This window comes from Symbioplanes lichenis (assembly GCF_030709675.1).
GTDB lineage: Bacteria > Actinomycetota > Actinomycetes > Mycobacteriales > Micromonosporaceae > Actinoplanes > Actinoplanes lichenis.
In genome coordinates this window covers 57,672-101,754 of the sequence record NZ_JAUZQD010000021.1, presented here as the reverse complement: position 1 = coordinate 101,754, position 44,083 = coordinate 57,672, and the positions used below count along the sequence as shown (strand labels likewise).

General features: G+C 72.7%; 36 protein-coding genes and 1 riboswitch. Of the genes, 19 read left to right on the top strand and 17 right to left on the bottom strand.

Features of this window, described 5'->3' with window-relative positions:
- Positions 1-70 precede the first annotated feature (70 nt).
- Positions 71-2,230 carry a TPM domain-containing protein gene (locus tag RAN62_RS37620; protein WP_305789648.1) on the top strand — a complete coding sequence of 720 codons (2,160 nt, stop codon included), beginning with the start codon at positions 71-73 and terminating at the stop codon, positions 2,228-2,230.
- An 80-nt stretch (positions 2,231-2,310) separates the two neighbouring features.
- Here the strand turns inward: RAN62_RS37620 and RAN62_RS37615 are convergent, their stop codons facing one another.
- The 3 genes from RAN62_RS37615 to RAN62_RS37605 form a co-directional block, all read right to left on the bottom strand.
- Entirely contained in the window at positions 2,311-2,769 is a 459-nt protein-coding gene (locus RAN62_RS37615; protein WP_305789647.1) for a MarR family winged helix-turn-helix transcriptional regulator, read from the bottom strand.
- Between the two features lie 382 nt (positions 2,770-3,151).
- Entirely contained in the window at positions 3,152-3,541 is a 390-nt protein-coding gene (locus RAN62_RS37610; RefSeq protein WP_305789646.1) for a cupin domain-containing protein, read from the bottom strand.
- Between the two features lie 113 nt (positions 3,542-3,654).
- Positions 3,655-5,412 carry an EAL domain-containing protein gene (locus RAN62_RS37605; RefSeq protein WP_305789645.1) on the bottom strand — a complete coding sequence of 586 codons (1,758 nt, stop codon included), beginning with the start codon at positions 5,410-5,412 and terminating at the stop codon, positions 3,655-3,657.
- A gap of 378 nt (positions 5,413-5,790) precedes the next feature.
- Between RAN62_RS37605 and RAN62_RS37600 the strand changes: the two genes are divergently transcribed.
- The gene (locus RAN62_RS37600; protein ID WP_305789644.1) at positions 5,791-7,383 is read left to right on the top strand and encodes a restriction endonuclease; all 1,593 of its coding nucleotides are present in this window, start codon (positions 5,791-5,793) and stop codon (positions 7,381-7,383) included.
- A gap of 22 nt (positions 7,384-7,405) precedes the next feature.
- Here RAN62_RS37600 and RAN62_RS37595 read toward each other — a convergent pair whose 3' ends face one another.
- Positions 7,406-11,695, bottom strand: coding sequence for a PDDEXK-like endonuclease domain-containing protein (locus RAN62_RS37595; RefSeq protein WP_305789643.1), 4,290 nt, complete (start codon positions 11,693-11,695; stop codon positions 7,406-7,408).
- Between the two features lie 106 nt (positions 11,696-11,801).
- Here RAN62_RS37595 and RAN62_RS37590 point away from each other — a divergent pair, with 106 nt between their 5' ends.
- Positions 11,802-11,966, top strand: coding sequence for a hypothetical protein (locus tag RAN62_RS37590; RefSeq protein ID WP_305789642.1), 165 nt, complete (start codon positions 11,802-11,804; stop codon positions 11,964-11,966).
- Positions 11,967-12,016: 50 nt separating this feature from the next.
- On the opposite strand, the gene RAN62_RS37585 is transcribed toward RAN62_RS37590, so the two are convergent.
- The 4 genes from RAN62_RS37585 to RAN62_RS37570 all read right to left on the bottom strand — a co-directional run bounded on the left by RAN62_RS37585 (position 12,017) and on the right by RAN62_RS37570 (position 15,702).
- On the bottom strand, positions 12,017-12,709 hold the full coding sequence (locus RAN62_RS37585) for an aspartate/glutamate racemase family protein (protein WP_305789641.1): 693 nt from the start codon (positions 12,707-12,709) through the stop codon (positions 12,017-12,019).
- Positions 12,709-14,169, bottom strand: a complete 1,461-nt coding sequence (locus RAN62_RS37580) for an NCS1 family nucleobase:cation symporter-1 (protein WP_305789640.1) — start codon at positions 14,167-14,169, stop codon at positions 12,709-12,711. The genes RAN62_RS37585 and RAN62_RS37580 overlap by 1 nt, the downstream gene beginning before the upstream one ends.
- A gap of 56 nt (positions 14,170-14,225) precedes the next feature.
- Positions 14,226-14,957: a GntR family transcriptional regulator gene (locus RAN62_RS37575; protein WP_305789639.1), complete on the bottom strand. Its 732-nt coding sequence runs from the start codon at positions 14,955-14,957 to the stop codon at positions 14,226-14,228.
- Positions 14,958-15,036: 79 nt separating this feature from the next.
- Entirely contained in the window at positions 15,037-15,702 is a 666-nt protein-coding gene (locus RAN62_RS37570) for a hypothetical protein (protein ID WP_305789638.1), read from the bottom strand.
- A 455-nt stretch (positions 15,703-16,157) separates the two neighbouring features.
- Positions 16,158-16,368: riboswitch (cobalamin riboswitch) on the top strand.
- Positions 16,369-16,400: 32 nt separating this feature from the next.
- On the opposite strand from RAN62_RS37570, the gene bluB reads away from it, so the two are divergent.
- A complete protein-coding gene (gene bluB / locus RAN62_RS37565) occupies positions 16,401-17,036 on the top strand; it encodes a 5,6-dimethylbenzimidazole synthase (protein ID WP_438874600.1) in 636 nt (211 codons plus the stop codon).
- 202 nt (positions 17,037-17,238) lie between these two features.
- On the opposite strand, the gene RAN62_RS37560 is transcribed toward bluB, so the two are convergent.
- Complete coding sequence (locus RAN62_RS37560) at positions 17,239-18,762, bottom strand: AAA family ATPase (RefSeq protein ID WP_305789636.1); 1,524 nt, start codon at positions 18,760-18,762, stop codon at positions 17,239-17,241.
- Positions 18,763-18,877: 115 nt separating this feature from the next.
- Between RAN62_RS37560 and RAN62_RS37555 the strand changes: the two genes are divergently transcribed.
- The 4 genes from RAN62_RS37555 to RAN62_RS37540 all read left to right on the top strand — a co-directional run bounded on the left by RAN62_RS37555 (position 18,878) and on the right by RAN62_RS37540 (position 24,320).
- Entirely contained in the window at positions 18,878-19,909 is a 1,032-nt protein-coding gene (locus tag RAN62_RS37555) for a beta family protein (RefSeq protein ID WP_305789635.1), read from the top strand.
- 39 nt (positions 19,910-19,948) lie between these two features.
- Positions 19,949-21,121, top strand: coding sequence for a bifunctional DNA primase/polymerase (locus RAN62_RS37550; RefSeq protein WP_305789634.1), 1,173 nt, complete (start codon positions 19,949-19,951; stop codon positions 21,119-21,121).
- A 27-nt stretch (positions 21,122-21,148) separates the two neighbouring features.
- On the top strand, positions 21,149-21,820 hold the full coding sequence (locus RAN62_RS37545) for an SRPBCC family protein (RefSeq protein ID WP_305789633.1): 672 nt from the start codon (positions 21,149-21,151) through the stop codon (positions 21,818-21,820).
- Positions 21,821-22,460: 640 nt separating this feature from the next.
- Positions 22,461-24,320, top strand: coding sequence for a SpoIIE family protein phosphatase (locus tag RAN62_RS37540; protein ID WP_305789632.1), 1,860 nt, complete (start codon positions 22,461-22,463; stop codon positions 24,318-24,320).
- Here RAN62_RS37540 and RAN62_RS37535 read toward each other — a convergent pair.
- The 3 genes from RAN62_RS37535 to RAN62_RS37525 are packed head-to-tail and all read right to left on the bottom strand — an operon-like array spanning position 24,297 to position 27,432.
- Positions 24,297-25,748 (bottom strand): hypothetical protein, encoded by a 1,452-nt coding sequence (locus RAN62_RS37535; RefSeq protein WP_305789631.1) that lies wholly within the window; start codon positions 25,746-25,748, stop codon positions 24,297-24,299. The genes RAN62_RS37540 and RAN62_RS37535 overlap by 24 nt on opposite strands.
- A complete protein-coding gene (locus tag RAN62_RS37530) occupies positions 25,745-26,842 on the bottom strand; it encodes a hypothetical protein (RefSeq protein WP_305789630.1) in 1,098 nt (365 codons plus the stop codon). Before RAN62_RS37530 ends, RAN62_RS37535 begins: the two co-directional genes overlap by 4 nt.
- Entirely contained in the window at positions 26,839-27,432 is a 594-nt protein-coding gene (locus RAN62_RS37525; protein ID WP_305789629.1) for a hypothetical protein, read from the bottom strand. Before RAN62_RS37525 ends, RAN62_RS37530 begins: the two co-directional genes overlap by 4 nt.
- Before the next feature lie 160 nt (positions 27,433-27,592).
- On the opposite strand from RAN62_RS37525, the gene RAN62_RS37520 reads away from it, so the two are divergent.
- Positions 27,593-27,877, top strand: a complete 285-nt coding sequence (locus RAN62_RS37520; RefSeq protein WP_305789628.1) for a DUF427 domain-containing protein — start codon at positions 27,593-27,595, stop codon at positions 27,875-27,877.
- 182 nt (positions 27,878-28,059) lie between these two features.
- On the opposite strand, the gene RAN62_RS37515 is transcribed toward RAN62_RS37520, so the two are convergent.
- A complete protein-coding gene (locus tag RAN62_RS37515) occupies positions 28,060-28,455 on the bottom strand; it encodes a hypothetical protein (protein WP_305789627.1) in 396 nt (131 codons plus the stop codon).
- On the bottom strand, positions 28,445-28,645 hold the full coding sequence (locus RAN62_RS37510) for a hypothetical protein (RefSeq protein WP_305789626.1): 201 nt from the start codon (positions 28,643-28,645) through the stop codon (positions 28,445-28,447). The genes RAN62_RS37515 and RAN62_RS37510 overlap by 11 nt, the downstream gene beginning before the upstream one ends.
- 196 nt (positions 28,646-28,841) lie before the next feature.
- Between RAN62_RS37510 and fxsA the strand changes: the two genes are divergently transcribed.
- The 4 genes from fxsA (at position 28,842) to RAN62_RS37490 (ending at position 32,949) form a co-directional block, all read left to right on the top strand.
- On the top strand, positions 28,842-29,036 hold the full coding sequence (fxsA, locus tag RAN62_RS37505) for an FxSxx-COOH cyclophane-containing RiPP peptide (RefSeq protein ID WP_305789625.1): 195 nt from the start codon (positions 28,842-28,844) through the stop codon (positions 29,034-29,036).
- Positions 29,033-30,436, top strand: coding sequence for an aKG-HExxH-type peptide beta-hydroxylase (locus RAN62_RS37500; protein WP_305789624.1), 1,404 nt, complete (start codon positions 29,033-29,035; stop codon positions 30,434-30,436). The genes fxsA and RAN62_RS37500 overlap by 4 nt, the downstream gene beginning before the upstream one ends.
- Positions 30,437-30,556: 120 nt before the next feature.
- Positions 30,557-32,233: a putative bifunctional diguanylate cyclase/phosphodiesterase gene (locus tag RAN62_RS37495; RefSeq protein ID WP_305789623.1), complete on the top strand. Its 1,677-nt coding sequence runs from the start codon at positions 30,557-30,559 to the stop codon at positions 32,231-32,233.
- Positions 32,234-32,316: 83 nt separating this feature from the next.
- Positions 32,317-32,949 carry an NAD(P)-dependent oxidoreductase gene (locus RAN62_RS37490; RefSeq protein ID WP_305789622.1) on the top strand — a complete coding sequence of 211 codons (633 nt, stop codon included), beginning with the start codon at positions 32,317-32,319 and terminating at the stop codon, positions 32,947-32,949.
- A gap of 4 nt (positions 32,950-32,953) precedes the next feature.
- On the opposite strand, the gene fxsT is transcribed toward RAN62_RS37490, so the two are convergent.
- The gene (gene fxsT, locus RAN62_RS37485) at positions 32,954-35,377 is read right to left on the bottom strand and encodes an FxSxx-COOH system tetratricopeptide repeat protein (protein ID WP_305789621.1); all 2,424 of its coding nucleotides are present in this window, start codon (positions 35,375-35,377) and stop codon (positions 32,954-32,956) included.
- Positions 35,378-35,596: 219 nt separating this feature from the next.
- Between fxsT and RAN62_RS37480 the strand changes: the two genes are divergently transcribed.
- On the top strand, positions 35,597-35,917 hold the full coding sequence (locus RAN62_RS37480; RefSeq protein ID WP_305789620.1) for an STAS domain-containing protein: 321 nt from the start codon (positions 35,597-35,599) through the stop codon (positions 35,915-35,917).
- Between the two features lie 21 nt (positions 35,918-35,938).
- Here RAN62_RS37480 and RAN62_RS37475 read toward each other — a convergent pair whose 3' ends face one another.
- On the bottom strand, positions 35,939-36,469 hold the full coding sequence (locus tag RAN62_RS37475) for a snapalysin family zinc-dependent metalloprotease (RefSeq protein ID WP_305789619.1): 531 nt from the start codon (positions 36,467-36,469) through the stop codon (positions 35,939-35,941).
- Positions 36,470-36,772: 303 nt separating this feature from the next.
- On the opposite strand from RAN62_RS37475, the gene RAN62_RS37470 reads away from it, so the two are divergent.
- Positions 36,773-37,447, top strand: coding sequence for a hypothetical protein (locus RAN62_RS37470; protein ID WP_305789618.1), 675 nt, complete (start codon positions 36,773-36,775; stop codon positions 37,445-37,447).
- 15 nt (positions 37,448-37,462) lie between these two features.
- Here the strand turns inward: RAN62_RS37470 and RAN62_RS37465 are convergent, their stop codons facing one another.
- Positions 37,463-38,782 (bottom strand): MFS transporter, encoded by a 1,320-nt coding sequence (locus RAN62_RS37465; RefSeq protein ID WP_305789617.1) that lies wholly within the window; start codon positions 38,780-38,782, stop codon positions 37,463-37,465.
- Positions 38,783-38,853: 71 nt separating this feature from the next.
- Here RAN62_RS37465 and RAN62_RS37460 point away from each other — a divergent pair, with 71 nt between their 5' ends.
- From RAN62_RS37460 to RAN62_RS37445, 4 genes are all read left to right on the top strand, one after another.
- Positions 38,854-39,816, top strand: coding sequence for a GlxA family transcriptional regulator (locus tag RAN62_RS37460; protein ID WP_305789616.1), 963 nt, complete (start codon positions 38,854-38,856; stop codon positions 39,814-39,816).
- 71 nt (positions 39,817-39,887) lie between these two features.
- The gene (locus tag RAN62_RS37455; RefSeq protein WP_305789615.1) at positions 39,888-41,555 is read left to right on the top strand and encodes a GspE/PulE family protein; all 1,668 of its coding nucleotides are present in this window, start codon (positions 39,888-39,890) and stop codon (positions 41,553-41,555) included.
- 128 nt (positions 41,556-41,683) lie between these two features.
- Positions 41,684-42,811, top strand: a complete 1,128-nt coding sequence (locus RAN62_RS37450) for a type IV pilus twitching motility protein PilT (RefSeq protein ID WP_305789614.1) — start codon at positions 41,684-41,686, stop codon at positions 42,809-42,811.
- 1 nt (position 42,812) lies between these two features.
- Positions 42,813-44,045 (top strand): type II secretion system F family protein, encoded by a 1,233-nt coding sequence (locus RAN62_RS37445; protein ID WP_305789613.1) that lies wholly within the window; start codon positions 42,813-42,815, stop codon positions 44,043-44,045.
- The last annotated feature ends 38 nt before the right edge of the window (positions 44,046-44,083 follow it).

Below are 44,083 nucleotides of genomic sequence, written 5' to 3'. Positions count from 1 at the left end.
GCGCAGCGAGGCGGAAGCTGGGTCCGCCGTAGGCCGTCGTGATCCGCCAGACACGCCCTAACGTGGTCGTGTGACTGTTGCTCGTCGTGTGTTGCCGCTGGTGACCGCTCTGTTCCTGCTCTTCGTCGCGGTCTCCGCCCTGCTTTTCGTTCCGGCCCCCGCCCGCGCCGACGCTCCAGCGCGCCTCGCGACCCAGGTGACCGATCCGGCGGGAGTGCTCGACTCCTCGGTCGCCCCCGCCCTGCGGGAGTTGTCTGACAAAACGGGCATCCAGCTGTTCGTCGTGTTCGTGCCCTCGTTCGACGGCACGCCGGCCCAGGAGTGGACCGACGAGACGGCGCGGCTCAGCGGTCTCGGCGACCGCGACGCGCTCCTGGCGGTGGCGACCACCGACCGGGCGTACGCCTACTCCTTCCCGCCCGACTCCCGCCTCTCCGACGGAGAGCTCACCGACGTGGCAGCCGAGCGCATCGAGCCGGCCCTGTCCCGTGGCGACTGGTCCGGCGCCGTGGTCGCGGCCGCGGAGGGCTACACGAAGGCGGCCACCGGCTCGGGCTTCTCGGCCGCCTGGGCCCTCGCCCTGCTCGCGGCGATCATCGTCGTCGCGCTCGTGTGGGTCGCCGCCCGCCGCCGCCACCGGGCTTCGTCGGATCCGGCCGCCCCGGCCCCGGGTCCGTCCGTGGCCGACCTGTCCGCCCAGGCGAACGCCCTGCTCATCGAGCTCGACGACGACCTGCGCGCGGCGGAGAGCGAGCTGGCGCTGGCCACCGCCCAGTACGGCCCGGATGAGACGGCTCGGTTCCGGACGGCGCTGGAGGAGTCGCGCCAGGACGTGGCGGAGGCGTTCCGGTTGCGCATGACGCTGGATGATGCCCAGCCGTCCCGGGCGACGCTGGAGCAGATCATCGCCCGGTGCCGGGCCGCCGACGACCGGCTGGACGCGGAGTCGGAGGCCTTCGACCAGCTGCGCGACCTGGAGGGCCGGGCGGGGCAGGCGGCCGACGAAGTCGAGCGGCGGCGGGCGGCGGCCGAGGCGGGGATCCCGGCGGCGGCGGTCGCGCTGCAGGACCTGTCCCACCGGTGGAGCGGGCCGCCGGTGAGTGCCGTGGCGGGCAACATCGACGCGGCGTCGGAGCGGCTGCGCTTCGCGACGGAGGCGGTGGGGCGGGCGCGGGCCGCGCTGGCCGGGAGCTCTTCAACGGCCGGGGCCGGTTCCTCGGGTGCCGGGGCCGGTGCGTCGGGTGCCGGGGCCAGCGCGTCGGGTGCCGGGGCCGGCACGTCGGGTGCCGGGGCCGGCACGTCGGGTGCCGGGGCCGGCACGTCGGGCGGCGGCTCGGCTGCGGGTGGCGGGGGCCGGGCTGAGGCGGCGCTGGCGGTGCGGGCGGCTGAGCAGGCGGTGACGCAGGCGGAGCAGTTGCTGGGGGCCATTCAGCGGGCGGCTTCCGATCTGGTGGCGGCCCGGGCGGCGGCCGATGCCCTTGTCGCCGAGATCGAGGGGGAGGTCGTCACGGCGCGCGGGCTCCTCGGGCAGGCCGCCGGCACCCCGGACACCGGTCTGGCGAGTGCCGTCGAGGCGGCGGAGCGGGCCCTCGGGGTGGCCCGGGCGCAGCTGGGCCAAGGGTTGCCCGACCCGGTGGCCGTCGTCGCGGGGCTGCAGGCGGCGGACGCGACTCTCGACCGGGCGCTCGCCGCGGCCCAGGACGCCGCCGCGCGGGTCACCCACGCCCGCGCCCTGCTCGCGCAGACCCTGCCCGTGGCGCGGGCCGAGGTGGCCGCGGCGAGCGACTTCATCGGCACCCGGCGCGGGGCGGTCAACGCGGGCGCGCGCACTTCGCTGTCCGAGGCGCAGCGGCACCTGGCCCTGGCCGAGAGCCTCGCCGAGCAGGATCCCGGAACGGCACTGAGCCACGCCCAGCAGGCCCAGTCCCTGGCCGGGAACGCCGGCCGATCGGCCAGCTACGACGTCCAGACCTGGACCGGCGGCGGTCGCGGCGGTGGCTACGGCGGCTATGGCACCGACTCCGTCGCCGGGGCCATTCTCGGCGGCCTGCTTTTCGGCGACAGCTCCCCGGGGCCGGCCCGTCGGCGCTCGTCCGGCGGCGGCATGTCCTGGTCCGGCGGCGGATTCGGCGGCAGCGGCGCCCGCGGTCGGCGCACGGGCGGCGGCGGTGGAGGAGGCGGGCGCAGCAGCGGAGGCGGCGGGCGGCGCGGCGGCGGGGGTCGCTTCTGAGCCATCCGCCGCGGCCCGCCTCGCGCCGGATCGCCGTGGTCGGGCCCGCGCCGGATCAGCGGGGGTCGGGCCCGCCGGGGTCAGCGGGGGTCGGGCGGGTCAAGGAGGGCGTCGCAGAGTTTGGCCAGCTGGCGGACCTGGGTGGGGGTGAGGCGGTCGAAGACCAGGTGGCGGACCGACTCGACGTGGCCGGGGGCGGTGTCGACCATCTTGGCGTAGCCGTCGTCGGTGAGGACGGCGATCTGGACGCGGCCGTCGTCGGGGTCGCGCTCGCGGCGGACCCAGCCCTGGGCCTCGAGGCGGGCCACCACGTGGGAGAGGCGGGAGAGGGACGCGCTGGCCTGCTTGGCGAGGCGGCTCATGGGCAGGCGGCGGTCGTCGCGCTCGGAGAGGGCGGCCATGACGTGGTAGCCCATGTGGGTCAGGCCGGCGTCCCGCTGGAGCTGGGTCTCGAGCGCGGCCGGCATTTTGACGAGCACCTCGATGAACTTGCGCCAGGCCTGCTGCTGCTCATCGGTCAACCACCGGGGCTCGTCCATGGCAGCAGGTTAGTGACCCGGGCCGGTCCCGTCGTCGTCCGGGTTGGCTTCCACCTGCGCGGCGGCCGCCATCACGCAGCGCTCGGCCGGGATGACAGCGGGCTGAGCGGCGGCCACGGGCGGGCCGATTTCCGCTGCACATCGGGGCAGTTCGATCGACTTCCTTGAACCGTCAAGAGTATGGTTCGCGCCGAGCTTTCTCCCCGGCGCGGCGCCGGGACCGGCCGGCTGGGGGGCATCGGCCGGCCCGGCGCCGCCCAAACCCCGTGACGGCGGGAAGCGTCCGGGCGTAGAAACACGGCGGCAAGCGGCCCGGCGGGGGAACGCGGGCACGCCGAAGCGCCGGCCCACTTCAGGACCGGCGCTCCAAGGCGAAAGCCGCTCAGGACGTCGGCGGCTCGTCCTTGCCGGCTTCCTCGAGGGCGTCGGCCTCTTCCTTGGTCTTGTGGACGGCACCCTCGGCGTGCTCCGGCGGGCCGTACACGGTGTAGAGGACCAGGGGGTTCGGGCCCGCGTTCACGAAGTTGTGCTTGTGGCCGGCCGGGACGACGACGAGGTCGCCCTGCGAGACCTTGCGGGTCTGGCCGCTCACCTTGGCCTCGGCCGTGCCGCTGACGAAGGTGAGGATCTGGTCCACCTCGTGAACTTCCTCACCGATCTCGCCGCCCGGCGGGATCGTCATGATCACGAGCTGGGTGTGCTTGCCGGTCCAGAGCACCCGGCGGAAGTCCGGGCTCTGCTCGGCGGTGGTGGCGATCGTCCAGTGCTCCATGCCTGGCCCATACCCGGAACGGCCCCGAAACAATCGCAGCCGCCGCGGAGAACGCGCCGGAAGAACGGCCGCTAAAAAACCGGGCCAGGAGGGAAGAGGCGGAGAACGGCGGATCAGGACGAGCGCAGCCGGGTCCCCGCCCCGAGCGCCGCCACCGGCTCCGGCTTCCCGATCAGATAACCCTGCACGAAGTCGACCCCGAACTCGCGGAGCATCCGCAGCGTCGCCTCGTCCTCGACGAACTCGGCGACGGTGTGGATGCCGTAGGCCCGGCACACGTTGACCAGCGCCTGCACCAGCACCTGGTCCTCGGGCGACCCGACGAGGTTGCGCACGTACTCCCCGTCGATCTTGACGAGGTCGACGGGGAAGAGCCGCAGATGCCGGAAGGACGTGTAGCCCGCCCCGAAGTCGTCGAGCGCCAGCTGGCAGCCCCGGTCGCGGATGCGGTCGGCGAAGCGGCGCGCCTCGGAGACGTTGCCGATCAGGGCGGTCTCGGTGATCTCGAACGTCAGCTGGGCCGGGTCCACCGCGTAACGGTCGAGCAGCGCTTCGATCTCGGCCGTCAGGCGCGGGTCACCGACCGTACGCCCGGAGAGGTTGATCTGGAAGGCGTGTGTGGGCAGGGCGGCCGCCAGCCCGATCGCGCGCTCGACCACCCACAGGTCGATGTCGTAGACCGCGTCGAGGCGCTCGGCGGTGTCGAGGACCTGGATCGGGGACTGGGGCCCGCCGGTCTCGTCGAGGACGCGCAGCAGCACCTCGTGACGCAGGACCTTGTTGGTCTGGAGCTCGAGGATGGGCTGGGCGAAGAGCGTGAAGCGGTCGGTGCCGAGCGCCGCGGCGACGCGCTCGCGATAGGAACCCTGGCGGTCGCGGGCGGGGACCGGGTCGGCGACCAGGGTGACCGCGCGGTCGGCGTCGCGGCCCTGGCGCCAGGCGTGCTCGGCGTCGATGAGCAGGTCGTGGCTGCCCGCCTCGCTGCCCGGGCCGAAGGCGCGGAAACGCACCAGCCCGGCCCACACGCTGGCCCGCGACCAGGAGTCGGGCAGCACGAACGCCTGCGTGCGCAGCGCCTCGACATAGTGGTCGGCCTGGCGGCGGGCAAGCGCCCACGAGGCGCCGGGCAGCAGCACGGCCAGCTCACTCGGCCCGGTCCGGCCCAGCAGGTCGTCGGTGCCGGCGATGCTCTCGAGTACGCGAGCCGCCCGCTGGAGCAGCTCGGGAGCGTCCCGCCGCGCCTCGACCGGCTCCACCCGGATGACCAGGACGGCTCCCCCGCCCCGGCGCTGGGCCCGGTCGATCTCGTCGGCGAAGCGGGCCCGGATCATCAGGCCGGTGGCCGGGTCGGGCTCCACCACGGAGGACTGCACGGTCTCCCCGCGCCGGGCGAGCCGGGCGACCTCGCGGCGGGCGCGCTCGCGGGTCGACACGTCGCGCAGGGCGCCGCGGATGCCGGTGACGCCGTCCTCCCGGCCGCCGACGGGCTCGAGCCGGCAGTCGACGTCGAACCAGCTGCCGTCGGCCCGCAGCAACCGGACCGTCGTGCGGACCGGCTCGCCCTCGGACCAGGCGCGGGTGATGGCGGCGAGCGCCTTGGGCCGGTCCTCGCGGTGCACATGGCGCACGAGCAACTGGCGGTCGGCCTCGGGCCGGTCGGCGGGCAGACCGAGCAGCGCGGCCAGGCCGTCGGACCAGACCATCCGGTCGCCGTCGGCCAGATAGAGGAACCAGACCTCGTCATCCACCGGCATGCGGGCCTCGGGCAGACGCGGGGGCAGGGGCGCCGCGTTCGGCGCGAGCCGGGGCCGGCGGGCGAGCCGGTCCCGCAACGCGCGCGGACGCGGGAAGCGTTCGTCGGATGCCGACATGCGTGCCCACCACCTCCCCTGACGAGTGAAGGATGCCCGTCGCGTGTTACGCGCCGTCACCGGTCGATGTAACGGCGGGCGTCCGCCGACCATGTTTTCGCACCGGGGCCCGGAACACAAAGCCCCACGAGATTGCGATCGATCCGCGGCCGATTTCAGCCGTTCGGACGACCATTCCATAGCTCAGCGCATTGATGTGACTACAGGTCGAGTCCATGACGGACAGTTACGCATCGTGCACCCCGCCGTACGAAAAGCGATGACTCCCTGGTTGATCTAGCCACATCGCGGGCCGTGACAGGAGCCCCCGGATGGTGGATATGGTGGCCGTCCGGGCACACGAGCAGGGACGTCGACTCTCGGCAGCAAGGGACACGCATGGGCATCATTCGGGACATGCAGCGGGAACAGGCCACGCGCACCGCTGCCCAGCAGCGCGCCGGCACCGCGGCAGCCCAGCAGCGGCTGCTCATCCGGCGCAACGCCGACCTGGCCATCGCCGCGGCGCAGCAGGCGGCGGCCGACGCCGAGCGGCAGCGCGAGCACCGCCGGCTCTACGCCGAGGCCCGCACGGCCGACGCCGCGGCGGCCAACGCCGACCTGCGCGCCCGGCTCGCCGACCTCGACACGCTCCTGCTGTCCACGCTCGATGTGGACGACCACATCGACCTCGACACCTTCAAGAAGCCGCTCACCGTGCCGCCGTTCGACCCGGGCCCGCTCGGCCGCCCCGCGCCCGAGCCCTCGTGGCAGAGCTACGAGCCGCCGGAGCCGCGCGGGGTCGGCAAGATCCTCGGCGGCGAGCGGCTGCACGCCCAGCAGGTGACCGCCGCCCGCCGGGCCTACGAGCAGGCCAAGGCCCAGTGGGAGGAGAACGAGCAGCGCCGGCTGCGGCAGCTGGAGGCCCGCCGCCGCCAGTACGAGGAGAGCCGCAAGCGCCACGAGGCGAAGCTGGTCGCCTACAACGCCGAGGTCGACCGTTTCGCCGCGGCGGTGGCGGGCGCGGACCCGTCGTCGGTGGTCGAGTACTTCGCGATGGTGCTCGGCAACTCGGTCTACCCGGACGACTTCCCCCAGCACTTCCGCCTCGCCTACCTGCCGAAACAGCGCCACCTCCTGATCGAGTACCACCTGCCGCCGGTCGAGGTGGTCCCGGTGGTCAAGGAGTACAAGTACGACCGCGTGCGCGACGACCTCATGGCCGTCCCCCGCGAGGAGTCGGAGGTGCGGCGCCGCTACACCGAGATCATCGCCATGGTGACGTTGCGCACCATCCACGAGATCATCGAGGCCGACCGCGGCGGGCTGGTGGCCAAGGTCGCCTTCAACGGCATCGTCGACACGATCGACCGCCGCACCGGCCGCTTCGTGCGCCCGTGCCTGGTCTCCGTGCGTACGGAGAGGGCGGTCTTCGAGGCCATCAAACTGCGCCGGGTCGACCCGGTCGCCTGTCTCAAGCACCTCGAGGCCGGCCTCTCGGGCACCCCGGACCAGCTCGACGGCGTCACCCCGGCCCTCGACTTCGACCGCGAGGCGGACCGCGACTTCACCGAGGAGTTCAACGTCCTCGCCGACATCGACCGCCGCCCCAACCTCGTCGCCATGCCCCCGGCCGAGTGGGAGCAGACGATCGCCGACCTCTTCTGCACCATGGGCCTCGCCATGGGCGCCGCGACCGACGGGCGCTGGCTGGCCACGGACCCGCGCCCGGTCTTCGGCGGCCCGGTGGTCGTCCACGCCGTCCGCGGCACGGTCATCGGGCCCAAGGAGGCCAACGACCTGGCGGGTGCGGTCACCGACGCCGGCGCCACCAAGGGCATCATGGTCGCCGTCGACGGGTACGACCACCAGGCCCACGACGCGGTCGCCGGCCGCCCCGTCGAGCTCATCGACGGCCCGGCCCTGCTCAACCTGCTCGCCGAGCACTGCGGCCTGAAGGCCCGCATCGAGAAGGCCGGCGCGACGGTGTGACAGCCGCCGCGCGCGACGAAGCTCACTCCGGCCGGGCGCCCGACTCGGCCGAAGTGGGCGGCGCGGTCCCCTCAAAAGCAAGCGGCGGCGCGGTCCCATCAAAAGCGGGTGGCGGCGCGGTCCCCTCAAGAGCGGGCGGCGGCGGCGTGATGCGGAGCTCGTCGAGGCGCTGCCAGAGGGGGCGGAGGGCGGCGTCCGGCTCGCGGGCGAAGATGCTGCCACGGATGCGGACGAAGACGCAGTTGCCCACCCGCTCCAGCACGGCCTGCCTGCGCATGTCGCTTTCCCACTGCTCCGGCCCCTCGTACGAGTCACCGTCGCACTCGATCGCGAGCCGGCGACCGCCCGGGGCGTTGAGCACGAAGTCGATGCGGTAGCCGCCGATGCGATATTGCGGCGTGGGGCGGTGCCCGCGCTCCCACAGCCGGCGCAGCACCTCCCGCTCGAAGTCGCTCTCGCACAACGCCTCGGCGTCCGCCAGTGAGAGCTCCGGCGAGTCGCCCGAAGCACCGGCGGCCCCGGCGAAGTAGGACAGCAGCAGCGCTCGCGCGTCGTCCGGGCGGAGCGCCTCCGAGCGTACGGAATGGAAGATCCACAGCTGGTCCCGGGCGCGCGACGCGGCGACGTTGATCCGGCGGTGGTATTCGCGCTTGGTGAACGCGGCGACGCGGCCGTCGCTGTCCGAGACGACGAGCGACAGCAACACCACGTCGCGTTCGTCGCCCTGGAACGTGTACGCGTCACCGACGCGCAGGCGCCGGGCCTCCATCTCGTCCTCGCCGATGGTCTCGCGCAGGCGGGCCAGCAGATAGGTCGCCTGCCCGCTCGTGCTGAGCAGGCTGATCACGCCCAGGGTCCGGCCGCGGTACGAGGGGTCCGCCACCAGGCCGGCCACCTGGGCGACCAGCGCCTCGGCCTCGGGCACGTTGACGTCGCCGTAGCCTTCGACCGGGTCCCGGTGGCCGTCCACGGCGACGACGCGGACCGGGTCGAGGGCCGGCCGGTCGGCGCGCAACGGCTGGATCTTCGCGTCGTAGTAGTGCTTCGACGAGAACTCGATGATCTGCGGCACACACCGGAAGTGCTCGGTGAGCAGGATGCGCTCGGGCGAACGGCGTACGGCGTGGTCGTAGAGCGACGACTCGGGGTCGAAGTGCTCCGCCGACGGGACGTCGCGCAGGTGGCTGTGGATCAGGCCGGTGACCGGGGCGACAAAGCCGAGCTGCGGGCCGATCTGCTGGTCGTCGCCGACCACGACCGCGCGCTCGGCGAGGGAGAGGATCGGCAGGGAGAATAGGTCGGCCTGGGACGCCTCGTCGACGATCACGACGTCGAAGCGGGCGCCGCCGGCGAACTGCTCGATCGCGCGGTCGACCGACATGACCCACACCGGCACGGCGTCGACGGCGGACTCCATGGCCCGCTGGGCGTGGGCCTGCCAGGCGGCGGCGCTGCGGCCCGTACCCTTGCCGATCTTGCGGAGGGCAGTGGTCCAGTCGGCCAGGGCCGCGCGGCGCCGGTCGTCGAGCGCGCGGGCGACCTCGAGCCAGGCCGACGCCACGACCAGCTCGGCGGTGAGCTTGCGGATCTTGTCCCGGCCCTGCTCGACGCGGCGGTTCAGCGCGGCCGGGTCGACGCTGCCGACCACCTCGTCGAACCACGTCTGCGCCTGCCGCCACCGCCACGCCCGCAGGCACGCCGTCCCGGACACCGCGGGCACGACCCCGGCGTCCACCTGCGCGGCCCACATCGGCGCGGCGCCGGCCAGGCGGTCACGCAGGCCGAGATAGTCGCGTACGGACTCCCGCAGCGCCAGCAGCCGCGATGTCTCCGCCAGGAACTCGTCCCAGCCGTCCAGCGTCCGCCACGCGCGGGCCGCCTCGGGCCAGGGCGCCAGGCCGTCCGCCACGGCCCGGTCGGCCGCATCGAGGCGGTCGAGCTCGAAGACCACCGGCACCGCTGCCACGAGATCCGCGACCTCGGCCAGCCGGGCGGCATCGAGGGCAGGCTCCCACTGAGGCACGACCAGAGCGAGGCGACCGGACAACTCGGGCCACTGTCGCGAGTCAAAGCCTAATGACTGTGTCGCCTCGGCGAGCAGTGTGCCGGCCCACACTTCCGGAGAGCCCTCACGCGCGGGGATACCGAGCCGCTCGATCCATTCCGTCCAGTGCTCCCCGAGCCGGCGCTGCGCCTGCGCCCGGTGCACCCAGGCGACGGCCAGGTCCACGTCTTCCTTGGTGCGCAATGGCTCGTCGTCGACGCGCACCTCGTCGGCGAGCTTCCACAGGGGAGCCTGCAGCAGCCGGCTCACGCCCTTGCCCGCGGCGAACCGACGGTGCAGATCGGTCAAACCGGCGAGCAACTTGCGCGGCTCGGCGGCGAGTTGCGGGGGCACGACGATCCGATGCCCGGCCAGCGCACGGGCCTGCGCCGCGAGCTCGTCCCGCAAACGAGAGGTCGCCGTGACGTGGTCGCCCCAAAGGGTCGCCCAGTGCGGATCGGCGACGAGACGGCCGAGCCGGTCGGTCCACGTGCCTTCGCGCCGTTGCAGCCACGCGACCGCGTCGCGCAGCCCGTCGAGGAGCTCGGCGAGCGCTTCCGGCCCCTCATGGCGTACACGATCGCGGTCGAGCCCGGCCGTCACCAGCCGGGACACCCGCTCGGCGGCCGCCGCCCGCTCGGATCGGTCGCTCTTGGCCCGCGCCGCGGCCGGCAGCGCGGCGATGTCCGGCAGCTCCCGCAACGCCGCGTCCCGGTCCGCGGGCGTGAGCCGGCTCGCCAGCTCCAGCAGCCGCCCGAACTCGTCGCCGTCCAGCGGCGGGTCCGCGTGCGGATCGACGGCGTCGGGGATGCCGCCCTGCGCCGCGGCCCGTTCGCGCAGCCAGGCACCCATCTCGGCCGGCGTCAGTGCCACGTCGTCGACGCGATAGGTCGCGGCCTCGCTCTCGGCGATCGACCGCAGCCCGCCTTGCGCCCGGGCCAGATCGCGCTCGGCCTCCTCCAGCCGCTCGGTCAGCCGGGTCACGCGCGTCGCCTCGGCCCGCTGGTCGAGCGTGGCGGCCCGGTCGCTCAGCTCCCGCGCGGCCAGCTGCAGCTGCACCAGCTGGTCGGTGGTCCGGCCGAGAACAGCCAGGCACAGCGCCCGTACGCCCTCGGGCAGCCCGTCCCGGAGCACCCGCAGCGGGTCCTCCTTCTGCGCGACGACGAGCACCCGCTTGCCGTTCGCCATCAGATGGCAGATGAGGTTGCGGATCGTGTGCGTCTTGCCCGTGCCCGGCGGCCCCTGCACGGCGACGTTGCGGTGCTGGGCGAGCCGCCGCGCGATCGACTCCTGCGCCTCGTTGGTGGGCAGGGGCATGAGCAGCCGCTCCCCCACCCGCCGCCACTCCTCGGGCCGGTCGTCGGGCATCCGCAGCTTGCTCGGCTCGTGGGCGACGATCGCGGCGAGCGCGCCGATGCTCGCGGTGTCGCCGTCGAGCAGCCGGTTGCGCAGGCTTTCCAGGAAGCCGCGCAACAGCCGCTGCCGCGGGCGCGCGAAGAGCACGCCGGTGTCCACGATGTGCGTGCCGCTCGCCCCGGCGCCGGGCTGCACCACCAGCTTGTCGTGCCCGAGCCGGGTGAGCGCCCGCTCGAAGAGCTCCCGCCGCGCGAGGTCGTCCCACAGATCGACCTCGACCGTGCCCGCGGGCCCGGCCAGGGCGAGCAGCTGCCGCAGATAGCGCTCGTCGAGCCCGGTCAGCGCGTCGGTCTGCAGCCGGGACGGGCCCTGCGGCGAGACGGTGACCAGGGCGCGGTCGGCGTCGTACCCGACGATGACCGGCGTGGCGACCAGTGGATAGCGCACCCGCTCGCCGGCCACCTCGGTCGCCAGGACGCCGTGGCCCCAGACCAGCTCGGTGGTGACCGTGGTCATGTCGAGCTGGTGCATGAGGTCGAAGAGCCGCCGGTGCAGGGCCCGGGTGTCCTCGGTGGTGCGGGTCAGCTCCTCCCAGGGCCGCCACACCTCCTCGCGCCACGCCTCGTACTCGGGATGCGGCTCGCCGTCCTCCGTCTCGTTGAGATGGCGGCGCAGCTCCGCCGGCACCGGCGCCGGGCCGGGCAGGTCGGGCAGGCCGACGCGCAGCCAGGTGGTGCCGTCGGCGGCCGGGCCCACCTGGCACGCCGGGTGGCCGGGCAGCGTCTCGAGCCGGAGCGCGTCGGCGGGCAGCGTGCGGGCCGGCCGCTCGAGCTGCGCCCGCACGGCCAGCAGATAGTCGGCGACGGCGACGGCCCTGTCCCGGATCAGGGTGGGATTCTCGGGCTCCGGCATTCTTCGCAGGTTATCCGACTGTGTGGTGCGAGACAGTCATGCGTGCCGGAGGGCCGGACGGGGGATCAGACAACCGTTGGAGATTTCTCCCGTGGAGGTGGGTGGCATGTCGGACATCTCGGACGAGGCCCGCAAGGAGCTGGACGAGCTCGCCAAGCAGCGCGTCGAGGACCTGCCGGGCGAGACCGCACTCGGCAACAAGGACCCCGAGGCGGGCGGCGACGGCGAGCCGGCGGACTGGACGGGCAACAAGGACGTCCAGCTCCCCTGACCGGTGCGGGCCGCGATCAGGCTTCCTCCGGATCGCGGCCCACCGCCGGGCTACTTGTACGCCTTGGCGGGCGGGGGTGCGTACTCGGAGTGCTTGGAGGTTCGCAGTCCCAAGGTGACCAGGGACTGGACCAGCAACGTGGCGGCCGCGACCCCGTCGACGACCGGGACGCCGAGCCGCGCCGAGGCCTTCGCCGCGAGGTCGGCCATCCCGGCGCAGCCCAGGACGATGACGTCGGACTCGTCGCGGGCCAGCGCCTCGCGGCCGAGGGCGACGATCCGGTCGAGCGCGCCGGGATCCAGGTCGAGCACCGGGATGTCACACGCGTGGACGCCCCGGCACGGCGCGCCGTAGCGCTCGGCCAACTCCCGGGCGCGCCCCTTCGTACGGTCCAATGTGGTCACCACGCTGAAGCCGCGACCGACCAGGGCCGCCGCGTGCATCGCGCCCTCCGCGATGCCGACGACCGGACCGGAAGCCAGCTCGCGGGCCGCGTCGAGGCCGGGGTCGCCGAAGCACGCGATGACATAACCGTCGACGCCCTCGCGCTCGCCGCGGGCGATCTCGGCGAGCAGGCCCGGGACGCTGAGCGCCTCGTCGTAGTGGCTCTCGATCGAGGCCGGCCCGGTGGCGGACGTCGCCGCGTCGAGGCGGGTGCCCGGACCGATGACGGCCCGGGCGCACTCCTCGATCGTCGCGGTCATCGCCGCCGTGGTGTTCGGGTTGACGACACGCAGATGCATCAGGCGCTCACGAGCTCGTCCGCCGCCTCGCGCGGTTGCGGCGCCTTGGGCAGCAGCAGGTACGCGGCGAAGCCGAGACCCATCCCGATGAACCAGCTGTACTGGGCCGTGGTGTGCATGCCGGGGCCGCCGGTCCACAGCACCGGCACCATGGCGACGACCGCCCCGATCGCGGTGGCGACGATGGCCGGCGGGTTGTACCCCTTGCGGTACCAGTACCGGCCCTCAGGCGCCATGGTGAACATGTCGTCGACGGCCACGACCTGCCTCTTCACCAGGTAGTAGTCGGCGATCAGGACCCCGAACAGGGGCCCGATGAAGGCGCCGAGCGTCTCCAGCGTGTAGTGGATGACGTCCGGGTTGTTGTAGAGGTTCCACGGCGTGATCAGCACCGAGCCGACCGCCGCGATCATGCCGCCCGCGCGCCAGCTGATCCGCTGCGGGCTGACGTTGGAGAAGTCGAACGCGGGCGAGATGAAGTTGGCCACGATGTTGATGCCGATGGTCGCCGTGGCGAAGGTCAGGGCGCCCAGCACGATCGCGAACGTGCTGTCGATCCTCGCGACCGTGGCGACCGGGTCGGTGATCAGCTCGCCGAACACCGGGATGGTCAGCGACGACGTCACCACGACCAGGATCGAGAAGGCGAGGAAGTTGACCGGCAGCCCGAGCAGATTGCCGGTCTTCACCGCGCGGAACGACTTGCCGTACCGGCTGAAGTCGCCGAAATTCAACATCGGACCCGAGAAGTACGACACCACGAGCGCGATCGCGCCGAGCATGACCGGGATTGCGTCCAGCCCGGTGTACTTGACCTCGCCCAGACTCAGATCAATGTGTCCCCAGCCGGCCTTGTAGATCAGGTAACCGGCCAGCACCGCCATGACCACGTAGACGGCCGGCCCGCAGAAGTCGATGAACTTGCGGATCGTCTCCATGCCGGTCCAGAAGACGGCGGCCTGCAGGACCCAGAGCACCGCGTACGAGCACCAGCCGAGCAGGGGCAGCCCGAGGAAGCCGTACTGGTTCACGTCGGCGTAGGGCGCGAGCGACGGGAAGAGCTTGAGCACCACGACGTCGAGCGCCGCGCTGGCCAGGTAGGTCTGGATGCCGTACCAGGCGACGGCGATCGCCCCGCGGATGATCGCCGGCACGTTGGCGCCCAGCACGCCGAAGACAGTGCGGCAGATCACCGGGTACGGGACCCCGGTCCGCTGGCTCGGCCGGGCGACCAGGTTGCAGAAGAAGTAGACGATCGTGATGCCGGCCAGCAGGCTCACCAGGACTCGCCAGCTCGACAGGCCCAGGGCGAAGAGGCTGCCCGCCGTCACGTAGCCGCCGACGCTGTGCACGTCGGACATCCAGAAGGCGAAGATGTTGTACGAGCCCCACGTCTGCTTCTTCAGCGGGGCGAGGTCCTCGTTCGTGAGGCGCGGATCGTAACCAGGTCTGATGTCCATGCCCACTCCCAGCAGTCGAGCGGCGTCGATGCCGCTCACGCTAGGAAGGCGCTGTTTCACTCAGATGTGCGGAGAGATATATCTGCTTCCCGGAACAGTCCGGTGTGCCGGGGCAGCCGGGCGATGCAGCCCTGCAGCCGCCGGTGATGCGCCGCGCACAGGTCGACGAGCCGGGCGCTGTCCCGGGCTGCGAAGGCGTCGAGCATCGCGTCGTGGTCGTCGTGCAGCCGCTCCCGCTCGGCGCGGTCGAGATGGGCCATGGGCTGCAGCGGCTCGGTCATGTTCCACGCGGCGGTCAGCATGTGCACCAGGCGGCGCATCTCGCACGGCCGGATCAGCGCCAGGTGGAAACGGCGGCTCTCCCGGTGATGCGCCCGGCCGTCACCGCTTCTGACGGCGGCGCCGAGAGCCGCGTGGGCTGACCGCGCCTCGCGGACAGCGGCGTCGTCGGCCCGATCCACGGCCACCCGGAGTGCGGCGGTTTCCAAAGCTTCGCGTACGAGATAAATCTCGGCGAACTCGGCGGCGGTCATCGTGGCGACCCGGTAGCCGGTGCGGGCTCGGTGATCGACCAGCCCCTCGCCGATCAGGGTCATCAGGGCCTCGCGAACCGGAATGCGACTGACGCCGAAGGTCGCCGCGACGCCGTCGACCGGGATCGGCGAGCCGGGCGGGACGTCGCCGTCGAGGATGCAGCGGCGGAGCTCGGCGAGGATCTCGCCCTGGGAGCTGCGCTGGCGGCCGTTCAGACGGGAGAGAAGGACTGACCGGACGCGCGGGTTGGCCATGCCCGACCCTAGGCCCGTTGCGTTATCACCATGTTGCGCATGCGTCGGCCCCGCGCTTTTCGACGCGGGGCCGTCTGGATCAGGGGAAGACCATGCGGCGAGGGCGCGGGATGACCGGCGGCGGGAGCGGCAGGTCGTCGAGGTGGCTCCAGTTGAGAGTGCCGTTGTCGGTCGACTTGATCTCGCCGAGGCAGGCCCGCAGGAGGCCCAGGTGCGGCGCTCCCGCGTAGCCGGCGATCACCACCTCCGGCGCGGGGTCGATCTTCGCGATGGCAGCGCAGATCTTGGCCACCTCCCGCTCGTCCACGGCGTCGAGGGGAAGCGGAGTCTCCGCCTGCGATCGGCGCCACGGCGGCCCGAACCGGCGCAGCAGCTCCCGGGCGAGCCGGCCGAACGAGCGGCCGACGGGAACGTCCCGGATGGAGTCGCGGGCGGACTGCCCGTAGCACCAGGGGACGACGACATGCCCGTTGAGCACCACCAGCTGGTAGACCGACCGGGGCACCGAGATGATCTCGGCCCCGGGCAGGGTGCCCAGGAAGAGCACGAGCTCCTCGTACGGGAGCGGCCAGCGAGGGTTCGCCAGCACGCGCTCGGTCTGCGTGACCGAGGGATGGGTGTTGACCTCACGTTCGATCGCGGTGTTCAACGCCTCGGGTACGCGGGTCCACAATTCGGCGGCGACCTTGTCACCGAATTGCTCGACCACCCAATCGCTGGGACCGACCAGAACGTCTGGACGCATAGGGCTCCACCACCGTCCGTGTCGCTGGCGCTACGTCTGGCTAGAAGAGTTACACCTTCGGAGATCGACTGGAAGAGTCTGTTCCGGAGATCTGGAAAACGGAGGTGAATGAAACTCACCCGGCCGGTCACACCGTTGGTACAGCTGGTTCGCGGGACGCTTCACCGCTGCCGCTGAACCGCTCGTGAGCCGCTCACAGGCCACCCAGGAGGCGCTCTTGGCCGCTCACGGGCTCGCGAACATGCAACTTGCACGGCGAATCGCTCGTGCAAGTTGCATGCCGGTCCGCGGGTGAGTCCCCTACTCGACAGTCAAACCGATCCATATTTCGAGACGGTGACCGGCTTGCTAACACCCGTCGTTCGAATCGCGGAAAATTGATCACGGCCTCGCGGGGTCGGCCCCCGGAATTGCGCGTGGATCGGATAGACGCCGCGCCCGCTATCCTGGTCGGCGGCACAACTTTGTTGCGAGGTGCCCCGCCCTGGCGGGGAGAATCGGGAAGCCGGTGAGAATCCGGCACGGGCCCGCCGCGGTGACCGGGGAGCCGCCGTCCACGTGCCCAGGCTCCGGCCTGGTGCGCAGCCACTGGCCGCCAGGCTGGGAAGGCGGACGGTGAGGCGCTGATCCGGGAGTCCGAAGACCGGCCTCGCGCCTGAAAGCCCTCCGGGGCCGAAGCGCAGCGGGAGCCTGCCTTGATCACCGACCTCTACGACGCCATCCACCGCCGCCGCGACGTCCGCGGCCAGTTCACGGGCGCCCCGATCCCCGCACCCACCCTGGACCGCGTCCTGTCCGCGGCCCACGCCGCGCCGAGCGTCGGCCTCTCCCAGCCGTGGGACTTCATCCTCGTCCGCGACGCCGGCGTCCGCGCCACCTTCCACGCCCACGTCCAGCAGGAACGCGACACCTTCGCCGCCACCCTCGCCCCGGACGCCGCCGAGCGCTTCCGCCCCATCAAGATCGACGGCATCCTCGAGTCGACCCTGTCGGTGGTGGTCACCTACGACCCGACCCGCGGCAGCCCGGCCGTCCTGGGCCGACACGCCATTGCCGATGCCGGGCTCTACTCGGCGTGTCTGGCCATCCAGAATCTGTGGCTGGCGGCGACGGCGGAGGGGCTCGGGGTGGGCTGGGTGTCCTTCTATCGCGAAGACTTCCTGCGGGGGCTGCTCGGCATCCCGGCGGGGGTGCGGCCGGTCGCCTGGCTGTGCGTCGGGCCGGTCACACACCTCGAGGCGACCCCCGACCTCGAACGCCACGGCTGGCGCCGCCGTCGCCCCCTGACCGAAGCAATCCACGAGGAGCGCTGGACCCCCGCCCCACCCGCCTGACCCGACGGGCCGCCCGCCGCCCGTCAGCCCCCGGGGCCCGCGTCGGCGCCGCGCCAGGCGGTGATGGCGTGGGCGTTGGGGACCCCACCCCGGCCACCGCCGCTCGGCGGTCGGCGGTCGGCGCGGTCGGCGGTCGGCGCGGTCGGCGGTCGGCGCGGTCGGCGGCGGGCGTGGTCTCAGGTGCCGGGGGCGGGTGCCGGCGTCAGGAGACGGCGTCGAGGTGGGCGAGCATGGCCTGGTTCGCCTCCCAGCCGTCCGGGAACTTCACCGGCACCCCGAGATGCACCGGCTCGGTCGACGGATGCGCGTCCAGCAGCTCCGCGATGCCGTCGCGGGCCACCACCACGCAGGCGTGACGGTGGCGGGAGGTGAGAACGCACAGGCGCCCCGACTCCAGGTGGAAGGCGGTGGCGTCGCGGCGGCCGGAAAGTGGGTGGAGGACCACGGTCAGGTCGTACTCCCGGCCCTGAAGCCGGTTGGCGGTGTCGACCGTGATGTCCCGGGCCTCCGGCGGCAGGAACGACCGGATCGCCGCCACCTGGTCGCGATGCGCCGCCCCCACCGCGATCCGGTCGGCCGTCAGCGCCCCCTGGCCCGACTCCGACGTGGTCACGCCACCCCGGTCCAAGGCGCGGGCGGCGAGCAGCGCACAGGCGGCCGCCGCCTCGGCATCCGTCCGCACGGTGAAGCGCGCCGGCAACCGCAGCAGCCCCCAGCCGGTCTCCGCCGCCACGTCCAGCACCTTGTCGACCTCCCCGAAGCCGGGCCCGCCCCCCAAGCCGGCCCCGGCACCCGCATCGCCCCCGAGACCCGCGCCCGCTCCGACACCCGCAACGACTCCGAGACCCGCGCCCGCCCGGAGACCCGCGCCGCCGCCCAGCTCAGAGCCGCTGCCCAGCGCTGAGCCACCGCCGGTCGAACCGCCGCCCCCGGACAAAGCGCCGGCTCCAGGCAAAGCGCCGATCCGACGACCGTCGCCCGGCTCGCCGAAGGTCAGCACCCGGTCGCCCGGACCCGTCCCCGACCGGAAACCCGTGAACGGATAGAACGCCTTCGCCACCACGGGCGCCGCCGAAGCCGGGAGGCGCCACGACACCGGCAACCGGTGCACCGGCAGCTCGGGATTGTGACGCAGGAGCACCGCGACCGCGCTCTGCATTGGGTCCCACGAGAGGCCCGTCCAGCGGTCGACCTCGACCGTCGAGAACGGGTCGAGCTGCCCGGGGTCGCCCACGAACAACGCCCGCTCGAACCGGGGCGCGACGCGGAGCAGCGCGTCGGACCGCATCTGGTAGGCCTCGTCGACGATCGCCCAGGGCCACACCCCTTCTGTGACCGTTGCCCATTTGGCGGCTGTGCCGATCGTCACAGGTGGGCCGCCGAGGTCGGGCACCTTGGCGCCGACGCGGCAGGACGGGTGGGCCCGGACGCGCTCGCTCGGCACGTAGTCCACCGCGGAGAGCCGGCCCACGCCCAGCTCCGGCGACTTGACGCCCAGGCGCTCGATGAGATCGTCGACCTGCTCGTTGGTCTGGGCGACGATCATCAGCGGGCCGCCGGCCGCGGCGAGGACGCCCGCCGCCCGTACGACCAAAGTGCTCTTCCCCGCCCCCGGCGGTGAGTCGACCACCACGCCCCGGTGCGGGGAGGTCGCGAGGTCACGCAGCACCGCGTCGACCACCTGCCCCGCCGCGACGGACGGCTCCACCACCGATGAAGAACTCACGGCGACCACCGTAACCGCACCCCCCGACAAAACAGCGGACGCGCAGATCTTCACCAGAAGTGACTAAACGCGTCGCCAATGTCCACGCTGAGCGATCACCCGCTACTTTGAGTGAATGACCGTATTCACGGCGCCCGAGGCCGCGGACGACGGTGTCTACCGCCCGATCCTGCGGCCCCGCCGGGGCGAGCTCGCCGCCCTGCACCACCTCGATCCCGCGTCCGCCCGGCGGGTCACGCCCATCGTCGAGTTGGGACCCGCGGACCGCCTGCCTCAGCTGCTCAGACAGTTCCCGCCCCGGACCGGCGCCGTGGCCGTGGATCTGGCCGCGCTGCCCGACCCCGATGATCCGCTGGTTTCGCCACCGCTCGACCTCGCGGAAGAACTGGCGGGGCTGGGGGTGGCGATGCTGCCGGTGCTCCGGGCGTACGACAGCCGTCGCAGGCTGGTGGAGCACGGCCTGGCCGCTCGCATGCACCTCGAGCGCGCTGTTCTGCGGCTGCGGCCGCACACCGACGCCCGCAACCCGGCCGAGGCGACGGCCACGACCAACCGCATGCTGACGGGATCGGGCCTGCAGGCGGAGCGCGTCGACCTGATCATTGACCTCGCCGAGACAGCGTGTACGGCCCACGCCGCGCGTTTCGAGGACCGCGCCCGCCACATGCTGCGCTGGGCCCGCTCGATGCCGTGGCGTTCGATCACCGTGGCCGCGGGAGCGATGCCGCCCAACCTCGACGACCTGCCCACGGACGAGCCCGTCACCGTCGGCCGCCTCGACGCGAGGATGTGGACCCGATTGCGCGAGCCCGGCGTGGGCTATGCGGACTACGGCGTCACTTCCCCGGTACGCCGTAACGGCAGCAACCATCGTCAGCTCCCCACGCTCCGCTACACCGCCGCGGACGACTGGTGGATCTATCGGTGGGCGCGCCGGGGCGGCCGCAGCGACGACCGGTGCCAAGACCTCTGCCGCACCCTCGTGGCGTCGGCGCACTGGCCGGCCACGGGCGGGCACTTCTCGTGGGGCGACGCGGAGATCGCCCGGCGGGCCCGGAGCGCCCGGGGCGGCGGGAGCCCGGCGAGCTGGATCGCGTGGAGCACGTCACACCACATGGCACATGTCCTGCACACGCTTTGTGGATAACTCTCGGTGCGGCGGGCCATCACTCGTACACTTGTTCGAATGATGCTCGATGCGGCTCTCGCCTATGCCCGGCACGGGATTCCCGTGCTCCCCCTGCATGCCCCTGCTCTGGGCGGCCGATGCTCCTGCGGACGCGCCACGTGTGAGCGCCCGGGCAAGCATCCGCGCCTGCGCCACGGGCTGACCGAGGCGAGCACCGACCCGCTGACGATCGAGGCGTGGTGGGCCCGCTGGCCCGAGGCCAACATCGGCCTGCGCACGGGCACCGCCATGGACGTGGCCGACGTCGACTCCGCCGAGGGCTGGCACGGCCTGCGCCACCTGCTGGGCGGCGAGCTGCCGCCGGGTCCGCAGGTCCGCACGGGCGGCGGCGGCTGGCACTTCTGGTTCCGCCCCTCCGGCCGCGGCAACCGTGTGCGCGTGGTCCCCGGCCTCGACTGGCGCGGCCTGGGCGGCTATGTGGTGGCCCCACCGTCGCGCCACGCCAGCGGCTCCACCTATGACTGGGTGGTGCGCCCCGGCGCGGGCCTCCCGCCCGTCCCCCCGGAGCTGGCCGAGATGATTGCCGGCCCCGAGCCACCTCGCTCGATCAACCCCACCCCACCCCGACACCCTTTTCAGTACGCCGCCGCGGCGCTCGCGGCGGAGTCCGAGCGCGTGGCCCGGGCGCCGGTCGGGGCGCGCAACGACACGCTGAACAGGGCCGCCTTCGCCCTGGGCCGGCTGGTCGCCGCGGGAGTCGCCGACGCGGCCGCCGTGACGCGGGAGCTGACCGCCGCGGCCGCCTGGGCGGGGCTCGGGCGCGCGGAGACCGGTCGCACCATCCGCTCGGGCCTGACCGCCGGCATCCGCGTCGGCCCGCCGCCCGGCATCCACGTCGGCCCGCCGGCGGGCACACGCGTCGGGGCGCCGGCGGGCACACGCGTCGGGGCGCCGGGCGGTGCCGGAGCGTCGGCGGGCATCCGCGTTGGGGCGCCGGGCGAAATCCGCGTTGATGCGCCGGGCGGTGTCGGTGTCGGTGCGACGCCGGGCATCCGTGTCGGTGCGCCGGGCGGCTCGGTTCGTTCCGATGTCACGCGTCCACGATGGCCTGTCGTCACGGATGACGTGCCCCGCGGCGCCGCCGGGGAGCCGGATCGGGGGGCCCGGCGCGGGCCGGCGGCGATTCGGCGCGAAATCTCCGGAGAAAGGGGGCGTGATCGCGTGGCGTGATCGACGAGTTACCAGCAGGATGGGACCGTGACCGATCGAGAGACGCCGAAGTCTTATTTCGTCGAGGTGGAGCTGCCGGCCGGCCGCGACGAGGTGTGGGACGCCGTGACCCAGCCCGCCGTGCTGCGGCAGTGGTTCGGGTGGGACTACGACGAGCTGGACGTGGAGATCGCCCACATCTTCGTGAACGAGGCGACGTTGCGGGCGCCGGAGCGCATGGGCTGGGCCGACGGGTCCTATCTGGAGGTGAGCGGGGACGACGACAGCGCGGTGGTGCGCGCCGTCCGGGAGGGAGTGGACGACCCCGGCCGGTACGACGCGATCGAGGAAGGCTGGCGTGCTTTCCTCGTCCAGCTCCGCTACCTGCTGGCCGAGCGGCCGAGGGGCGAGCGCCGGACGCTCTATCTGACCGGGGCGAGCACGTGGCGTCAGGTCCTCGGCATGACCGGCTCCACCGCGGCGACCGTCACCCGGGCCGGCACCCGGGTCGCCTGGCTCGTCGACGGCGACGGCCACCTCGTCGTCCTCGCCGGCCGCGAGCCGCTGGGCAGCCGCAGCGCCGGACGGTTCGAGGTGACCGTGTCCACCTTCGGGCTGGACGACTCGGCCTTCGAAGTCATCCGCAAACGCTGGACCGAACGCTGGGCGCCCCTCGCCCGCAACGCCCAAGTGACCGCCGCCGACACCCCCGCCCCCTGACCCCGCCGCCCCGAACTCACCGCCGCCCCCGGCCCCCGCCGCCCCGAACTCATCGCCGCCCCCGGCCCCCGCCGCCCCGAACTCATCGCCGCCCCCGACCCCCGCCGCCCCGAACTCATCGCCGCCCCCGACCCCCGCCCGCCCGCCCGCGACCACAACCACGCCGCGCGCCACGACCACAACCGCGCCGCGCCGCGCGCCACCTCCACTGCCTTGCGCGGCTGCCACTGCCCCTTGCCGCCACCGCCGGCCGGCCACCGCCGCCCCTGATTCCCCCGGCCACCACAGCTTCGCCCTGCGCGGCCGCCACCGCCTCGGCCGGCCGCCACCTCCCCCTGACCCGCCGGCGCCCACCGCCCTGCTCTGCGCGGCCGCCACCGCCTTGGCCACCGCAGCCGCTGCCATTCGCGCGCCCCTGGTCCGCCCGGCCGTCACCGTCCTGGCCGACCACCGCACCCACCTTTGCCGGCAACCGGCCACCTGTCCGCCGCGCCCATGCCCGGCCGGGGCGACGGGTGGTGTGCGGGATCACGCACAAGTGGCGACGGGGGCAAGGATCGGGCGGCGGGCACGCGTCCCGGGATTGGGCTGGTCGCCGCGCGGGTAGCCTGGCTCCACGGATGTGGGAGGGCGGAGGGGCATGGCCGAGGACGGGTGGCAGGGGCGCGACCGGCTCGCGGATCCTGACCGGTTGCGGGCCCTGCGGCAAGTCGGGGCCGAGGCGGCGCCCGATCCGGCTTTCGACCGTTTTGCCTCGTTGGTGCACCGGATGCTGGGCGTACCCGTGGCCCTCGTGTCCCTGGTCGACGACCGGCGGCAGTATTTCCCGGGCGAGGTCGGGCTGGGCGAGCCCTGGGCCGGGAAGCGCGAGACCCCGCTGTCCCACTCGTTCTGCCGGCACGTGGTCACCGAGGGCGTGGCCAAGGTCTTCCCGGACGCCCGCATCTATGCGCAGGTGCGGGACAATCTGGCGATCCCGGACCTCGGCGTGGTCGCCTACGCCGGGGTGCCGCTCAACGACGCCGAGGGCCGCACGCTGGGCTCGCTCTGCGCCATCGACACCCGCCCGCGCGCCTGGACGGCCGACGAGCTGGCGATTCTGACCGATCTGGCCGAGGCCTGCGCGTCCGAGCTGCGCCTGCGAATAGAACGCACCACCGCCGAGGAAGCCCGCCAGCACGCCGAAAGCGCCCACGCCCAGGCCGACCGGGAACGCCGGCACGCCGAAGAGGCCCGCACCCAGGCCGAGACGGCGCACGAGCAGCTGGCCATGCTCGCCGAGCTGACCGAGACCTTCGCGACCACGTTCGACGCGGGCGAGGGCATGCGCCAGCTCGCGGCCGGCGTCGTGCCGCGCCTGGCCGACTGGTCTCTCGTGACGCTCGCGGGCAAGGAGGGCGAGATCCGGCACGCCGCCGGGGCGCACCGGGACCCGGAGCGGGCGGCGGACATGGAGCGTTACACCGAGCTCGTACGCACCGGGCTGACCGCGCAGTCGATGGTGCCCGTGGCGCAACGGCTCGGGCGGCCTGTGCGGCGCAGCGGCGAGTCCCGCGAGGCGATGCTGGCCCGGGTCGGCGACCCGGAGCTGGTGGAGACGGCGGAGCGGCTCGGCATCGCGTCGTACGTCATCGTGCCCATCACCGCGCCGGTGACCCGGGAGGTGCTCGGCTCGCTCGCGCTGGTGAACAGGGCCGGGCGCGCGGAGTTCAGCGAGGCCGACGAGCGCACCGCGGTCGACATCGCGCGGCGGGCGGGACTGGCGATCGACAACAGCCGCCTGTACGCCCAGCAGCGCCACGTCGCCGAGGTCCTCCAGCACAGCATGTTGCCGGCCCTCCCGACGATCCCCGGGTTCGAGCTGCACGCCCGTTACCTGCCCGCGCAGGACGGCGCGGCCGTGGGCGGGGACTGGTACGACGCCTTCGCCCAGCCCGACGGCTCCCTGATGCTCGCCGTCGGGGATGTCTCGGGGCACGACATCGAGGCGGCGGCGTCCATGGGCCAGTTGCGCAACCTCGTGCGCGGGGACGCGTACGGGCGGGACGACGACCCGGGTCCGCTCCTCGCGCAGCTGGATCGGGCCGTGCACGGGCTCGCGCTGCCGACGGCGGCGACCGCCGTGCTGGCCCGGGTGCGGCGCGCCGACGAGGGGTTCGACGTCGCGTTCGCGAACGCGGGCCACCCGCCGCCCATGCTGGTGCACCCGGACGGGCGGGTCGAGGTGTGGTGGGAGACACCGCAGCCGCTGCTCGGTCTTCTGCCCCGGACTGTGCGCACGACCCATCGGCGGCGGGTGCCGTCCGGGGCGACGCTGGTGCTTTACACGGACGGGCTCGTCGAGCGGCCGGACGAGATCCTCGACGAGGGCATCGCCCGGATCCGGCTCAGCCTGGCGAAGTATGCCGGCCGGCCCGGCCAGGAGATCGTCGACCTGCTCATCGCGGACGCCGACCGGCACACCGACGACACGGCGCTACTGCTCGTCCGCTTCCAGTGAGGAGGAGGGCGGGCCGCCGTGTGTCCACGGTGTCTGCTCCGGCTCGGGGAAGGCGCCCCCGGGCCGGTAGGCCTCGCTCAACGTGGTGAGCAACACGCGTTCCCCCACCTCCGGCACGCTTCCCGGCTCGGCGACCAGCTTGCGCCCCATGCCACCGGACAGTTCGAGGACCACGTCGACGGCGGCCCCGGACGGCTGAAGGGAGATCACCGTCGCCTTCTGGGCGGGCCGGGCGGGCGAGGTCAGCACGGCGCCGGGCTCCACGCGTACCGTCTCGGTGGTCCGCACCATGATCCGCGGCCGCAGGACGGGCCGGCGTCCGGTGTCGTCGACGCGGTCCGCCTTGGCCAGCGTGACCTCGCCCTCGAACGCGGCGCCCACCAGCCGGTACTCCGCCATGATCAGCGGGTCGTCGAACGCGCGCTGCACCGCGTACCGGGAAGCGGCGTTTTCCAGACGGCTGAGCCGGGCCGCGGCAGCCACCGCGCCGTCACGCCGGGGTTGCGGCGCGCCGCCCTCCGCGACGTGCAGCCAGAAGGCCGAGAACGCGTCGCGGTCCCCGTCCCAGCGGCTCGCCACCCGACCGGCCTCCGGCAGCTGCGCGAGCAGGTCACGCGCCCGCCACATGAGGTGCCACGTGGGCAGCAGTTGCTCCCGCAGGACCTCGCGCAGCTTCGCGACGTCGGGCTCGGCCACCGAGATCAGCGGCGCGAGCACGTCGTTGTCGAAGCCCGGGTCGGTGGCCGGCCCGGCGGGCGGGGTGACGGCCGGGTCCTCGGCCGCCGCGGCCGCCTCGAAGACGGTCCGGCCCGGTTCCGGATCGAGCCACCCCATCAGGGCCGCCAGCTGGGCGTCCTCGGCACTGCTCTGCCCGGTCGCCCAGTGCGACGACAGCGCCTGTACGGCCGTCAGCAGCAGCGACGACCCGGCCACCTCCGCCGAGTTGCCGAAGAAGGTCAGCCACCGCCCGAGCAACGGCACCGTGGCCGGGACCGCGTACTCGCCCTCGGTCGATCGGAACCGCGTCGACCGTCCGAAGAGCCGCAGGAAGTCGACACCCCCGGGATTCGGCACCCAGAGCTGTGGCGCGTCGGTGTACCGGTAGCGCACGTCACGTCCCCGGTCGATGGCCACGGCCTCGGTCTCGCCCGTGAACGACTCCAGATAGGGCAGCAGCACCTCCGCCAGCTCGGCCGCGAAGGCGAACCGGTCGTCGCGGTTGCGCGGCTGCGCCACGACGAGCACCTGCGGGTCGTCGCGCTCGGTGCCCACCATCGCGGCGAGCGGGGCGTTGGGCTCACCCGCCATCGTGTACGGGATGAGCACCAGCGGCCGCGCGTGCAGGTGCAAGTGGCGGACGGTCGCCAGCGGCTGCGCCCGGCCCTCCGCGAATGCCTGGGCCCGGGCCAGTGCCGTCAACGTGCTCACGACAAGATTTCAGCACGCAATCGAGCCGCCGCCTGCAGCAGTGTGGCCGCCTCCGCCTGCTCGGGCGTGGGCTCCCGGGTGCCCGCGGCCAGGGCCAGCGCCTCCGCCACGGTCTCCACCCCGCCGAGCGCGTCGCGCACCGGGCGCCCGAGGGCGGCCGTGGATCCCGCGGCCTCGTGCCGGCAGTAGACGGCCAGCTCGCAGGCCGAGAGGCACTCCGGCGCGTAGCGGGCTTCCACCCGATCCAGCGACGCGAGCAGGTCGGCGGGCGGCAGCGTCACGTCGAAGCTGACCCCCGGCGGCAGCTCCGCCGCGAGGTCGCCGACCGAGGCGAGCCGGGTGAGCTGGCGCTGCAGCGTGGCCAGCTGCTTGCGGACGTCGATCACCACGGCCGTCGGGGTCAGTGAGAAGTCGCGCGGGCAGACCAGCACGACGTCGTGGCTGACCAGGGCCGGGTCGTGGCCGAGGCTCGCGAGGAGCTTCCGGAGGGCGAGCACGTAGACGGCGGCCTGGACGGCGGCGGCCGAGACCTTGGCGCTGTCGGCCTGGCCGTCGACGATCGCGAACGACTTGATCTCGACGACGTGCAGCCGCCCCTCCACCTGGAACGCGACGAGGTCCGGCTCCAGGAACACCCGCTGCCCGGCCACGTCCAGCGTGAGCAGCGGGTGGTCGACGAGCGCGGAGAACACTTCCGGACGACCGAACAGCTCCCGCGTACGGGCGTGGCGCGCGCTCAGCGTGTCGTCGGCGTCCTCGCCCAGGTCGTCGTAGCCGACCTCGGGCACGTCCAGGTCGAGCACCTCGCGGAGCACCTCGAGCAGGAGCTTGCCGCCGTCGTCCTTGAGCATCGCCTCGAACGCGTTGCCCCGGGCCAGCGCGAAGCGCGACTGTCCGAACGCCGCCGGGAACCCGATGGTCTGCGCGAGCCGGGGCTTGTCGACGCCGGCCGCATCGAGCACCGCCCGGCGCGTACATCCGGGGTTGCCGGTCAGCGCCGCGATCGTGCGCGCGTTGTGCCGCTTGGCCGGCGTGTCACCCCGCAGCCGGTCGAGGGCCGGGTCGGGATTGCGCTGATGGGGGGCCGGCGTCACCCGCGGGCCCGCTGGTGGGGCAGGCTCATCACGCCGAAGAGGCGCTGACGCTCGTCGAGCAGCTCCCACCGGGCGACCAGCGCGTCCGGGACCGGCTCGGGCGTGATCTCGGCCAGCGCCGCGCGGGCGGCGTCGGCGAGGGCGCGCGGGTCGTGCACGAGGAAGGCCTCGGCGCCGCCCGGGACGCTCTCGGCCAGCCGGCGGAGCAGGCCCATGGCGGCGGCGCTCGCGCCGGCACGGATCACGATGAACTCGGCGATGCGGATCACCGCGGCCAGGGCGTTGGCGCGCGCGGCGGCGGGCGACACCAGGCGGCGGGCCACCGGCCAGCCCGAGAGGGTGATCAGGCCGCGGGCCGCCGACAGGTCGTGGTGCAGGGCGGGCACCAGCCGGTACGCCGCCAGGGTGTCCGGATCGAAGCGGCGTTCCTCGTCGCGGAGCAGCTCGGCCAGATCCGGCACGGAGACGTCACCGTCGAAAAGGGCGGCGTGCACGTCCACGACCAGGCGGGCCGGGGCCGGGGCGCCGAGCAGCACGAGGGCGTGACGGGCCTGCTCACGCGTCCCGGGCAGCATGCTGAGAGTGCTCATGTGTGGCCTGCTTCACAGATTCGGTCTCTGGGGCGGATCGACCTTAGATCCTCATACACGCCGCGGGCAATGCTCCGAAGGCACACGACGTTTCACCCACGGGAGGCGAAAAAACCCCGCATATCGGACGACGGCCGGGTCGCGCGCTACGTTCGACGGTATGCCGAAGGCCATCTGGAACGACGAGATCATCGCGGAGAGCGACGACACCGTGATCCTCGAGGGCAACACGTACTTCCCGCGCGCCTCCGTGCGCGAGGACGTGCTCCGCCCGTCGGACACGCACACCGTCTGCCTGTGGAAGGGCAAGGCCTCCTACTACTCGCTCGAGTCCGCCGGACACATCAGCGAGGACGCCGTCTGGTACTACCCGGATCCCAAGCCCGACGCAGCCGCCGTCAAGGACCGAGTCGCCTTCTGGAAAGACGTGAAGGTCGAAGCCTGAGCCATGGAGTTTCGGGCTGGGGACGGGAGGCGGGGATCTCCCTCCGCAGCCCGTCAGGCGTGATGTCTGCGGAGGGAGATCCCCGCCTCCCTCCGCGCGAGCTCCGCATGGCCAGGTTGATCACTGGGTGGCCTGCGCGAGCCAGGTGCGCCGCGAGGCCGTAGCGCGACTCCAGCCGCGCTTCAGCCCACTCGGGGGTGGGCTTCCTGGATGGTGGGGACCTGGAGGTACTCCAGGAATTCGCGCTGCTCGGGTGGCTCGAGGGCACCGAAGGCCTCGTAGGCGCAGTCGCGGGCGTGCGGGGTCTCGGCCGCCAGCAGGGAGATGATCGCCGACCAGGCCAGGGAGACCGGGTCGAAGAGCCGCGCCTCGCGGAGCGAGGTCAGCCGGCTGAGCATCGCCACCTTCGTGGCCGCGTCGTCGTCGTGCGGCGCCCGGTCCGAGAGCTCGAAGAGCGCCTTCCCCCGGTACGCGTGCTCCGACTCCACCATCCGCGCCAGCTCGGCGTTGTCCATCTGCTCGACCGGCGGCGCGGGGCCCCGGCGCGGCAGCTGGGGCCGGGCGTCCTCAGCGGGCACGGCTGTCGCGTCCGCTCTCGAAGCCCACACCCGGCGTCTGCTGCGGCAACGTGGGCACGCTGGAGAACGCGGGGAACGGCGGGGCCGGCATCACCGGCGCCTCGGGTCGGGTGTCGGCGCCGGTCTCGGCGTCCGGCTCCTCCGGGTGGTTCTGCACCTGCTCCCCCGTCTTGCCGTCTCGGCCCAGCACAGTTTGTCCTCCGTTGCCGACTTCGTCGTGTTGGCGTCCTATGAGATCACGCCGAGTCCACCGGGGCGACCCCACCCGGTGACACGCCCGGAACTCACCCGACTCGCCTACCGCCGTAATGTGGCGGCAATACATCGAGGGGGACGATAGTTGCTTCAGTGCAACGATCAACTCTCACCGACGGAGGTTGCCCAGAGTGAACGGGGCCGAGGAAACCACGGAGTGGCGCTCCGCGATGATCGACGTGTCCGAGCTGTCACTTGCCGAGCTGGTCGAGGCCGCCCGTGACACCCCGGCCGCGGACACCGCACTGGGCCACTGCCTGCGACGGCTCACCGGCGAGCTCGATCACCCGGGCGAGCCCATCGCGGGTTTCAACTCCGCGCTGTGAGACCGCACCGACTCACCGACGCCGCCCTGACCGAGCTGGGAGCCGGCCGGCCGAGCCCCGAGACCCTGGCTGAGCTGCGACGCTCCCAGCTGAGCCGGCACCTGCTGCTGCTCCGGGAGATCGCGGCGATCACCGGCCCCGGGCCCTTCCGCGCGCTGACCGAGGCGGAACGCGCCGACCCCGCCGCGACACGCCGATGGATCGCCCGGCCGTTGGTGGGCGTGTGGGCGACCCGCTGCCTGACCGCCCTGCGCGGCGGCGCGAGCCCCGAGGACGTCGGCTTGGACTACCTGGCGCAGCCCACCGACCACGAGCAGACCGTACTTCGGGCGGAGCACGACGGGCTGGCGGTGGCCGTACCGCTGGAGGACAAGGACCCCCTGCGGGCCGGACTCGGCCTGCCGCCCGCACCCCCGCTCGGCGCCGCCGCGACACGCCGGTGGCAGGAGGCCTTCACCGAGGCGTGGCGGCTGCTCGTGACCCTCGCCCGGCCGGACGCCGAGGCGCTCACCGGCATCCTGACCTGCATCGTGCCGGTGCTGCCCGACCCGGCCGCGCGGGGCATCAGCGCGACCTCGGCCGACGCGTTCGGGGCGGTGGCGATCTCCGAGCCCGCCGACGCCGACGCGCTGGCCGCCGGGCTGCTCCACGAGACGCAGCACAGCCTGCTGAACGCGGTGCTCTACCTCTTCGACATGCTGGAACACCCGGCCGAGCGCGGCTGGTCACCCTGGCGGGACGACCCCCGCCCGGCGTCGGGCATCCTCCACGGCGCGTACGCCTACCTCACCGTCACCCGCTTCCGCCGGGCCCAGCTGCGGTGGGGCGGCGATCCGCTCGCGGCGTTCGAGTTCGCGCGGTGGCGCTCGGCCGTCGCCGTGGCCGCCGCAGGTCTGCACGATCTCACCCCCGCCGGTGCCCGCTTTGTCGGCGCGCTGCTCGACGAGGTGCGCCCGTGGCTGGACGAGCCCGTCGACCCGGCCATCCGGCGGCTCGCCGAGGGCGCCAACACCGATCACCTGCTGCGCTGGCAGCTGCGCAACCGGACGGTCGCCCCGGCGGACGCGGCGGCGCTGGCCGAGGCGTGGCGGTCCGGGGCGCAGCCGCCGCCGGTGAGGTCCCGGCTGGTTCCGGCGCCCCGGCGCGCCCTCGAGGCGAGCGCCCGGCTGGACCTCGCACATCGGCTGCTGCGCCATGAGACGGTGGACGGGGCGAGCGGCGACGGCGCGTACGTGCTGGGCGACGAGCGGGCGGCGCTCCGGGCGTACCGGGAAATGGCCGATTTTTGCGGTCTGGCCCTGGTCACCGGTCTGACCGCGGCGCCCGAGCTCGCCGCCGCGACGCACACCGCCCTCGCCGGTGAGGCCGACCCACTGGAGCTGCTTCGCTGGCTCGCCTGACCGGCCCGCACCGCCACAGAGCCGAAGAACAAGACCAGCTCAAGAAGGGGCACGCCCGGCCGGAGAAGGCTCAGGTCCCCCGGGGCCGGACCGATGATGCCGCCCGTGGGAGGTGGAGTCATGGGCCGGAGCGCCAAGGTCATGAACGCGATCCGTCGCGGGGTCGACGACGTTCTGATCTTCACGTCCCTGTTGCTGCTCGCCTGGCCGGCGATGTTCGACGAGGATCCGGGCCACCGCCAGGTGTTCCTCGGCGGCGCGACCGTCGTGCTGCTCGGCATCGGCGTCATCGTGCTCGGTCAGCGCTGGCCGCTGGCCCGGTACGCGCCGGTCGCCGCGGCCGTGGTGATGGCCGGCTACTGGCTGGGCAGCACCGGTGTGATCAGCCGGCAGCTGACCGCGCTCACCGTGGCCATCGCCGCGATCGTGCTGGTCCGCCAGTTCCTCGGCTCGCGCACCAACGAGCACCTGGTCCGTGATCTGACCCGGCAGCGGGCCCAGCTCGCCCGGCAGGCCTTCCGCGACCCGCTGACCGAGGTCGGCAACCGCAAGCTCTTCCTCGACCACGCGACCGACGCCCTCGCGGACGCCGACGACACGATGACCGCCGTGATCCTGTTCGACCTGGACGGGTTCAAGGAGATCAACGACACGTACGGGCACGCGGTCGGCGACGAGCTGCTGCGCACCGCCGCCACCCGGATGAGCGCCGCCGTGCGCGCCAACGACACCGTGTCCCGCCTCGGCGGCGACGAGTTCACCGTGCTGCTGCCCCGGCTGGCCGACGACCAGATCGCCGACACCGTGGCGAACCGGATCCTGCGCGACCTGACCCAGCCGCTGACCGTCGGCGACATCGTGCTGACCATCCCGGCCAGCGCCGGCATCGCGATCACCCGGGGCAGCGACATGCTCCTCGACGACCTGCTGCGCGAGGCCGACCAGGCGCTCTACCAGGCCAAGGCCGAGGGCAAGGGGGTCGCCCGGCGCTTCGACCCGGCCAAGTTCGCCGAGGCCGAGGCCCGCCGGCGCGACGAGGCGGACCTGCGCCGGGCCCTCGACGAGCACGAGTTCGAGGTCCACTACCAGCCGATCGTCCACCTCAACGGCGAGCGTACGGTCGGCGTCGAGGCCCTGGTCCGCTGGCGGCACCCGGAGCGCGGGCTGCTCCCCCCGGCCGCCTTCCTGGACCTCGCCGAGTCGATGGGCCTGCTGTCCCGCCTCGGCGGCTGGGTGCTCGAGGAGGCATGCCGGCAGGCCGCGATCTGGCAGCGCCAGGAGCCCGGCTTCGAACTCAACGTCAACCTCTCGGCCAGCCAGCTCGGCAACCCGAACCTGGTCGAGGAGGTCCGGGGCGTGCTCCAGCGCACGGGCCTGCCCCCGGAGCTGCTGGTGCTGGAGCTGACCGAGTCGGTCGCCCTGGTGGACACGATCGAGTCGGCGCGCATCCTCGGCGCCCTCAAGACCCTCGGCGTCCGCATCGCGCTGGACGACTTCGGCACCGGCTTCTCGTCGCTGAGTCACCTCGGCGCGCTGCCGGTGGACGTGGTCAAGATCGACAAGTCTTTCGTGCAGGCCATGCAGGAGAACGCGGGCGCCTCGGTGGCCGAGGCCGTGCTGCAGATCGCCCGGACGTTCAACCTCGCCCCGGTCGCCGAGGGCGTGGAGGACGCGTCGACGGCGTCGCGGCTGCGCGAGCTGGACTGCGCGCAAGCCCAGGGCTACCACTTCGCGAAGCCCATGCCGGCCGGCGAGCTGACCGAGCTTCTGACTCGCCAGTCCGCTTTGTCCAGCTAAAAGCTGACTTACTCCAAGGTGCCTTCTTCCCCGGCGAACGCGGCTCTTCTACGGTTGAAGCGACAACTAACGAAGGGGAACAGATGACTCGCCTCACCGTCCTGGGCGGCACCGGCTACACCGGCTCCGCGATCGTCCGCGAGGCCGTGGCGCGCGGCCACGAGGTCACCTCCTACAGCCGGCACGCGCCGGCGGAGCCCGTGCCCGGCGTCACGTACGTGCAGGGCTCGGTTCTCGACGCGGACGTCCGGCGGCAGATCGTCGCCGGCGCCGACGTGATCGTCTCGGCCCTGGCCCCGCGCGGCGACATGGCCGGCACCCAGGTCGAGATCCTGAGCGACCTCGCGCGGCAGGCGAAGGGCACCCGGATCGGCGTCGTGGGCGGTTTCGGCTCGCTGCGCCCGGAGCCCGGCGCGCCGCGTTTCGTCGACACCGACGCGCTGCCGGAGGAGTACAAGCCCGAGAGCCGCGAGATGCTGGAGGTCAAGGAAGCACTGGCCGCCGGCGACGCGGACTGGTTCTACGTGAGCCCGGCCGCCGCCTACGGCTCGTACGCCCCGGGCGAGGCGACCGGCAGCTACCGGACCAGCGGTGAGATCGCGCTCTTCGACGCCGACGGCAAGTCGGAGCTGTCCGGCGCCGACTTCGCCAAGGCGATCGTCGACGAGATCGAGAAGCCGCAGTACCAGCGCGCGCACTGGTCCGTGGCCTACTAGGGACTCACAGCGGCGGCAGCTCGATCTCCGTCTCCAGGCGGAGCCCGGCTGCCGCCCGCGCCCGCACGGGATGATCGTCCCCGTACGCCTTCTGCAGCCCCTCGACAGCACTCTCCACCGCCGCCGTGTCGCCGGAGTCCAGCGCCACGTTGAAGGCGCACGCCAGCGTGTCGGGGTGGTCGGCGCCGCGCAACCGGCGGGACCGGGTCAGCGTGTCCTGGGCGACCTCCCGGGCCTGCTGCGCCTCGCCCAGCGCCACCAGGTCCGCGGCGAGGCCGTTGGCGCAGCTCAGCGTGAACGGATGGTCGGGGCCCACGCTGCGGCGGAGGCCACCGAGCGCTTCGGTGTCGATCGTGCGGGCCTCGGCGTACCGTCCGGTGGCGCGCGCGACCCCCGCCAGGTCGGCGGCGGCCGCCAGGGTGAACGGGTGCTCGTCGCCGAGCACGGCGTGATAGCGGCCCACCGCGCGCTCCAGCAGCTGGTGCGCCTCGTCGAGGTCGCCGTCCTCGCGGACGCAGTTGGCCAGCGACACCACCGCGGCGAGGGTCTCCACGCTCAGGTCGCCGAACTTCTGCCGGTAGAGCGCGACGTTCTCGGTCGCCCGCCGGCGGGCGTCGGGCCGGCCCGCGCGCCGCGCCGCCATCGCCGCGAACCGTCCGGCCCACAGCGCCATCGGGTGGTCGGGGCCCAGCGCCTCGAAGTGCCCGGTCTCCGCCAGCACCGCCGCCGCGCCCGCGTAGTCGCCCAGCCCGTAGAGGTCGAAGGCCAGCTCGGCGCGGGACGACAGCGTCTCCGGGTGCCCGTCGACGAAGATGATCTGCCGGTGCCGCAGCACCTGCTCGTCGAGCGCCCGGGCGCCCCGGAAGTCGCCGAGCAGCCGCAGGTCCGCCGCCAGGTTGTTGGCGCAGCGCAGAGCGGTCGGGAAGCCCTCGCCGAACAGCCGGCGATAGCGCACCAGATTGTCCGCGTCGAGCTGCCGGGCCTGCTCGAAGTGCCCCTGCATGCGCAGGTCGCCGCCCACGCTGTTCGCGGTGGCGAGCGTCGTCTCGTCGTCGACTCCGAGCACCTCACGCTGGGAGCGCAGGGTGCGGGCGTTCAGAACCCGGGCATCCTCGGTCCGCCCGACCGCCCGCAACGCGTTCGCCAGGTGGAACGACACCAGCAGCGTCTGCTCGTCGGTCTCGCCCAGGCTGTCCGTCCACCGGGCGACGGCCTGCGCGGCAAGGTCCCGGCTCGAGTCGTAGTCGCCGCGCGCGTAGAGGACGCGGATGCAGTTGATGACCAGCTGGCGGATCTCCTCGTTGTCCCCGCCGAGCGCGTCGGAGTGCACGAGGTGCGGCACGATGTCGGCGTACCGTGACCAGTGCGCCGGGTTGTCCGGGTCACCCGGGTCGGCCGCCGCCAGCATCGCCCGCACGGTACGCAGCAGCGCCGCGTGCCGCTCCGAGCTGAGCTGCTGCCCGAGCATGCCCCGGACCAGCGGGTGCACGACGAGGCTGGCCCCGGACGGGTCGAGCTCGGCCAGCCCGTACCGGCCGATGAGCCGGATCGCCGCCTTGAGCCGCCGCTCGATGCGCAACGTCGGCGCCAGCTCCGCCGAGGCCAGCCCGCGCGCCGCCCAGAGCAGCTCCCACGACACGGGCGCGCTGGCCAGGAACGCCGTCAGGCGCAGCAGCTCGTACGCGGCCGGGCCCGCCTCGGCCAGCGCGTCGGCGGCCAGCCCGTAGCCGACCCGGATCGGGGTCGGATACGCCAGCTCGGCGGCTCGGAGGTCGTAGCGGCGCAGGTACTCGGGCACGGACCAGCCGGTCGCCGACCGTACGGCCGCGGCCTGGTCCAGCGCCATCGGCACGTCACCCAGCCGCTCGGCGAGCCGCTCGGCGTCCGCCACGGACAGCTCGGGCGCGCGGCGGCGGAGCAGGTCCACGCTGTCCGTACGGTCGAACACCGCGACCGGCACCGCCTGCGCGACCTCCGACGTCCACCGCGGGTTGCGCGAGGTGACCAGCACGTGCCCGGCGCCGCTGGGCAGATAGGGCTTGATGTCCTCGGGCCGGTTCGCGTTCTCGAAGACCACGAGCCAGTTCCGGTACGGCTCCCCGCGGCTCAACGCGTCGCGGACCGCGCCCAGCGTCCGGTTGATGTCGCGCGCCTCGGGCAGCCCCAGCTCCTGGGCGAGCCCGACGAGCGCCGCGCGCATGCCGGTCGTCTGCTCGGCGGGAATCCACCACACCAGGTCGTACGTGTCCGCGTAGCGATAGGCGTACTCGACGGCGAGCTGGGTCCGGCCGGTGCCGCCCAGCTGGTGGTCGTCGGAGGGCAGCAGGACCACCGGCCCGTTGCCGAGCAGCCCCCGGACCCGCGCGAGAACATCCTCGCGCCCGACGAAACGCGGATTGCGCGGCGGCAGCCCACCCCGGATCGGCACGCCGCCCCTCCCAGCTGAAGTGTCGGTGCTTTCCGATTACCGTACGTGGAACCATCGCCACAGCGGAAGATTGCGGTTTTTCCGGACTGCCGCGCGAGGCGGCTTTTCGAAACGTGCGCGCGAGGGCAATGTGCAGTGGATCGCTTGGCTTAAGGTTCGCTCCAAGCTCTCTTGCTCCTGGAACGCTCCAAGCTTCCTTGCTCCTGGAAGGCGCCCCCGGTGACCGAAGAACCCGTGACGAGCCTGGACCGCACCACCGGCGACGCGGTCACCGTGACCCTGCGCGGCGAGGTGGACGTGCTCAACGTGGACCAGGTGCGGGTCGCGCTGGTCGAGGCGCTGGCGACCCGGCCCCGGTCGGTGACGGTCGATCTGGCCGAGCTGTCCTTCATCGACAGCACCGGGCTGGGCGCGATCATCTTCGGCTTCCAGCGGGCGCGTGACGAGGGCGTCGACTTCCAGCTGCGCCGGCCGACCCGCGGGGTCCGGCAGATTCTGGTGCTGAGCGGCCTGCTCGAGGTCGTGGCGATCCAGGACTGAGCAGGCCGCTGCCCGGGGGCGTCAGCCCGCGAAGGTGTAGACCCGGGCCGGGACGGCGACCGAGGACCGGAACGAGTTGTTGACCGTGGCGGCTTCCGTGGCGTTCGGGTTGGGGTTGGTGCAGGAGACCGGCGCGCTGCTGCCGGACATCAGATCGGCACAGAGCCCGGTACGCCGATCGGGCAGCCCGAGAATGTGCCCGAACTCGTGCGCGGCGATGCGCGGCTGGTAGTACCCGTCGTTGACCGCCTCGCGACCCATGTACCAGTAGCCGTTGCCGAGCGAGGACGTGTAGGTGCGCGGCCAGCCGTTGTCGGCGTACACCCGGATGTTGGGGGTGCGGCCCGAGGGCACGGGCTCGAGGCGCACGTTGGTGACCCGGCTGTTCCAGATCTGAGCGCCCTGGTTCACCACCGCCACGAACTCCTGGGCCTGGCTGGCGTCGTAGTAGAGCACCCGGGGCGCCGCGGCGGCGGGTCCCGCGGTGGCGACCTGCAGCCCGGCCATCGCCAGCACCGCGACGAGCGCCGCTGACAGTCTCCGCAGAAGCATCGGACCTCCTCTGAGTGGGGCTTTCCACGCTAACCATTCAGAGAAGATCATCGATGCGGTTGCCCATACCGCTTTGCGCATCACGGCCACACGATGCCGCCGCATCCGGAGCCCGGCCTTGGCCCACCGGACACCGGGGGCTACAGTCTGCGCCGTAGTCACGAAGCAACTAGTTGCAGGACACCCGCAACCATCAAGCACCAGACATAGCAGTGCCCCGAGCGGCATGCGAAGCAGAGGCGGACTCGGGGCTTACGCCATAGAAGCTAGCACGCACTCCGCACGTCATCAAGGAGCAAAGCAGTGGACATCCCGTTCTCGCATTGGATGTACCGGACTTTCTCGGTGCCCCGGCTCCAGGCCTACGCCCGGGCAACGCAGTCGGACGTCGCCCGGGCCGAACGCCTGTACTGGTGGAACGTCGAGGTCTACGGCGCCTTCTACGGACCGCTGCACTGCCTGGAGCTTGCTCTCCGGAACTCCCTGCACGACGTGCTCCGGACAAGTTACGGCCGCGCCGACTGGTGGACTTCCGCCCCCCTCCAGGCCGAGGGTCTACGCCGGGTCGAGGAGACCAGACGGAAGCGCGAACGACGTGGCCGCCGCCCCGCCCTTCCTGACGACATCGTCTCCGACCTGTCGTTCGGGTTCTGGACGTCCCTGGTGAGCAACAGCCCGTCCTCACAGTACGACAGGCTGCTCTGGGTTCCCCACCTGCACGCGGCGTTCCCGCACTATCGCGGGCGGCGCAGGGATCTCCACCATCACCTGGAGGCGATGCGGCTGCTGCGCAACCGGATCTCTCATCACGAGCCCATCCACCACCGCGATCTGGCGGCGGATCATCGCCGGATCTATCAGCTTGTCGGCTTCATCGACCCGACAGCGGCCGAGAAGGCCAGAGCGATGGACCGGGTGCCCGAGGTCCTCCTGCGCCGCGAGGCGACCTGCGACGGCATGCAACCGCCAAGGTTCTGACGCCACGACGGCACCTCAGGACGCGGGCGCCGCCGGGGAAGCAGCGGCCGGAAAGGCGAGGCCGATGCCCGGGCCGGCCGGACCTGCCGCCGACGTGCGACGCCCGGCCAGCAGCATCAGGGACAGCAGCGAGGCGAGCAGCGCGAGCCCTCCCGCCGCGTACCAGGCGGTGTCGTAGTCGCCGAGCCGGTCCCGCACCAGGCCGGCGGCGGAGGCAGCAGCCGCGGCCCCGAGCTGATGAGAGGCGAAGACCCAGCCGAAGACCACCGCGCCGCGGTTTCCGAAGTACTCGCGGCACAGGGCGACCGTCGGCGGCACGGTGGCGACCCAGTCGAGGCCGTAGAAGAGGATGAAGATGACCATGCTCGGGTGGGCCGTGGCCGCGAAGAGGGACGGCAGGACCAGCAGCGACAGGCCGCGCAGGCCGTAGTAGGCGCCCAGCAGGAGCCGGCTGTCGACCCGGTCGGTGAGCCAGCCGGAGGCGATGGTGCCGGCGATGTCGAAAAGGCCGACCAGTGCCAGCAGGCTCGCCGCCGTGGTGGAGGGCATGCCGTGGTCGTGGGCGGCCGGGATGAAGTGGGTGCCGACCAGGCCGTTCGTGGTCGCGCCGCAGATGGCGAAGCCGCCGGCGAGGAGCCAGAACGCACGGGTCCGCGCGGCGTCGCGCAGGGAGCGCAGCGCGGTGCGGGCGGCACCGCCCGGGTTGACCGGCGCGGGCGGCGGCTCTTCGACAGCGCCGTAGGGCAGGGCGTTCAGCTCGGCCGGCCGGTCCCGCAGGCGCCACCACACCAGGGGTACGACCAGCAGGGCGGCCCCGGCCACCACGAGCGCCGCCGTCCGCCAGCCCGACGAGTCGGCGAGCCGGGCAAGGACGGGCAGGAAGATGAGCTGGCCGGTGGCGCCGCCCGCGGTCAACACGCCGGTCACGAGGCCCCGGCGCGCGACGAACCAGCGGCCGGTCACGATCGCCACGAAGCCGAGGGCCATCGAGCCCGTGCCCAGGCCGACCAGCACGCCCCAGCAGAGGATCAGCTGCCAGCTGTGACCCATGAAGACGGTCAGGCCGCTGCCCGCCGCCACGAGGACGAGCGCCGCGGCGACCACCCGGCGCATGCCGAGCTTCTCCATCAGCGCCGCGGCGAAGGGGGCGGTGAGGCCGTAGAGGAGGAGGTTGACGGAGACGGCGGCCGAGATGGTGCCGAGCGACCAGCCGAACTCGTCGTGCAGCGGCTGGAGCAGCACGGACGGCGTGGCGCGGAAGCCGGCGGCGCCGATGAGGGCGATGAAGGCCACGGCGGCGACGAGCCAGGCCGGGTGCAAACGGCGTGAGGTCACGGACTGATTCTGCAGACGCTTGGTCCGTACGGGCGAGTGGCCGGGAGGCCCTGATGCGCAAGAATCGGGCCATGACGCATGCCGTGACCGTGCTCGCCCTGGACGCCGTCGTCGGGTTCGACCTCACCGTCCCGCCGCAGGTCCTCGGCTCGGCCCGGGCGGCCGACGGCACTCCGTTCTACGAGGTGACGACCGCCGGCATGGGCGGCCCGGTGCGACCGTCGCGCGGCGGCTTCACCATCACGCCGGATCACGGCCTCGAAGCGCTCGCCACGGCGGACACCGTCGTCGTGGCCGGTGTGAACGGCAATCGCACCCTGATCGACGGCACCCTCGATCCCGCTGTGGGCGAGGCGCTGCGCGCGGCGCACGACCGGGGCGCGCGCATCCTCTCGATCTGCACCGGGGCCTCCGTACTCGCCGCGGCTGGCCTGCTCGACGACCGGCCGGCGGCGAGCCACTGGGGTTGGGCCCGGCGGCTGCGCAAGCTCTATCCGCAGGTGCAGTGGGACTTCGACGTGTTGTTCGTCGACGGTGGCGACATTCTCACGAGCGCCGGCGTCGGCGCCGGGATCGACCTGTGCCTGCACGTCGTGCGGACGGACCACGGCAGCGCCGTCGCCAACACCGCCGCCCGCCGGTGCGTGGTGCCGCCGTTCCGCGACGGGGGCCAGGCGCAGTACATCGAGCGTCCGATCCCGGCCGCCCGCGCCGACGGGACGAGCGCGACCCGGGCGTGGGCCCTCGACCGGCTCGCCGAGCCCGTGAGCCTGAAGGAGATGGCCGGGCACGCGAACATGAGCGTGCGCACCTTCACCCGCCGTTTCCGGGACGAGACCGGCCTGAGCCCGCTCAAGTGGCTCCTCCGGCAGCGGGTCGACCACGCCCGGCTGCTGCTCGAGTCGACCGACCTGGGCGTGGACGTGGTCGCCCGGCGCGCCGGGCTGGGCAGCGCGACCGCCCTCCGGCAGCACTTCCAGCAGTCGGTCGGCGTCGCCCCGGCCGCCTACCGCCGTACCTTCCGCCACGGCTGACAGGGCTCAGATCCGCACGAAAGCGACCGATGGGACAGGCGTACCCCCGGATGCCGCTTCGTGAGGATGTCATGGACCAGAGTTTCCGGCCGCTGCTCGACGCCCTGAAGCAGATCGGCGTCGACCCCGTGGCGGTGGACGCCGCCGCCGAGGAGGCGCAGCGCAGCGGCCGGTCGGTCCGGGCAGTCCTGATCAACGACAACGTCGTGACCGAGGAGCAGCTGACCTCGGCCGCCGCGGCCGCCGCCGGCACCACCACCCTCGACCTGGGCAGCTTCACCCCGGACCCGGCCGCGCTCAAGCGCATCCCGCTGCCCGTGGTGCTGCGGCACCGCGTGCTCGGCCTGGCGATCCAGGACGGCGAGCTGATCGTCGGCGTCACCGACCCCGGCGACGTCGTGGCACTCGACGACGTCCGGGCGTCCACGGGGATGTCCGTACGCCCGGTGGTCGTGGCCCGCAGCGAGGTCCGCCGGATCATCGAGCGGCTGCAGCGCGAGGACAGCGACCTGGCCGACATGGCCGAGGCGGCGGCCGACGAGACGTCCGCGATGGCCGCGCAGGCCACCACGGCCGACGACGCGCCGATCGTGCGCTACGTCAACAACCTCATCGAGCAGGCCGTCCAGAACCGCGCCTCCGACCTGCACCTCGAGCCGACCGAGGACGACATGCGGGTGCGCTACCGCATCGACGGCGTCATGCACGAGCTGGACACCGTGCCCAAGGGCGTCATGCCGGCGCTCATCTCGCGTCTGAAGATCATGTCGGGCGTCGACATCACCGAGCGGCGCATCCCGCAGAACGGGCGCATCACGGCGCTCATCCGGGACCGGACGGTCGACCTGCGTACGGCCACGCTGCCCACGGTGTGGGGCGAGAAGATCGTCCTGCGCGTCCTGGACACCGGCGGCATCGACCTGGACATGACCAAGCTCGGCTTCACCGCCCACAACCTGGCCCGCTTCTCCGAGTCGTTCACCAAACCCCACGGCATGGTCCTGGTCACCGGTCCCACCGGCTCCGGAAAATCCACCACGCTGTACGCGACCCTGGGCCGGATCAGCAAGCCGGAGATCAACGTGATCACCGTGGAGGACCCGGTCGAGTACCGGCTGCGGGGCGTCAACCAGGTGCAGGTCAACGCGAAGGCCGGCCTGACGTTCGCCGCCGTGCTCCCGGCGATCCTGCGCTCCGACCCGGACGTCGTGCTCATCGGCGAGATCCGGGACGGCAACACCGCCCAGATCGCGGTCGAGGCGTCGCTGACCGGTCACCTGGTGCTTTCCACACTGCACACCAACGACGCGCCCGGCGCGGTCACCCGGCTCACCGAGATGGGCATCGAGCCGTTCCTCGTCGGCTCGTCGCTGGACTGCGTCCTGGCCCAGCGGCTGTCGCGGCGCCTCTGCGACTGGTGCAAGGAGGCGTACACGCCGACGGCCGAGGAACTCGAGGGGGCCCGGTGGCCCTACGAGGATCTGGCCGTGCCGGAAGCCCTCTATCGCCCGGTCGGCTGTCGCAACTGCGCCAACACCGGCTATCGGGGCCGGCTCGCGCTGCACGAGGTGATGCCGATCTCGCCCGAGATCGAGTCGCTGACCATCCGCCGGGCCGCCGCGGGCGAGATCCGCGAGGTCGCCCTCGCCCAGGGCATGTACGAGCTCCGCGCCGACGGCCTGGCCAAGGCGGCCGGGGGCCTGACCTCGGTGCGCGAGGTCATGCGCGTCGCCATCTGAGCGACTCCGAATCGTAGCAAACGCGGAGAAAACCTCGCACAAGTCTGCGGGAACAGGTCCTAAACCGGCCACCGGCAATGCCGAATGAGGGTGGCGTCAGAGAAGTCTCGAGATTGACGGTGCCGCGGATGTACACGCTGGAACAGGAAGTGCCGCAGCAGGCCGCACCCGCCGGCCCGCCCGCGGGTGACCTGGCCGTCCTCGACCAGATGCTCGTCATGATGGTCGAGTCGCGGGGCTCCGACCTGCACCTGACGGTCGGCTCGCCGCCGATGATCCGGGTCGACGGCGGCCTGCGCCCGCTGCCCGGCTACGGCGCGCTCAACTCGGCCGACACCGCCCTGCTGGCCCGGGCGGCCGTCTCCCCCGCCCAGTGGGAGACGTTCCGCAAGGAGCAGGAGCTCGACTTCGCGCACAGCATCGCCGGCGTCTCCCGCTTCCGCGGCAACCTCTATGTGCAGCGCAACTCGTGCGGCGCGGTCTTCCGGGCCATCCCGCACAAGATCAAGCCGCTGGACGAGCTGGGCATGCCCGACTCGGTCGCCCGCTTCGCCCACCTGCCGCGCGGCCTGGTCCTGGTGACCGGCCCGACCGGCTCGGGCAAGACCACGACGCTGGCCTCGGTGCTCGATCTGGCCAACCGCAGCCGGGCCGACCACATCATCACCATCGAGGACCCGATCGAGTTTCTGCACCCGCACAAGCGCAGCGTGGTCAACCAGCGCGAGGTCGGCGCCGACACCGAGACCTTCGCCGCCGCCCTCAAGCACGCGCTGCGGCAGGACCCCGACATCATCCTGGTCGGCGAGCTGCGCGACCTGGAGACCACCGCCACGGCGCTGACCGCGGCCGAGACCGGCCATCTGGTGCTGGCGACCCTGCACACGCAGAGCGCCACGCAGACCATCGACCGCGTCATCGACATCTTCCCGCCGCACCAGCAGCTGCAGATCCGCGCCCAGCTGGCGGCCTCGCTGCAGGGCGTGGTCACCCAGGCGCTCGCGCCGCGCGCCGACGGCAAGGGCCGCGCGGTGGTCTGCGAGATCCTGACCGCCACGCCGGCCATCCGCAGCCTCATCCGCGAGGGCAAGTCGCACCAGATCCCGTCGTTCATGCAGGCCGGCGGGAACGAGGGCATGCTCGCCTTCGACCAGCACCTGGCCGACCGGGTGCGCGAGGGCATCGTGACGATGCAGGCCGCGCTGGAGATCTGCCACTCCGCGGACGAGCTCAAACGCCTGATCGGACGGGTGTGACATGCCGGCCACCAAGACTTTCCAGTACGAGGGCATCGACTCCACCGGCCGCAAGATCAAGGGCACGGTGGAGGCGGCGAACGAGACCGCGGCGTCGCACCTGCTGCGCCAGCGGGGCGAGACGCCGCTCGAGCTGATGGAGGCCGGCCAGGGCCTCAACCGCGAGATCTCGATCCCGGGGTTCGGCAACAAGGTCAAGCTCAAGGATCTGGCCGTCTTCGCGCGGCAGTTCGCGACGATGACCGCCTCGGGCATGTCGCTGCTGCGCTCGCTGGCGATCCTCGAGGAGCAGACCGGCGCGCCGCCGTTGAAGAAGGCGCTGGGCGAGGTCCGTACGGATGTCGCGGGTGGTGTCTCGCTCTCGTCCTCGCTGGCCAAGCACGACAAGGTCTTCCCGCGCCTCTTCGTCGCCATGGTCCGGGCGGGCGAGGCCGGCGGTATGATCGACCGCGCCCTGGAGCAGGTCGCGGACAGCCTGGAGAAGGACACCGCGCTCCGCGGCAAGATCAAGAGTGCGCTGACCTATCCGATCATCGTGCTCGGCTTCACGTTCGTGCTGATCGCGGCCGTGCTGATCTTCATCGTCCCGATCTTCGAGGACATGTTCAAGAACCTCGGCGGGCAGCTGCCGGCGATCACCCAGTTCCTGGTCGACACCAGCCACAACATGGGGTGGATCGGCCCGCTGGTCATCGGGGCCGGCATCGCGATCGCCTCGGTGCACAAGCGCCAGCTGCGGGCCAGCGACGAGTACAGGCTCTTCGTCGACCGCACCAAGCTCAGGATGCCGGTCTTCGGCTCGCTCTTCAGCAAGCTGGCGATGTCCCGCTTCTCGCGCAACCTCGGCCTGCTGCTCAACGTCGGCGTGCCCGTGATGCAGGCGCTCGCCGTCGTCGGCGAGACGACCGGCAACGAGGTCATCAACATGGCCATGAAGGACGTGCAGTCCGCCGTACGCGACGGGCAGCCCATGTCCTCGGCCATGCGGCACCACAAGATCTTCCCCGAGATGGTCACGCAGATGATCGAAGTGGGCGAAGAAAGCGGTCAAATCAGTCAGATGCTCGACAAGGTTGCCGATTTCTATGACAGGGAAGTCGACAGCGCCGCCGAGTCCCTCACCGCCTCGATCGAACCGATCATGGTGCTCGTCATGGGTGCCGTGGTCGGCGGGATGGTGATCTGCCTGTACCTGCCGATGTTCACGATCTACCAGAACATCCAGAGCAACTGATGCCGGCTCTGGAGCAGCACCGCACGCGACCGGTCTCC

What these genes read in the sequence shown, in the direction of transcription:
- RAN62_RS37525 (WP_305789629.1), bottom strand. Translation starts at nt 27,432, where the DNA reads ATGAGCACTCTCAGCATGCTGCCCGGGACGCGTGAGCAGGCCCGTCAC.
- RAN62_RS37595 (WP_305789643.1), bottom strand. Translation starts at nt 11,695, where the DNA reads ATGCCGGAGCCCGAGAATCCCACCCTGATCCGGGACAGGGCCGTCGCC.
- RAN62_RS37575 (WP_305789639.1), bottom strand. Translation starts at nt 14,957, where the DNA reads ATGGCCAACCCGCGCGTCCGGTCAGTCCTTCTCTCCCGTCTGAACGGC.
- RAN62_RS37475 (WP_305789619.1), bottom strand. Translation starts at nt 36,469, where the DNA reads ATGCTTCTGCGGAGACTGTCAGCGGCGCTCGTCGCGGTGCTGGCGATG.
- RAN62_RS37495 (WP_305789623.1), top strand. Translation starts at nt 30,557, where the DNA reads ATGGGCCGGAGCGCCAAGGTCATGAACGCGATCCGTCGCGGGGTCGAC.
- RAN62_RS37550 (WP_305789634.1), top strand. Translation starts at nt 19,949, where the DNA reads ATGATGCTCGATGCGGCTCTCGCCTATGCCCGGCACGGGATTCCCGTG.
- RAN62_RS37555 (WP_305789635.1), top strand. Translation starts at nt 18,878, where the DNA reads ATGACCGTATTCACGGCGCCCGAGGCCGCGGACGACGGTGTCTACCGC.
- RAN62_RS37460 (WP_305789616.1), top strand. Translation starts at nt 38,854, where the DNA reads ATGACGCATGCCGTGACCGTGCTCGCCCTGGACGCCGTCGTCGGGTTC.
- RAN62_RS37585 (WP_305789641.1), bottom strand. Translation starts at nt 12,709, where the DNA reads ATGCATCTGCGTGTCGTCAACCCGAACACCACGGCGGCGATGACCGCG.
- RAN62_RS37600 (WP_305789644.1), top strand. Translation starts at nt 5,791, where the DNA reads ATGGGCATCATTCGGGACATGCAGCGGGAACAGGCCACGCGCACCGCT.
- RAN62_RS37610 (WP_305789646.1), bottom strand. Translation starts at nt 3,541, where the DNA reads ATGGAGCACTGGACGATCGCCACCACCGCCGAGCAGAGCCCGGACTTC.
- RAN62_RS37450 (WP_305789614.1), top strand. Translation starts at nt 41,684, where the DNA reads ATGTACACGCTGGAACAGGAAGTGCCGCAGCAGGCCGCACCCGCCGGC.
- RAN62_RS37455 (WP_305789615.1), top strand. Translation starts at nt 39,888, where the DNA reads ATGGACCAGAGTTTCCGGCCGCTGCTCGACGCCCTGAAGCAGATCGGC.
- RAN62_RS37605 (WP_305789645.1), bottom strand. Translation starts at nt 5,412, where the DNA reads ATGTCGGCATCCGACGAACGCTTCCCGCGTCCGCGCGCGTTGCGGGAC.
- RAN62_RS37520 (WP_305789628.1), top strand. Translation starts at nt 27,593, where the DNA reads ATGCCGAAGGCCATCTGGAACGACGAGATCATCGCGGAGAGCGACGAC.
- RAN62_RS37445 (WP_305789613.1), top strand. Translation starts at nt 42,813, where the DNA reads ATGCCGGCCACCAAGACTTTCCAGTACGAGGGCATCGACTCCACCGGC.
- RAN62_RS37490 (WP_305789622.1), top strand. Translation starts at nt 32,317, where the DNA reads ATGACTCGCCTCACCGTCCTGGGCGGCACCGGCTACACCGGCTCCGCG.
- RAN62_RS37615 (WP_305789647.1), bottom strand. Translation starts at nt 2,769, where the DNA reads ATGGACGAGCCCCGGTGGTTGACCGATGAGCAGCAGCAGGCCTGGCGC.
- RAN62_RS37580 (WP_305789640.1), bottom strand. Translation starts at nt 14,169, where the DNA reads ATGGACATCAGACCTGGTTACGATCCGCGCCTCACGAACGAGGACCTC.
- RAN62_RS37540 (WP_305789632.1), top strand. Translation starts at nt 22,461, where the DNA reads ATGGCCGAGGACGGGTGGCAGGGGCGCGACCGGCTCGCGGATCCTGAC.
- RAN62_RS37570 (WP_305789638.1), bottom strand. Translation starts at nt 15,702, where the DNA reads ATGCGTCCAGACGTTCTGGTCGGTCCCAGCGATTGGGTGGTCGAGCAA.
- RAN62_RS37590 (WP_305789642.1), top strand. Translation starts at nt 11,802, where the DNA reads ATGTCGGACATCTCGGACGAGGCCCGCAAGGAGCTGGACGAGCTCGCC.